Annotated in this window: 42 protein-coding genes (2 of these 42 running past the window's edge); 19 read left to right on the top strand and 23 right to left on the bottom strand. The window is 37.4% G+C overall.

The genetic code is table 11. The features are described 5' to 3' along the window. From BWI92_RS08590 to BWI92_RS08545, 12 genes are all read left to right on the top strand, one after another. Positions 1 to 40, top strand: the end of a protein-coding gene (locus tag BWI92_RS08590; protein ID WP_095161953.1) for a RagB/SusD family nutrient uptake outer membrane protein. 1,496 nt of this gene lie to the left of the window's left edge; only the last 40 of its 1,536 coding nucleotides appear in the window; its start codon lies off the left edge, out of view; its stop codon occupies positions 38 to 40. A gap of 232 nt (positions 41 to 272) precedes the next feature. Continuing rightward, entirely contained in the window at positions 273 to 836 is a 564-nt protein-coding gene (locus BWI92_RS08585; RefSeq protein ID WP_095161951.1) for a hypothetical protein, read from the top strand. Positions 837 to 865: 29 nt separating this feature from the next. After that, the gene (locus BWI92_RS08580; RefSeq protein WP_095161949.1) at positions 866 to 2,038 is read left to right on the top strand and encodes a TonB-dependent receptor; all 1,173 of its coding nucleotides are present in this window, start codon (positions 866 to 868) and stop codon (positions 2,036 to 2,038) included. Between the two features lie 20 nt (positions 2,039 to 2,058). After that, the gene (locus BWI92_RS08575) at positions 2,059 to 3,345 is read left to right on the top strand and encodes a TonB-dependent siderophore receptor (RefSeq protein ID WP_095161947.1); all 1,287 of its coding nucleotides are present in this window, start codon (positions 2,059 to 2,061) and stop codon (positions 3,343 to 3,345) included. Positions 3,346 to 3,374: 29 nt separating this feature from the next. Beyond that, positions 3,375 to 4,517, top strand: coding sequence for a DUF4249 domain-containing protein (locus BWI92_RS08570; protein ID WP_095161945.1), 1,143 nt, complete (start codon positions 3,375 to 3,377; stop codon positions 4,515 to 4,517). A 17-nt stretch (positions 4,518 to 4,534) separates the two neighbouring features. After that, positions 4,535 to 7,789 (top strand): VCBS repeat-containing protein, encoded by a 3,255-nt coding sequence (locus tag BWI92_RS08565; RefSeq protein ID WP_095161942.1) that lies wholly within the window; start codon positions 4,535 to 4,537, stop codon positions 7,787 to 7,789. 263 nt (positions 7,790 to 8,052) lie between these two features. Beyond that, positions 8,053 to 10,116 carry a glycoside hydrolase family 97 protein gene (locus tag BWI92_RS08560; protein WP_095161940.1) on the top strand — a complete coding sequence of 688 codons (2,064 nt, stop codon included), beginning with the start codon at positions 8,053 to 8,055 and terminating at the stop codon, positions 10,114 to 10,116. 75 nt (positions 10,117 to 10,191) lie between these two features. Next, complete coding sequence (locus tag BWI92_RS08555; protein WP_229362857.1) at positions 10,192 to 12,354, top strand: CRTAC1 family protein; 2,163 nt, start codon at positions 10,192 to 10,194, stop codon at positions 12,352 to 12,354. Then, a complete protein-coding gene (locus BWI92_RS28120) occupies positions 12,339 to 13,505 on the top strand; it encodes a VCBS repeat-containing protein (RefSeq protein ID WP_229362849.1) in 1,167 nt (388 codons plus the stop codon). The genes BWI92_RS08555 and BWI92_RS28120 overlap by 16 nt, the downstream gene beginning before the upstream one ends. A gap of 74 nt (positions 13,506 to 13,579) precedes the next feature. Then, complete coding sequence (locus tag BWI92_RS27725) at positions 13,580 to 14,506, top strand: VCBS repeat-containing protein (RefSeq protein WP_217903391.1); 927 nt, start codon at positions 13,580 to 13,582, stop codon at positions 14,504 to 14,506. After that, a complete protein-coding gene (locus tag BWI92_RS08550) occupies positions 14,482 to 16,896 on the top strand; it encodes a VCBS repeat-containing protein (RefSeq protein ID WP_217903390.1) in 2,415 nt (804 codons plus the stop codon). The genes BWI92_RS27725 and BWI92_RS08550 overlap by 25 nt, the downstream gene beginning before the upstream one ends. Before the next feature lie 238 nt (positions 16,897 to 17,134). Further along, positions 17,135 to 20,437 (top strand): VCBS repeat-containing protein, encoded by a 3,303-nt coding sequence (locus tag BWI92_RS08545; RefSeq protein ID WP_095161938.1) that lies wholly within the window; start codon positions 17,135 to 17,137, stop codon positions 20,435 to 20,437. Between the two features lie 349 nt (positions 20,438 to 20,786). Here BWI92_RS08545 and BWI92_RS08540 read toward each other — a convergent pair whose 3' ends face one another. After that, positions 20,787 to 21,539: a porin family protein gene (locus BWI92_RS08540; protein WP_095161936.1), complete on the bottom strand. Its 753-nt coding sequence runs from the start codon at positions 21,537 to 21,539 to the stop codon at positions 20,787 to 20,789. Then, on the bottom strand, positions 21,488 to 22,210 hold the full coding sequence (ubiE, locus tag BWI92_RS08535; RefSeq protein ID WP_095161934.1) for a bifunctional demethylmenaquinone methyltransferase/2-methoxy-6-polyprenyl-1,4-benzoquinol methylase UbiE: 723 nt from the start codon (positions 22,208 to 22,210) through the stop codon (positions 21,488 to 21,490). Before ubiE ends, BWI92_RS08540 begins: the two co-directional genes overlap by 52 nt. A gap of 318 nt (positions 22,211 to 22,528) precedes the next feature. Here ubiE and BWI92_RS08530 point away from each other — a divergent pair, with 318 nt between their 5' ends. Both BWI92_RS08530 and BWI92_RS08525 read left to right on the top strand, forming a co-directional pair. Continuing rightward, positions 22,529 to 22,864, top strand: a complete 336-nt coding sequence (locus BWI92_RS08530; RefSeq protein ID WP_095161931.1) for a DoxX family protein — start codon at positions 22,529 to 22,531, stop codon at positions 22,862 to 22,864. A gap of 154 nt (positions 22,865 to 23,018) precedes the next feature. Further along, positions 23,019 to 25,814, top strand: coding sequence for a hypothetical protein (locus BWI92_RS08525; RefSeq protein ID WP_095161929.1), 2,796 nt, complete (start codon positions 23,019 to 23,021; stop codon positions 25,812 to 25,814). 160 nt (positions 25,815 to 25,974) lie between these two features. Here BWI92_RS08525 and BWI92_RS08520 read toward each other — a convergent pair whose 3' ends face one another. From BWI92_RS08520 to BWI92_RS08475, 13 genes are all read right to left on the bottom strand, one after another. Next, positions 25,975 to 27,291 (bottom strand): hypothetical protein, encoded by a 1,317-nt coding sequence (locus tag BWI92_RS08520; RefSeq protein WP_095161927.1) that lies wholly within the window; start codon positions 27,289 to 27,291, stop codon positions 25,975 to 25,977. Positions 27,292 to 27,308: 17 nt separating this feature from the next. Further along, positions 27,309 to 29,213, bottom strand: a complete 1,905-nt coding sequence (locus BWI92_RS08515; protein WP_229362847.1) for a TonB-dependent receptor — start codon at positions 29,211 to 29,213, stop codon at positions 27,309 to 27,311. Positions 29,214 to 29,242: 29 nt separating this feature from the next. Continuing rightward, the gene (locus tag BWI92_RS28115; RefSeq protein ID WP_229362845.1) at positions 29,243 to 29,716 is read right to left on the bottom strand and encodes a beta-sandwich domain-containing protein; all 474 of its coding nucleotides are present in this window, start codon (positions 29,714 to 29,716) and stop codon (positions 29,243 to 29,245) included. A 505-nt stretch (positions 29,717 to 30,221) separates the two neighbouring features. Then, a complete protein-coding gene (locus BWI92_RS08510; protein ID WP_095161925.1) occupies positions 30,222 to 31,289 on the bottom strand; it encodes a TlpA disulfide reductase family protein in 1,068 nt (355 codons plus the stop codon). Positions 31,290 to 31,312: 23 nt separating this feature from the next. Next, positions 31,313 to 31,528 carry a hypothetical protein gene (locus tag BWI92_RS26995; protein ID WP_141234726.1) on the bottom strand — a complete coding sequence of 72 codons (216 nt, stop codon included), beginning with the start codon at positions 31,526 to 31,528 and terminating at the stop codon, positions 31,313 to 31,315. 97 nt (positions 31,529 to 31,625) lie between these two features. Next, a complete protein-coding gene (locus tag BWI92_RS08505; RefSeq protein ID WP_095161923.1) occupies positions 31,626 to 31,820 on the bottom strand; it encodes a hypothetical protein in 195 nt (64 codons plus the stop codon). 33 nt (positions 31,821 to 31,853) lie between these two features. Then, positions 31,854 to 32,072, bottom strand: a complete 219-nt coding sequence (locus BWI92_RS08500) for a hypothetical protein (RefSeq protein ID WP_095161921.1) — start codon at positions 32,070 to 32,072, stop codon at positions 31,854 to 31,856. A 12-nt stretch (positions 32,073 to 32,084) separates the two neighbouring features. Beyond that, on the bottom strand, positions 32,085 to 33,551 hold the full coding sequence (locus BWI92_RS08495; RefSeq protein ID WP_095161919.1) for a TlpA disulfide reductase family protein: 1,467 nt from the start codon (positions 33,549 to 33,551) through the stop codon (positions 32,085 to 32,087). Positions 33,552 to 33,776: 225 nt separating this feature from the next. Continuing rightward, positions 33,777 to 33,941 (bottom strand): hypothetical protein, encoded by a 165-nt coding sequence (locus tag BWI92_RS27250; protein ID WP_176464379.1) that lies wholly within the window; start codon positions 33,939 to 33,941, stop codon positions 33,777 to 33,779. Positions 33,942 to 33,967: 26 nt separating this feature from the next. Next, positions 33,968 to 34,243 carry a hypothetical protein gene (locus BWI92_RS08490; RefSeq protein WP_141234725.1) on the bottom strand — a complete coding sequence of 92 codons (276 nt, stop codon included), beginning with the start codon at positions 34,241 to 34,243 and terminating at the stop codon, positions 33,968 to 33,970. A gap of 33 nt (positions 34,244 to 34,276) precedes the next feature. Next, the gene (locus tag BWI92_RS08485; RefSeq protein ID WP_095161915.1) at positions 34,277 to 35,647 is read right to left on the bottom strand and encodes a TlpA disulfide reductase family protein; all 1,371 of its coding nucleotides are present in this window, start codon (positions 35,645 to 35,647) and stop codon (positions 34,277 to 34,279) included. A gap of 175 nt (positions 35,648 to 35,822) precedes the next feature. Then, positions 35,823 to 36,149 (bottom strand): thioredoxin-like domain-containing protein, encoded by a 327-nt coding sequence (locus BWI92_RS08480; RefSeq protein ID WP_095161912.1) that lies wholly within the window; start codon positions 36,147 to 36,149, stop codon positions 35,823 to 35,825. Further along, positions 36,113 to 37,309 carry a hypothetical protein gene (locus BWI92_RS08475; protein ID WP_095161910.1) on the bottom strand — a complete coding sequence of 399 codons (1,197 nt, stop codon included), beginning with the start codon at positions 37,307 to 37,309 and terminating at the stop codon, positions 36,113 to 36,115. Before BWI92_RS08475 ends, BWI92_RS08480 begins: the two co-directional genes overlap by 37 nt. 303 nt (positions 37,310 to 37,612) lie before the next feature. Here BWI92_RS08475 and BWI92_RS08470 point away from each other — a divergent pair, with 303 nt between their 5' ends. Then, positions 37,613 to 39,421 carry an acyl-CoA dehydrogenase gene (locus tag BWI92_RS08470; protein WP_095161908.1) on the top strand — a complete coding sequence of 603 codons (1,809 nt, stop codon included), beginning with the start codon at positions 37,613 to 37,615 and terminating at the stop codon, positions 39,419 to 39,421. A 220-nt stretch (positions 39,422 to 39,641) separates the two neighbouring features. Here the strand turns inward: BWI92_RS08470 and BWI92_RS08465 are convergent, their stop codons facing one another. Then, positions 39,642 to 40,247 (bottom strand): DUF1684 domain-containing protein, encoded by a 606-nt coding sequence (locus BWI92_RS08465; protein ID WP_176464378.1) that lies wholly within the window; start codon positions 40,245 to 40,247, stop codon positions 39,642 to 39,644. A gap of 181 nt (positions 40,248 to 40,428) precedes the next feature. Here BWI92_RS08465 and BWI92_RS08460 point away from each other — a divergent pair, with 181 nt between their 5' ends. Both BWI92_RS08460 and BWI92_RS08455 read left to right on the top strand, forming a co-directional pair. Next, positions 40,429 to 41,016 carry a riboflavin synthase gene (locus BWI92_RS08460; RefSeq protein WP_095161904.1) on the top strand — a complete coding sequence of 196 codons (588 nt, stop codon included), beginning with the start codon at positions 40,429 to 40,431 and terminating at the stop codon, positions 41,014 to 41,016. Positions 41,017 to 41,358: 342 nt separating this feature from the next. Beyond that, entirely contained in the window at positions 41,359 to 43,245 is a 1,887-nt protein-coding gene (locus tag BWI92_RS08455) for a beta-N-acetylhexosaminidase (protein WP_095161902.1), read from the top strand. 83 nt (positions 43,246 to 43,328) lie between these two features. Here the strand turns inward: BWI92_RS08455 and BWI92_RS08450 are convergent, their stop codons facing one another. Both BWI92_RS08450 and BWI92_RS08445 read right to left on the bottom strand, forming a co-directional pair. Continuing rightward, positions 43,329 to 44,297: a YpdA family putative bacillithiol disulfide reductase gene (locus tag BWI92_RS08450; protein WP_095161900.1), complete on the bottom strand. Its 969-nt coding sequence runs from the start codon at positions 44,295 to 44,297 to the stop codon at positions 43,329 to 43,331. Next, positions 44,294 to 45,346: a transglutaminase domain-containing protein gene (locus BWI92_RS08445; RefSeq protein WP_095161898.1), complete on the bottom strand. Its 1,053-nt coding sequence runs from the start codon at positions 45,344 to 45,346 to the stop codon at positions 44,294 to 44,296. Before BWI92_RS08445 ends, BWI92_RS08450 begins: the two co-directional genes overlap by 4 nt. 356 nt (positions 45,347 to 45,702) lie before the next feature. On the opposite strand from BWI92_RS08445, the gene BWI92_RS08440 reads away from it, so the two are divergent. Then, the gene (locus tag BWI92_RS08440) at positions 45,703 to 46,167 is read left to right on the top strand and encodes a VOC family protein (RefSeq protein ID WP_095161895.1); all 465 of its coding nucleotides are present in this window, start codon (positions 45,703 to 45,705) and stop codon (positions 46,165 to 46,167) included. A gap of 540 nt (positions 46,168 to 46,707) precedes the next feature. Here the strand turns inward: BWI92_RS08440 and BWI92_RS08430 are convergent. From BWI92_RS08430 to BWI92_RS08410, 5 genes are all read right to left on the bottom strand, one after another. After that, complete coding sequence (locus tag BWI92_RS08430; protein WP_095161891.1) at positions 46,708 to 47,418, bottom strand: head GIN domain-containing protein; 711 nt, start codon at positions 47,416 to 47,418, stop codon at positions 46,708 to 46,710. Between the two features lie 131 nt (positions 47,419 to 47,549). After that, entirely contained in the window at positions 47,550 to 49,979 is a 2,430-nt protein-coding gene (locus BWI92_RS08425) for a PspC domain-containing protein (protein WP_095161889.1), read from the bottom strand. A gap of 51 nt (positions 49,980 to 50,030) precedes the next feature. Beyond that, positions 50,031 to 50,408 (bottom strand): PadR family transcriptional regulator, encoded by a 378-nt coding sequence (locus BWI92_RS08420; protein ID WP_095161887.1) that lies wholly within the window; start codon positions 50,406 to 50,408, stop codon positions 50,031 to 50,033. A gap of 337 nt (positions 50,409 to 50,745) precedes the next feature. Next, complete coding sequence (locus tag BWI92_RS08415) at positions 50,746 to 51,669, bottom strand: peptidoglycan bridge formation glycyltransferase FemA/FemB family protein (protein ID WP_095161885.1); 924 nt, start codon at positions 51,667 to 51,669, stop codon at positions 50,746 to 50,748. A gap of 119 nt (positions 51,670 to 51,788) precedes the next feature. Continuing rightward, positions 51,789 to 54,134: an ATP-binding protein gene (locus BWI92_RS08410; protein ID WP_095161883.1), complete on the bottom strand. Its 2,346-nt coding sequence runs from the start codon at positions 54,132 to 54,134 to the stop codon at positions 51,789 to 51,791. A 258-nt stretch (positions 54,135 to 54,392) separates the two neighbouring features. On the opposite strand from BWI92_RS08410, the gene BWI92_RS08405 reads away from it, so the two are divergent. After that, positions 54,393 to 57,671 carry the 5' portion of a C25 family cysteine peptidase gene (locus BWI92_RS08405; protein WP_095161881.1) on the top strand. Its footprint extends 1,302 nt past the window's final position, so 3,279 of the gene's 4,581 nt are visible here — the first part of the coding sequence; the start codon lies at positions 54,393 to 54,395; its stop codon lies beyond the right edge, outside the window.

The following is a 57,671-nucleotide window of genomic DNA, read 5'->3' as shown; positions in this document are numbered from 1 at the left end:
GGAAATCAACTCAAACTTGAAGCAAAACGTTGGATACTAATCATCTGATAGTTTTATAATACCGGAAAATGCTCGATTTATCGAGCATTTTCCTTTTAAGGATGTTGTTATATGCCTTTTTCAGCAATCGGCTTTCGGCAACAATAATCCCAATCAATTCAAACATTCTTTTTGGCTTAATGCCTACGGCTTATAGCCTAATGCGTAATAATGCAATTTTATTTTACATTATTACTTAATTACTACATAAACATTAATTAGCTCTCAAAATAATGGTACGTCAATTCTTTTTTATTATTGGAATTTTATTGTTGGTTTCGGGTTGTACAATTTCAGATAAATACAAAGCTGATGAAGTTTATAGTCAGTTGAAAGACGACCAAACAAAAATTATTTTAAAGGTTAAAGGTGATAACTTTTATAAAGAAGAAAGTATCTTTCATGGACACCTTGAAATCGTTGAAAAATCATTTACAATCAATTATTTCGATCAGTTTGATAGCAACGTAATGATACATTTTTCGGGGGAGAATCTCTATGAAGAAAAACCTTTGAAAGCTCCTATCCGAATGTTTAATTCATATACATCTACAGTGATGTTTGGCAAAATCAAGGACAAAGCCAAAAGAAGAGGTGAAGGGTACTTGATGAGTCAGGGTCTTCTTACCTTCAAATCTCTCAATAAAGATAAAATTGTTATTGAGGTTGTGGGCAAAGCAAAAAAATACCCAAATGTTGGCGAAACAGACCCAGCTTTTGAAGTAGAAGGTATTATTGTGTGTAAAAAACCAAAAATTGCTTTTCTGGATGTAAATGAGGCCAATACGCTTTACTAGAAAACTGAATCGTTTGAACCTATGAATAAATGAAAAACAATAAACCTATTAATAGCTTTAAGCTTCCAATATTCATCCTACTGATGGGTATTTTTGGAGCTAATTATTTTTCTGTAGCAAAAACTCAGAGGAATTCAAATACATTACTAGCCAGATTGAATTCTCCAGTCAATAAAGATAGAACCTTCTTACGAACCTTTGCGCTAGTTGGCAATGTGGTTGATGTAGAAAGTCAAAAGCCTATCCCTAATGCTAGTGTTTCGATTGACTATGTGAAGTCTGGTGTGATTACAGATTCTACAGGTAATTTTTATATGAGATTGACACAAGGTGAATATATTCTAAAAATCTCAGCCGTAGGATATAAGATATTTAGAAAGTACATCAAACTAGATAAAGATACTAAGATGAAGATAGAGCTTCAATCTGTATCAAATATGCTAGAAGAGGTGATAGTGTCGAGTGTTGCAACGCGTAAGGATATTCAAACGCCTTCGTTAGGGGTTTCTTTATTGAGCCTCAAAGGCATTAAAAAGATTCCTGCAATGATGGGAGAGGTGGATATTTTGAGAAGCTTGCAAACACTGCCAGGCGTAAGCTCTGTGGGAGAAGGAAGTAATGGAATTAACGTGCGTGGTGGTGCTGTCGATCAAAATTTGATTTATGTTGACGATACGCCCATTTTTAATCCAACGCATTTGTTTGGTTTATTTTCCATTTTTCCATCTGATGCGATTCGTGAAGTTGAACTATACAAAGGTGGTGTTCCTGCTCGTTTTGGAGGACGAACTGCTTCTGTTTTGGATATTAAAATGAGCGAGCCTAGTCTCGAAAAAGGAAGTGTACAGGGTGGAATCGGCGCAATTTCAAATCGTTTGACTTTTGAAACGCCTTTAATCAAAGAAAAACTTTCTTTGATGACTTCTGCTCGGGTATCCTTTAATGATTTTTGGTTTAAATGGTTTGGTACTCCTGAGGTAAAAAATACTAGAGCTAACTTTTACGATTTGGCATCCAAAGTGTTTTTTAAGCCTGACAAGAAAAATACGATTTCACTGACGGCTTACATTAATCATGATTTTTATCGAGTGGATTCTTTGTTCAGCCTCGAAAATGTGGTGGCAAATCAAACGGATTTCACTTATGGTCATCAAAATTTGGCGTTACGCTGGAATCATTTTTTTCAAGTAAAAGTAGTTTAGAAGTTTCCGCAATTTCTAGTTTGTACAAAAGCCAGACGGTTGCTCCAGATACTGCCAATAAGATAGACCTTCGCAACGCTATTCGATATTATAATCTCAAAGCTCAATTTTCCTACTATCCTAACGAGAAGCATAAAATCAATGCGGGTATATCGGGTATTCGGTATGAGTTAGAGCCAGGCGTATTGAATAAAGATATTGTGTCGAATATAGCCAAAGTCATTCTGGATAAAGAGCAGGGCTACGAATTGGCAACTTATGTGGATGATGAATATAAACTTAGTGAAAAACTAAGAGTGCAATTAGGTTTGCGCTATGTGCAATACTTGAGTGTGGGTCCAGCTCCCAAACGCGTATATGTATCTGGTGAGCCTCTTTCGGGCGAAACGCTTTTACAAAATACTTGGACATCAGGCCTGATTGCGAATTATGGCGGTTTGGAACCTCGCTTAACTGCACTCTATACCATCGACGCAAACTCTTCTTTGAAACTTGGTTATAATCGAATGCACCAGTTTTTGCAATTGGTTTCCAATAATACGACTCCTTTGCCAACAGCTAGATGGAAATTGTCTGACAATAATATCAAGCCACAAAGCAGTGATTTGTTGTCGTTGGGGTATTTCAAAAATCTGAAAGAAAGTATCTGGGAGTTATCTGTAGAGACTTACTATCGCAGAACTCAAGATATGATTGATTATATTTCGGGGGCAAACTTACAGCTAAATCCTACGATAGAAACACAATTATTGAATGGAAAAGGCTTGGCTTATGGCGCGGAGTTGATGCTTACCAAGAAAAAGGGAGAGGTTACAGGCTCTATTGGATATACCTTCGCACGTTCGTTTTCAAAAGTTGATGGTCAATATCCAGAACAGCGTATTAATACTGGCAACTGGTATCCAACCAATTATGATAAGCCTCATACGCTCAACTTAATGTTTAATGCTCAGCCAGATAAACATAATAGCTTTTCTTTCAATTTTGTCTATAGCACAGGGCGCCCGCTGACTGCGCCTGTAGGAACTTATACGCTTGATGACCAAAAGATTTTGGTATATACTAGTCGAAATAATGACCGCATTCCTGACTACTACCGACTAGACTTTTCTTGGATTATCTCTAATCCGAGTATGAAAACCAAGCGTTGGGAGGGAAGTTGGGCATTTACGGTATATAATCTTTTGGGGCGCTCAAATGCTTATTCTGTATTTTTCAAAACACAAAACGATGTAATTAGAGCTTACCGATTGAGTGTTTTTGCCTCACCGATTGTATCATTAGGTTATAATTTCAAGTTCAAATAAGTTTTACCGACCTTTAGCATTCATCGCGTATGAAAACCTATTTTAGATTTTTAACTCTGAGCTTGATACTGGGATTAAGTTCTTGTATCGACGAGCTTAGAGATTATACCCAAGTAACAGGAGAACGATATTTGTCGGTAGAAGCCTCACTTTCTGACTTGAAAGGACCTCATCGAGTGTATCTTTCTTTTTCTTCTCCCAACATCAATATCAATACCGAAAGTACACCCATTACTGGTGCGACGGTATTTTTTGAGGATGATTTAGGAAAACAGGAAAGACTCTCTGAGCTTTCAGGAGGAGTTTATGAGTCTTCAGCCACTTTTCAAGGCGTTGTAGGTAGAAGTTATACTTTAAATATTACCTTGCAAAACGGTAAAAAATATAAATCAACCCCTGAGCAAATAATGGCTTCGCCCGCCATTGATAGTGTTTATACACAATTTAAAATCGATACGGATTACCCGACCAACGATGCTCGTAGGTATGCTTTTCAGGTATTTGCTGATTTTAAAGACCCTGAAAGCCCACAGCAATATTACGAATGGAAATGGACACATTATGAGCGTACCCTGTATTGCGCAAGCTGCGAACGTGGTTATGATTATATTCAAAATAAATGTAGCATAGAAAATAATTTTCCTTTGGGACAAACATTTCCAGAATTAATCAATTACAAATGCTCTGAGACTTGTTTTGATATAGCCTATTCAACTTTAATTAATATACTTTCAGATAATTTGTTGAATGGACAAACCATCAGAGGCATAAAGGTAGCGAGTGTGCCTTACACGGATAAATCTTTGTATTATTTGAAGATAGAACAAAGAGCTATTCCAACTAAACTTTATCAGTACTTAAGAACAATCAAAAATGTATCTCAAAGTTCAGGAACGTTATTTGACGTACCTGCCGAAACACAGTTTAGTCCCAATATCATCTCTGTGGATTTTCCAGAAGAAAAGATTTTAGGTGTTTTTGAAGTATTCGGAGCCAAACAAAAAATAGTATATATTGACCGCTCGATTGGTTCTGATGGATATACCGCTATCCCCAAAGTATATCAAGGAAGAACCATTCCTCCGCCACCAGGCGCTATAAGTGGTCCGCAGACGCCTTGCATAGAAGGCAAATATCGAACTAAAAAAGAACCTGAAGCTTGGCGTGAATAAGCAAAGGGAATAAACGCATGACAAAGCATTTGATAGTGATAAAACATATTTTTAAAAATATATGCTACCTAGGATTTTTGGGTATGGTAAGTATTTCTTGTAAAAATCAAGATACACTTTTTACACTCAAAACACCTGAAGAAACGGGTATTCAGTTTGCTAATATCGTGACAGAATCTGAACAAGAAAATATTCTTAATTATGAATATTTTTATAATGGAGGAGGTGTTGCTGCTGCCGATTTCAACAACGATGGTTTAACTGATTTGTATTTTACAGGCAATCAAGTGCTTAATGCTTTGTACCTGAACAAAGGCGAAATGCAATTTGAAAATATAACCTCCAAAGCAGGTGTGGCTGGTCGACAGGGTGCCTGGAAAACAGGTGTTTCAGTGGTTGATATTAATGCCGATGGTTGGCTGGATATTTACGTTTGTTACTCTGGATTAAGGTCAGAGGAAATTCGTAAAAATCAGCTTTTTATCAATAATCATAATCTGACATTCACCGAAAAAGCACAAGAATATGGACTGGATGATTCAGGGTATTCTACGCAAGCTAGTTTTGTAGATTATGACCTCGATGGTGATTTAGATTGCTTTCTGATTAACCATAACCTAGCTGGATATCAACGTAAGGAGGCAGCCGTAATGCGAGCAGCACGTGACTATAATGCAGGAGATAAGCTATTTAGAAATGATAATGGACATTTTACCGATGTATCCGAACAAGCGGGTATCAAAGGAAATCCATTGGGTTTTGGCTTAGGAGTGATGGTTTCGGATGTCAATCAGGATGGTTATCCCGACATTTATGTAACCAACGACTACGTGGAGGATGACTATTTGTACATCAACCAGAAAAATGGAACTTTCAAAGATGAACTCCGTGAGCGTATTGGACATACCTCTTACTCGTCGATGGGAGTAGATATTGCGGATATCAATAACGATAACCTGCCCGATATTTTTACGCTGGATATGCTGCCGGAGGATAATGCTCGACAAAAATTGTTGCTTTGGCCAGACAACTGGAATACCTATCAGGCACAGTTGCAAAATGGTTTTTGGCATGCCAATATGCGCAATATGTTGCAGGTAAACCAAGGAAGTGGACAGTTCGCAGAGATAGGGCAATTGGCTGGTGTATCTAATACCGATTGGAGTTGGGGAACGCTCATGGCAGATTTTGACTTGGATGGTTACAAAGATATTTTTGTAAGTAATGGTTTAGGAAAAGATTATACCAATGCCGACTTTATCAAATATTACAACGATGAGGAGGCTTATGGTGCTAAAAAGCCCTTATTGGAACATTTGAAGCAAATGCCGACGAGTCAAACCAAGAATTATATTTTTAGAAATAACCATCAATTAGGTTTTGTCAACGAGCAAGTAAATTGGGGCTTTGACCGCGCTACCGTGGCAAGCGGTGCAGTATATGCCGACTTGGATAATGATGGAGATATTGAGATTATTACGAACAACCTAAACGATAAGGCTCATGTGTATGAAAATCAAAGTCAAAAAATCCAGCCAGATTATCATGCGGTAAAAGTAAAACTGACGGGTTCTTCTCAAAATCCTTTTGCCATTGGTGCTAAAGTGCAGGTTCGTGTACAAGGAAATGATTCCACAATGACCTTAACTCAAGAAATAGCTAATAGTCGTGGTTTTCAGTCGAGCAGCCTTGAGCCTTTGACTTTTGGAATTGGGAATGGAAAAGTTATTTCTGTAAAGGTATTTTGGCCTGATGCGCAAGGTTCTATTACAGAATTGTGTCAACCTAAAGCAGATAGTAAATACGACATAATTTATCAGAAAACACCAACTTGTAATGCTCTACAAGCGGAGCAAAAAGTAAATCCAATTTTCACCAAAACAATCATTCCTTCGGCGGTTTCTGAGATAGCTCTTACCAATAACTTCGACCGTCAGGTAATGTTGCCGATGCACTATTCTTACACTGGTCCGAAAATGGTGGCGGGTGATTTTAATAGAGATGGACAAATGGATGTTTGGGTATGTGGAAATGCTTCATCATCGCCAGTAATCTACTTGGCAAAAGGAGAAGGTTTTACGCAACAAAAACTTCCAGCGCCGCCTGTTTTTCAACAAGATGCCGTGGTTGGCGACTTTAATGGCGACCAATGGCCAGATGTATATGTAACAGTTGGAAATTATGCTAATGCACAATTAACAGAACAACAAGACCAATTATGGTTAAATGATGGAAAGGGAAATTTAAAACTTGCTCAAACTATTGAAGATGGTTTGAATACCAAAACAGTAAAAGCCTCAGATTTTGATAAAGATGGCGATTTGGATGTTTTTGTAGGTGGACATATTCAACCTAATCGTTTTCCAGTAGCAGAAAAGAGTGCTATCTTATGGAATGATGGTAAAGGGCATTTTACCAAACAAGAATTAGATGCGTTTGGCTTGGTGACAGACGCTGCGATTGATGATTTTGACCAAAATGGAAGCCCTGATATATTTATAGTAGGAGAGTGGATGAGTCCGATGATTCTAAAAAATAAGGGCAATAAAAAGTTTGAAACTCAGACAACAGATATTCCTTCGGGTTGGTACACAAGCCTTTCTCAAGCCGATTTGGACGGAGATAAAGACCTTGATATTGTATTGGGGAATTTGGGTTTAAACACCCAAATTCGTGCTTCAAAAGCTGAGCCTGCTAGTTTAGTTTTTGACGATTTTGATATGAACGGAACTGTTGACTTTTTCCTCAACTACTACATTCAAGGAAAATCTTATCCAGCTTGTACCAGAGACGAAATGGCAGAGCAAATGCCAATTTTGAAAAAGAAATTCCCAGATTATGCCACTTTTGCCAAGGCAACGATAGAGGATGTTTTTGACCAAGCAGCTTTAGAGAAAGCACATAGACTAGAGATTACTAACTTGAAAACATTGGTTCTGGAAAATCAAAAAGGGAAATTTGTGGCACATCAGTTACCGATGCAAGCCCAATACGCCCCTGTATATGCGATAGCTTTGCAAGATTTTGACAAGGATGGCAAAACCGATATTTTGTTAGCTGGTAATAATAGTAAATTGCGTCTGAGAATTGGCAAGGTTGACGCCAATTATGGTATTTTGTTGAAAAATAAGGGAAAGTTTGCCTTCGAAAGTTTGTCTGTCGCTCAAACAGGTCTATTTTTCAAAGGAGATATTAAATCTGTCCTAGCTCTACCAAAACATTTATTCGTTGGAAAAAATAACGAAGGAGTGGAAGGGTATGTGTGGAAGTAGGAGGGGATAGGGGTCAGGGTTTAGAGGATAGGCATTAGTTTTAGTGAACAGGGGCAAAGTAGCAAAGGCACAAAGTGTTTTTAGGGGATAGGGTTCAGGGTATAGGTAAAGAGAAGTTGGGTTTTAGTGGGCGATTAAAATTTTACATTCATCACTCAGCACTCACAACTCATCATTCAAAATTCTCCCTTTGTGCCTTTGAGCCTCTTCCCTTTTCCCCTTTTTTAAAAACCATTTTTATTTAAACAATATTATATCAATCTATGAAATTCACTGGCTTATTATTGGGGCTTTTGCTGTTGTCAGCAGAGGTTTTTTCTCAAAAGGCATACCATCTTGCCTCTCCGAATGCACGTGTTAATTTGACTGTCAATGTCAGTAATGAAGGTAAACTTACATATGCCTTAAATTTGGCTCAAACTTCGGTTGTAAAGCCTTCTTCTTTAGGTTTTAAACTTCAAAAACCTGCTATTTCTCTCACAAATTTCACCTTGATTTCTGCTGATTCTAGTGAGTTTTCTGAAACTTGGAATCCTGTTTGGGGAGAGGTAAAAAGTATCGAAAACCATTACAAGCAACTCAAGCTTCGTCTGAAAGCTATTCCTGCGAATGTATTGATTGATGTTGTTTTTAGGATTTTTAATGATGGTATCGGATTTCGCTATGAATTTCCTGAGCAAGAAGGATTTAAGCATTTTATAGTTGCCGATGAGTTGACGCAATTCAATCTAGCGACTAATAACAAAACTTTCTGGATTCCTGGGGATTATGATACTAATGAATATTTGTACAATACAACCTTATTTTCTGAAATTCACGCTTTAGCCGCTGCTAAAAAGGAAAAAGATATAGCCCTACAATCCTTGATTGCAGATAATGCCATTCAAACGCCTTTGATGATGAAAACGCCCCAAGGAATATATTTGAATATCCATGAGGCGGCTTTGGTCAATTATCCTGTCATGCACCTGATGGCAAATACCAAGACTTTTGGTCTAACTTCACATCTCACGCCTGATGCAGTTGGTAATAAAGCCTATTTACAAACGCCTTTTAATACTCCTTGGAGAACTATCGTATTGAGTAATAAAGCCGAAGATATTTTGGCATCTAAACTCATTCTTAATCTCAACGAGCCTTCCAAAATTGAAAAGACCGATTGGATAAAACCACAGAAATTTATCGGTATGTGGTGGGAAATGCACGTGGGTAAAGCTACTTGGGAAAAAGTAGGAGGAAAACACGGCGCTAATACCGAAAATGTTAAGAAATATATAGATTTTGCTTCAGAACATGGCTTCGATGGCGTCTTGGTCGAAGGCTGGAACGAAGGTTGGGAAGATTGGTTTGGTAACTGGAAAGAAGAGGTGTTTGATTTTGTTACTCCTTATTCGGACTATGATGTAGATGCTTTACTAGCTTATGCCAAAAAGAAAAATGTCAAATTGATTATGCACCACGAAACTTCGGGTTCGGTGACCAACTATGAGCGTCGTATGGATAAGGCATTTCAATTTATGAAAAATAAAGGTTTTGAAACTGCCAAAACGGGTTATGTTGGTCGTATTATTCCTCGTGGCGAGCATCATGATAGTCAATGGATGGTAAATCACTTCAATCGTGTAGCAGCAAAAGCTGCTGAGTATCAAATTATGATTGAAGCACATGAGTCATCTCGTCCAACGGGCTTGCACCGTACGTATCCAAACTGGTTAGCCAACGAAGCGGCTCGTGGAAATGAGTTCAACAACGCTCCAACGTTGGGATTGGTACCAGAGCATGAAACCATCTTGCCATTCACTCGCTTGATGGGTGGTCCGATGGATTATACGCCAGGTTTCTTCAAAATGCACCTCAATCAGTTTATTCCATCTCGCACTACACGTGTACGCACGACCTTGGCCAAACAATTGGCATTGTATGTGACTATGTACAGTCCTTTGCAGATGGTGGGCGATTTGCCAGAAAATCTCAAGGTTTACCCCGATGCTTTGCAATTTATTAAAGATGTTCCTGTAGATTGGGACGATACTAAAATCCTTTCTGCCGAGCCAGGAGAATTTATCATGATTGCGCGTAAGCAAAAAGGACAAAATCAGTGGTTTGTGGGTGCCGTGAGTGATGAAAATTCAAGAGAGCTTTTGGTGAATTTTGATTTTCTGCCTGCTGGTAAAACTTATACAGCCACCATTTACCAAGATGCAAGCAATGCAGATTGGGAGAAAAATCCAGAGGCATATCAAATCCAAAAGGTTTCGGTGGATTCCCAAACCAAACGTACCATCAAAATCGCTAAAGGTGGTGGATTTGCCATCAGCATTAAATAGGATAATGAATGTTGGGTTGAAAAATGAAAAAAATCGTTTTTTAACAACCATAACTAACCTTATATAAACAAAAGAATGAAAGTATTACAACAATTGTCGCTAATAGCCCTGATGGGAATTGGATTGGGATGTTCGAGTAAAAGCGACACCGTGTTCGAACTCATGGATAGCAAGGATACGGGCATTGATTTTGTGAATAAAGTCGAAAACTCAAAAGACTTCAATATATTCAATTACCGCAATTTTTACAATGGCGGAGGCGTAGCCATTGGTGATATTAATAACGACGGTTTGCCCGATATTTTCTTGACTTCCAACATGGGCGCCAATAAATTATATCTCAACAAAGGCGACTGGAAATTTGAAGATATTTCTAAAAAAGCGGGCGTCGAAGAGATTGGTAAATGGAATACAGGCGTGGTTATGGTCGATATTAACCACGATGGTTTGTTGGATATTTATGTTTGCAACGCAGGGATTAATAAGTTTACTCAAAAACAAAAAAATGCTCTTTTTATCAACAATGGTAACTCGACTTTTACCGAATCAGCCGCCAAATATGGCTTAGATGAAGGAGGTTATACCACTCATGCGGCATTTTTTGATTATGATTTAGATGGCGATTTGGATTGTTATATCCTCAACAACAGTTTTATCCCTGTCAATACGCTCAACTATGCCAACAACCGTGAATTACGTGCTGAAGATTGGCCAGTAAAGGATTTCTTGAAAGGCGGAGGCGACAAATTGATGCGCAACGACAACGGCTTTTTCCATGACGTTTCCAAAGATGCAGGTATTTATAGCTCATTGATTGGTTTTGGCTTGGGTGTAACCATTGGCGATGCTAACAATGATAATTATCCAGACATCTACGTTTCTAATGACTTTTACGAAAAAGACTATCTCTATATCAACCAAAAGGATGGAACTTTCAAAGAAGAAATCGAGCAACGTATGAAGCATATCAGCCTTGCCTCAATGGGAGCAGATATGGCCGATATTAACAATGATGGTTATCAGGAAATTATTACAACAGATATGCTTCCTCGAGATGAATATCGTTTGAAAACTACTTCTTCTTTCGATAATCATTATGTTTTTAAACTAAAAAAAGAACGTGGTTTTTATAACCAATTCCAGCAAAATAGCCTTCAGTTAAATAACCAAGATGGTACTTTTTCGGAAATAGGAAATTACGCTGGCGTAGCCGCGAGTGATTGGAGTTGGGGTGCTTTGATGTTTGATGCTGATAACGACGGATACAATGATATTTATGTTTGTAATGGTATTTACAACGACGTAATCGACCAAGATTTTATTGACTTTTTTGCCAATGAGCTGGTGCAGGATATGCGTATGACGGGTGTAAAACAGGATTTTAATAAAATCATTGAAAAAATGCCTTCAACGCCAATTCCTAACAACTTTTTCCATAATACTAAATCATTGAAGTTCGAAGAAAAGGCTAAGGATTTTGGTTTTGATGCGCCGTCGTTCTCGAATGGCGCTATGTATGCTGATTTGGATAACGATGGAGATGAAGATTTGGTGGTAAACAACGTCAATGCTCAATGTTTTGTATATCGCAACAATTCTGACAAACAGGCCGAAAAGCCTCATTTCTTAAAAGTAAAACTTCAAGGCGAAGGTCAAAATACCTATGCGGTAGGAGCCAAAGTAGATGTTTTTACAGGAAAAGAAACACAAACTCGTTCACTGATTCCTTCTCGTGGATTTCAGTCGAGTGCGGAGTATGTTTTGAATTTTGGTTTAGGGAAAAATACCAAAATAGATTCTCTCATTATTACTTGGCCTGACCAACGTATTAGTATTTACAAAAATCCTAAAATTGATGGCTTGGTTTCGTATCAAATGAAGGATGGTAAAAAAATGTCTTATCCAAAGGCAAAGTTGGTGGAAGGTTATTTTCAGTGGGTAACACAGTCATTTGAAAAACACCAAGAAGATCCTTATGAAGATTTTTACCAAGAAAAAAACCTGCCTGCTATGCTTTCGAAAGAAGGTCCAAAGGCTGCTGTTGGCGATGTCAATGGCGATGGTTTAGAGGACATTTATATAGCAGGTGCAAAAAATCAAGCAGGTATGTTGTATTTGCAAACAGCGGTTGGTTTCAAATTATCCAAACAAGAATCATTTGAAAGAACAGCCTTTTTTGAAGATACTGCGGTGCTATTTTTGATGCTGACAAAGATGGCGATTTGGATTTGTTCGTAGGTAGCGGAGGTAATGAGGTTTCGGAAGGGACAAATGACTTGTTGGATAGATTGTACCTAAACGACGGGAAAGGCAAATTTACTTATTCGTCGGGAGCTATTCCGATGAATACCTTGAACACTTCAGTGGTTTTGCCACTCGATTATGATGCCGATGGCGATATAGATTTGTTTGTAGGAAGTCGTAGTGTGCCAATGCAATACGGCTTGAATCCGAATAGTTTTATTTACCAAAATGATGGAAAAGGAGCTTTCAAGGATGTGACAGCAAGTGTTGCGCCACAATTAAAAGAACTCGGTATGGTGCGTGATGCCTCTTTGTCGGATGTCAACAAAGATGGTAAAAAGGATTTGGTCATCGTGGGCGACTGGATGGCACCTGTGACTTTGTTGGCTAAAGGCGCCAAATTCGAAAAAGCAGATAATGGACTGGAAGAATATACAGGTTTCTGGGGAGCAATCAAGGTATTGGATGTTGATGGTGATGGAGACAACGACATGGTATTGGGCAATATGGGCGAAAACTTTACGCTACATACCCAGTTGGATGCGCCACTGAAGATATGGGTAAAAGATTTTGATAAAAATGGAAGCATTGATAAAATCTTGACTAAGACGATTAATGAAAAGGATTCTCCTGTTTTCCTAAAAAGAGAAATGGCAGAGCAATTCCCAGCCTTGAAAAAGCAGATTCTTCAACATGCTGAGTATGCTAAAAAGTCATTGCAAGATTTGTTTCCGTCGGATGTGTTAGAAGGAAGTTTGACCAAAACGGTGGGGTACTGCAAATCTATCGTGGCAATCAACGACGGTAAAGGCAATTTTACGGTAGTAGCCCTGCCAGAAGTGGCACAGTTATCGTGTATCAATGCTATCGAACAAACTGATGTAAACCACGATGGTAAACCTGATTTGATTATTGGAGGTAACTACACGGGCTTTATTCCGCAGTTGGCGATGATTGATGCAAGTCGTGGAAATGTATTGATTAATAAGGGAAAAGGACAGTTTGAAGTACTTACCAATCAAGAAAGTGGTTTTGTACTGAATGGTGAAATCAAGCAAATTTTGCCTGTGAAAGTAAAAAGTCAGACTGAGTATCTGGCACTTATCAACAATGAAGTGCCAAGGTTATTTGCGCTCAAAAAATAGTTTTGTTTCCCCTTATGTTGGTAAAACCTTCATAAGGGGAAATTTTCGATATACACATCATTCAAGCTGATTCGATGAAAAGATTTTCATTTCTTATATACCTCCCTGTTGCCCTATTCCTTCTTTTTACACAAAGCTGTCAGAAGAAAACACCTCCTGCCTTTGAGTTGTTAGATGGCGAAACTACGGGTATTGATTTTTCGAACGACCTCAATCCGACTAAAGATTTTAATATTTTCCGTTACATGTATTTCTACAATGGTGGAGGTATTGGCGCTGGAGATTTAAACAATGATGGTTGGGTAGATTTGGTATTTACTGCCAACATGAGCGACAACAAAATTTTCTTGAATAAGGGTAATATGAAGTTTGAAAATGTTACAGAAAAATCAAACTTCAAAGGAGGAAAAGGTTGGTCAAACGGCGTATCGATTGTCGACATAAATCAAGATGGCTTATTGGATATTTATGTCAATCAAGTTGGTGATTTTGAGGTGTTAAAAGGGCATAACCTATTATTTGTTTGCCAGAAAATAGGCGCTGATGGTGTACCTGTGTATGAGGAACAATCTCAAAAATATGGACTTGATTTGATTGGATTTGGTACACAAGCTGCCTTTTTTGATTATGATTTAGACGGTGATTTGGATATGTTTCAGCTCAATCACTCGGTGCATCAAAACGGAACTTTCGGTTTAAGAGATAATTTTAAGGGAACCATTCACCCTTTGGCTGGCGATAGATTTTACGTAAATAATAATGGCAAATTTGAAGAAATAACGCAGCAGGCAGGTATTGCTGCCGATGCTTTGGGCTATGGTTTAGGTATTGGTCTGGGCGATTTCAATTTTGATGGATACCCAGATATGTATATTGGCAATGATTTCCATGAAAATGATTATTTATACATCAATCAAAAAATGGAAGTTTTGCTGATCAACTCACAAGTCAAATTGGTCATACCAGCCAGTTTTCGATGGGAGTTGATGTTGCAGATTTGAACAACGATTTTTTGGATGATATTGTGTCTATGGATATGCTTCCTTATGACCGTGAAATCCTCAAACGTTCGGAAGGAGAAGATTCCTATTCTACCTTTTTCTACAAAATTCAAGCAGGTTATGGGTATCAGTTTTCACGCAATAACTTACAGCTCAACCGCGGCGATAATACTTTTAGCGAAATAGGTTTATATGCCAATATGTTTGCCACAGACTGGTCGTGGTCGCCATTGATTTTTGATTTTGATAATGACGGTCGAAAAGATTTGTTTGTATCCAACGGTATTCCGAAACGAGTAAATGATATGGACTATATCAATTTTATTTCTTCGGAAGAAGTCCAAAATAAGCTCGATCAAAAGCAAATGGATGAAAAGGATATTTCTTTGGACGGGAAACTTCCTGAAATCAAAATTCCGAATCAGTTCTTTAAGAATAATCCTAATTTAGCCTTTGAGGAAATAGCTTCGCAGATTGCCAATAATCAAAATTCTTATTCCAATGGCGCTATTTATGCCGATTTAGACAATGATGGCGATTTGGATATTGTGACCAATAATATCAATGAAAAAGCTTACGTCTACAAGAACTTAGCGGATGCTTACGCACCAGGTCAAGGACATACAAGATTGTATTTAAAAGGCAAAGCCCAAAATCTTAATGCAATAGGAGCGAAGGTGTTGATTTTTAAGAAAAATGAAACCCTTTATTTTGAAAAATTTCCTGTTAGAGCCTTTCAAGCAAGTATGGAGATTCCGCTGGTGATGGGGTTGGGTAATCGTGCCGAGGTAGATTCGGCATACTTGATTTGGCCAGACCGAACCTTTCAGAAAATAAGAAAAGAAGACTTGAAAGATTCTTTAACGATATCGCATAAGGTAAATCTCCCTGTATTCGATTTTGAAGGTTTCAAAAATAAATACCGTCCGAAAACATATTTCAAAGACGTTTCAGAAATTCTCGGAGTAACAGTAAAACATGAGGAAAACCTTTTCCATGAGTTTGAAAGAGAAGCGTTAATCCCACATAAAATGTCCTCGGAAGGGCCAGCGCTAGCGGTTGCCGATATCAATCATGATGGTTTGGAAGATTTCTTTATTGGTTCATCGCAAACCAGTTTGGCAAAAGTCTACCTTCAGCAAAGAAATGGAAAGTTTAAAGAAATAGCTCAACCCGATTTGCAAAAAGACCTAAATTATGAAGAGGTAGATGCCCAATGGATTGACATCAATGGCGATTCACATGTAGATTTGCTAGTGGCAGAAGGTGGAAATCAATACGCTGTTGGCTCCGAATATATCCAGCCTCGTTTGTATCTCAATGATGGTAAAGGGCTTTTAAAAGCTCAAGAAGGCGCTTTTCCAGCAGTTACAATGACCGAAGCTTGTATCAAAGCACAAGATATAGATGGCGATGGTCGCCCAGAAGTTTTTGTGGGTGGACGCTCGGTTCCTTTTGCTTATGGTAAAATTCCTCCATCGTATTTGTTCAAATACAATGGAAAACAGTTTGTAGATATTACCGCTAAAATAGCTCCAGAATTATCCGAAGTAGGTTTGGTTAAAAATGCTGAAAGTGTAGATTTAGATAAAGACGGCGATACAGATTTACTCTTGTCTTTGGAATGGGATGGCCTTTGTCTATTCGAAAATCAAAAAGGAAAGTTGGTGAAAAAAATCCTGACACAAGAAAAAGGTTGGTGGAATTTTACCTACACTACAGACATAGATGCTGATGGCGATTTGGATATTGTAGCAGGAAACTTGGGATTAAATAGCCGACTCAAAGCCACCCCAGAGCAACCTGTGCGTTTGTATGTCAATGATTTTGATAAAAATGGCTCAACCGATGGCTTATTGACTTATTATTTAGGAGGGCAAGAAATTCTTTTTGCCAATAAAACCGAGACGCAAAAGCAGTTTCCTTTTATGAAAAAGAAATTCTTGCTAGCTAAGGATTTTGCCAAAGCCGAAGTCAAAGATTTGGTGGGAAGTACAGAATTGGAAGCTGCCAAAATCCTAGAAGCCAACTATTTTTCAAATGCCGTTTTTATCAATGATGGTAAAGGAAACTTTACTGTAAATGCCTTGCCATATCAGGCGCAATTTGCCCCATACTTTGCAGCACAAGCCATAAATGCCAATAGCGATAATCTGCCTGATTTTCTCCTTATGGGTAATTTTTATGATTGTAATGTTCAAATGGGACGCTACGATGCCGATTATGGAACCTTGTTGGTCAACAAAGGAAAAGGTGATTTTGAAGTAAAGCCTTTAGGTATTTCTATCAAAGGGCAAGTCAAACGATTACAATCAATCAAAATACAAGGAAAGACCTATATTTTGGTGGTTAGAAACAATGATACACTGATGGTATTGTCGCAAGTCTAATACTTTTTCCAAATGGTCGAATAAATGCTAAAATACAAACCTCACTATGCGTAAAAGCGTGGTGAGGTTTGTATTTTTGTAAGGAAAAGTTGTAGATAGAGGGAATAGGGGCAAAGGTTCATAGGCACAAAGTGAGAACAGTCCTTTCAGCATAAGTTTATCCCTTTTTTCAAACATACCCATATAAAAAAAGATCTTAGAAAATGCCTAAAGCTTTGGCTCATAGCATTCTGTTTATATGAAAAAAATAGTTGGATTACTAGTATCAATTTTGTGTTTCTGGAGTTGTTCTACATCGCCCAAGGATACGCTTTTTGAAGAGCTATCTGCTAGCCACACTGGTGTAGATTTTACCAATCATATCCTCGATCGACCAGATTTTAACATTTTTAACTACCGCAATTTTTATAATGGCGGTGGTGTGGCTCTTGGTGACCTCAACAATGATGGTTTGCCTGACCTGTTTTTGACTTCTAATTTTGAACAAAACCGTTTGTATCTCAACAAAGGCAATTTACAGTTTGAGGATATTACCGAAAAAGCAGGAATTTCTGGGAAAAAGTTTTGGAGTACAGGCGTAACCATGGCAGATGTCAATGGCGACGGCTTGCTCGATATTTATGTTTGTAATTCAGGAAATAAAGATAACCGTGGAAATCAGCTCTATATAAATCAAGGAATAAAAGCTGGAATGCCAACGTTCAAAGAACAAGCTCAAGAGTATGGCTTGACCAATGGTGGTTTTACGACTCATGCCGCATTTTTTGATTATGACCGCGATGGCGACCTTGATATGTATTGTCTCAACAACAGCTTTACGCCAATGGATAGGCTAGGATATGCCAATCTCAGAGCAAAAAGAGATGCGTTAGGAGGCGATAAACTCTATCGTAATGATAATAACCACTTTGTGGATGTCAGCGAACAGGTAGGTATTTATGGGAGTTTGATTGGTTTTGGATTGGGAGTAACCATCGGTGATGTTAACAACGACAACTGGCCTGATATTTATGTTTCTAATGATTTTTACGAAAGAGATTACCTCTATATCAACCAGCGAAATGGTACTTTCAAGGAAGCTATTGAGGAACAAATTGGTCATACGCCATTATCCTCAATGGGATCCGATATTGCCGATTTGAATAACGACGGTTGGCAGGATATTATCGTAACCGAAATGTTCCCCGAAAGTGAGGAGCGTGTCAAGCGCACTGCCACTTACGAGAGTTACGATTTTTTCCAGTTCAAGCTCAAGCAAGACTATTATTACCAATATATGCGCAATATGGTGCATATCAATAACGGCGATGGGACTTTTTCGGAAATGGGTCAGCAATTGGGATTGCACGCCACCGACTGGAGTTGGGGAGGTTTGATGTTCGATATGGATAACGATGGTTTGAAAGACTTTTTTGTGGCAACAGGTATCATGAAAGATCTCACCGACCAAGATTATATTGCCTTCTTGGGCGACGAAAATACCATGCAACAAATGTTGAATGGGAAGAAATTTGATTATCATGAGTTTGTCGATAAAATGACCTCTACGCCAGTGCCCAATTATGCTTTCAAAAATTTGGGGAATTTTAAATTCGAAAATCATGCAGCAGATTTTGGACTTGAAGGACCAGGGTTTTCGAATGGCGCTGCTTATGCTGATTTAGACAACGATGGCGATTTAGATTTAGTGGTAAATAACAATGACTCTCCAGTTTCGATTTATAAAAATAAAACCAACGAAAAACTTCAAGCTAATTATCTGAAAGTTCGTTTGAAAGGATATGAGAAAAATGCTTTTGGAGTGGGAGCAAAGGTTTGTATTTTCCAGAAAGGAGAACAGCAGGTTTTACAACAGCTACCCAATCGAGGCTTCCAGTCGTCGATGGATTTGTCTTTAAATTTTGGTTTAGGAAAAAGCACAAAAATTGATTCCTTGGTAATTGTATGGAGTGACGATGCCAAACAGACCTTGCGAAACGTCAAAGCAAATCAAACACTTACGCTAGACCACGCCCAAGCTCAAGAGAAATTTGTGTATAAAGCACCAAGTAATCCGAAACCATTATTAGTAAACCACACCGAACAGTCAGGTTGGAAATATACCCATGTCGAAAATGACTTTGTAGATTATAATCGTGATGGTTTGCTCAAACAAAAATACTCTACCCAAGGACCAGCCTTAGCAGTAGGCGATGTTAATGGCGATGGTATCGAAGATGTGTTTATTGGAGGCTCGGCTACGCAACCGAAACAAATATATCTGCAAACAGCTTCGGGACGGTTATCCTTGAAAAACATGCCTTCATTTGAGCCTTACAAGGGTTTTGAGGTGGTAGATGCCCTGTTTTTTGATGCCGATGGTGATAAAGATTTGGACTTATATTGGGTAACAGGAAGTAACGAGTTTTTACCTAACGACCCACAATTGGCGGATTGTCTTTTCTTGAACGATGGGAAAGGAAATTTTACTTATAGTCCAACTCTCCCAACTAATCGTACCAGTGGGGCTTGTGTCAAAGCCTTAGATTATGATTTAGATGGTGATTTAGACCTATTTATAGGTACACGTATGACTCCCGCACGCTATGGGCAGAATCCCAATAGCTTTATCTTACAAAATGATGGTAAAGGGAATTTTAAAGATGTTTCGAGCCAGCTTCTAGGCACTAACCAAGCACTAGGAATGATTACCGATGTGACTATTCAGGATTTGAATGGCGACCGTTATCCTGAAATTATTGTGGTGGGCGACTGGATGCCTGTGGTTATTTTGCAAAATAATAAAGGTAAAAACTTTACAAAAACAGATCTCGGAAATCAGGCATTGAACGGCTGGTGGAATGCTATCCAAGCTGCAGATTTGGATAATGATGGCGATTTAGATTTTGTGTTGGGTAATTTAGGCTATAACCATCACTTCAAAGTATCTGCCACCGAACCAGCAGAATTATATGTAAATGATTTTGACAAAAATGGTTCATTCGAGCAAATCATGACTTGTTATCGTCAAGGAGAACCTTGGCCGATGGTCTTAAAAGCCGATTTACAAAAGCAGTTACCAGAAATAAAACAAAAGTTTTTGAAGTTCTCAGATTATGCTTCAGCACAAATGGGAGATCTTTTTGAAGATAGTCAATTGGAATCTGCCACGGTGCAGAAGGTGAATATTAGCGAGTCTGGCGTTTTATGGAATTTGGGTAAAGGACAATTTAAGTTTACGCCATTCCCTATGATGGCACAAACCTCGCCAATTACCAGTATTCAGTGTATTGACCTGAATAAAGATGACGTCTTAGAAATTATCATGAATGGCAACTTCTTTGATGTTTTACCAGAAATCGGCAGATTTGATGCCAACTACGGCGTAATTCTTCAAAATGATGGGAAAGGTAATTTTAGAAAAATGACCTCTTTAGAAACAGGATTTTTAGTAAAAGGACAAGTCCGCAAAACAAGAATTCTCAATAAAGCAAATGGCAAAAAAGCCCTACTCATCGCCAAAAATAATGATGTAGCAGAGGTTTGGGATATAGTGAAGTAGTAGGAGTTTTGAATTGTCCTTTGTCCTTGCCTAAAATAGGTTGCTTTTTAGATTTAGCGTATTGCTTAAAAAAGCTCCTACGGAGCTGAGGTAAATGCTTGAAACGTTCCTTCCAATTTTCCTAATAAACCGAAGTATTTCAGACTTTTGCAGATTTGGGATTTCTGATTTCGGAAATAAAGTAAAATACCTATGTTTTTTACAAAATATAGAAGATCATACTTCCGAAATCCAACATCCGATATCCGAAATAAACACATGGTAGCATCAAAAAAAGCGGTCGAAAAGTGCTTTTCGACCGCTTTTTTGTTGAATTATCCAATAACGAATAACTATTAATAAATAACCTTTACTCAAACATCAAATACAGCGTAACTGAGTGAGAGTTAAGTTTTTGGATGGCATTGGCATACGAAAATGGATTAGTCGGTGCTATGTACATATTGACCAAACCATGTGAGAATCGTAGTTCTGGCGTAAATTTGAAATACTTGAAAAACTGTTCAAATCCAATACCATATTCTATTGAAAAATCTCCCGTTCGAGTATTTAATCGTGTGGTTGTCGCTGCATTTTTCCTTACATTGGCTTCAATACCTACCTTAAATCCTGCATCAATAAACATCCTCGAATTACCTCGTCTTTGTGATTTTAGCTTTAGTAATACAGGTATTTCGAGCCACGTTGACTCTCGCAGTTCGGGTGGATAATTGGGAGAGTTATTAAATCGGTAATCAATTTCACGACCATAAAGCGCAATATTAATGCCCGTTTTGAGATCAAAGTGCTTGCTTAGCGTAAAATTGGCAATACCTCCAACAAGGAAGGCAAAATTGCCTGGCGAAACAATCGACCTTGATGTATCAGAGGTAGACGCTACTTGAGGTCCATGATACAAGTTGAATCGAGCATCTCCAAAACCAAAAAGAAAGCCAAAATGCACAAGTTTTTCATCATAAAACTCGTCATAAATTCTTTTGTATTTATAGCGTTGAGCCTGAGATTTTTGCGAAAACCCTAGCACCAATATGCCTGTAACAGCAGCAAAAATTATTTTTTGCCAATGTAAATCGTACTTATTCCGAACGTAAGTGGTAAGCATTGCGTCTGAGTAAAACCTGCTTTGTGATATACCTTCAAAAAGTCTTCACCATCAGGAAATGCTTGTACAGACTCTGGAAGATATGTATAAGCCGATGAATCTTTTGAAACCATATTACCAATAGTAGGCAAAATGTATTTGAAATAGAAATTATAAATCTGTTTGAAAGGGAATGATTTTGGCTTTGAAAACTCCAAAACAATACATGTACCTCCTGGCTTCATTACACGACACATATCGGTAAGCCCTTTCTCCAAATTTTCGAAGTTTCTTACGCCAAAACTAACGATGACAGCATCAAAAGTATTGTCTTCGAAAAGTAATCTTTCCGAATCACCTAATTGCATTTCGATGATATTATCAACACCTAATTTTTTGATTTTCTCTTTCCCTACATTCAACATTCCTTCCGAAATATCCACTCCGACAATTTTTTCGGGCTTTAGAGCCAATGCCTCAATAGCAAAATCACCCGTTCCAGTAGCAATATCCAAAATATTTTTTGGCTGGGCAGCTTTCAATAGTTTGATGGCTTTTTTACGCCATAAAATATCAATACCACCGCTCAAAAGGTGATTCAAAAAGTCGTATTTATGTGAAATATTATTAAACATTTGAGCTACTTGCTCCTTTTTGCTAGCCTCTTGCTCTTTGTATGGAAGTACTGTCATTGTACAAAATATTTTGATGAAAAAATGCCTTGGAAGTCTAACCGCACTTCTGTAATTTGTAGAATCCAAAACAGACCACAAAGTTACACTTCCTATTTGAGATAACAGCCTGTAAAATAAGAATGTTTTAGGATACATAAATTATCCCTACCTTAGTGTATCTGGAGTGTAGAGCTATCAGAAGGATTTGGGATTTTAGATTTCGGGTTTCAGATTCGTAAATATCTAATGGTTTTAATTTAAAAACCTACCAGAATCCCAAATCCACAATCAAAAATCTCATATCCAAAATATTCCTAACCTTTCAAATCCGTAGCTATGATGTACTTATTGAGTTCACTAATGATATTGGCTGGTATTTTGCACTTTGTGAAGCCCAAGTTTTTTCTAGCAATCATGCCGCCATATATTCCTGCTCATCAATTAATGGTGGCATTGAGTGGTGTTGCTGAAGTTATTTTTGGGACAGGACTCTTATTTGACAATACTCGTTCGTGGGCTGCGTGGGGATTAATCGCACTTTTTGTGGCAGTTTTTCCAGCCAATATTTACATGGCGACTTCCGATAAATTTAAACAATTTCCTAAATGGATTTTGTATGCTCGTTTGCCACTTCAATTTGCCCTCATGGCATGGGCACATAGCTATGTGTGATGGCTGTCGGCTGTCGGCTTTCAGCGATGGGCTATAACAGCCGTCAGCACTCGGAAATATATCCATTCGACAGCCGACCGCCGATAGCCGACGGCCGAGTGCCGATAGCCAACATCTGACCACCTGCCACTCTTTCTAACTCATAAAATAATCTATGAAAACACGTTTACTATTAGTGGGAATATGCTTGTTTTGGGGCTTTTCCTCATTTTCTCAAAATGCCTATTATGATGCACTCACCTTGCGTGTGTACAAGGATTCTTTGGAGAAAATTTATCCAAATGCTAGCCGTGGAGGCGCCAAAAGGACTTTCTTTGGCTATTTGGATACTAAAAGAGTTATGAATGCCAAAGATTATGAGGCGATTAAAAGTTTTGTAAAAAAGCCTTTTTCTAAAGTCAATAATGAGCTGAATACGATTAATCAGTTGCCTAATGCCTTTAAATTGTTTCATGAGTTTGACGGTGCTCAGTCAGTAATCAATGACAAAGCTCGTGTAACAGCCAAGGCAATAGATACGCTTATGAGCAAACTCAAACTACGCATCGACTCGCTCAATACACGCTACAAAGTCAATGTGGTATATAAAACGACCAGTTTTGCAGGTTCAGAACGTTTGCCTATTTCGAGCCGTAATTTGTATGTAAAGTTCGAGCCAATGCCTGATTCTGTTCGACAAAAATATCAAGAGTCGATTCAAATAACTCAGTTTAAGGTGGGTGAAATAGCGTCTGATTTGGATTCGACTTTGAGCGAAATGGCAGGCGCTCGCATAGCGATTATGGATTCGGTTATTAATAAAAATCTTATTAAGAAAAAAGAAAAAGAGATTCTCGAAACGCAATCTTTTGTGACTACAGATGCACTGAATAATACGCGTAAACCTCAGTTGCAAAGTACTTCTACCTCTGGTTCGGGCTTGTCGCTCGACATGACTACTCGCATGGTGGACGCCACCGCCAGATGGTTGGTCAAACGTACTAAACAGGAATTGACTTTAGCTTTTTTTGATAAACTCCGCAATCGTCTCGATACGATTCCTGAGCTGAGGGCTTTCTTTCCTTCTACTTACTTGATGTTACAAAACGATGAAAATATCTATCGTTTGCCTTCTCTGGGAAATACTTGGTTAGCGGCTTTTCATTCGGATGTAACCAAAATTCCACAGAATTTTGAAAGTTATATTCAACAATATCACCCTGAAATGTTGAAAGAAGATAGTTTCAAAATCTTCTTGATGACTTATCATTCTTTTGATTTATTAGAAAAAGGTACCAATCCAGCAACACTTTTAGATTTTCTGAAAACACGTTATGCGACCGATGCCGATATTCGAACTTCGGAAGTGAGTCGCACGATACGTTTGTTGGCATTGTTGTCTGACAACCTCATTGACCTGACTAACGATCCTGCCAATAAGATGTGGATTCGTCCTTCGGAGGCATTGAAGCAGTTTTCGGACCCTTTGGTTGGTCGCTATTTCTTGGGCTTGTTGTACCAAAAAGACACCTTGCTTTTCAATAATTTGAAAGTAGGTGCTGATGGACAAAGCCTTGGAAATTGGCTCGGTGAGTCCAATAATCGTTTGGAATATTTTAATCAGACGGTTAGCCAGTTTTTACTCATGCTAGATGATATTCAAAAGCAGATTTTGTATAATTCCACTTCGGATAATCTGCCTTTGCGAGACGTGAAGCCATTTTTACACTACACCCAATCAATTTTTGACATGGTGAATGTAGGTTTTCAAATCAAGTATTTACTAAAAAGTGGCGAGCCAGATACAAGTTTTTACAAAAGTGCTTACAATCAAAAATGGAAACCCATCGCCACCGATGCCATCGAAGCAATTAAGGCATTTTATACCAAAAGCTATGGTTCAGGCTTATTGCATACCATTGCGGCAATGAAGCCTATATGGGCAGAGGTTCGTCCTAAAGATGTCCGCTTAGGGCTTTTGAATAATGGCTTGGCGATTTTACAAAAAACACATATTGCTCAGGTAGAAAAAGATTTGCTGGCCAATAAAGGCTTGATTGCGACAAAAGAAAAAGAAGCTAATGTGCTCTTAAAGCAACTGAAAGACAATATGGACAAAGATTCTTTGAGAATTTTGACCATTAAAAAATTACAAGAAACCAAAACCCAATTGGAGTTGCTACAAAAGCAAGTAGAAGATTTGACAAGTCAGAAAAGGACTTTTGAAAGTATTCAGAAAAGCTTATCAGAAGTAAAAAATATCGATGAATTGATGGCTCAAAATAATACCAAGGTTCAGGAAAAACAGAAGGAACGTCTTAAAGCAAAATTTGACCAAATTACGTTTTATGCCAATTTTATGACCGATGTAATTACCTCCGATTCGACCACGGATTTGCAGGAGATTATTGATAAATATGCAGCTCCTGTTGGCTCGTATAGTCTTAAGCGCAAAAATGCTTTTAGTCTCGATATCAATGCTTACCCAGGGTTGTATGCGGGCGTTGAGCAACCCATTGCCTCAAGTAGAGGCGTGTCGCAAAGTGCCTTTGTGACAGGTATTACCGCTCCGATTGGTGTGGCATTTAGTTGGGGCAAAAAACGTAAGGTATTGGGCGGTTACGAAAGAGATAGTCGAGGCGGGCATTCGTTGAGCTTGTTTGTGCCAATTGTAGATATTGGGGCGGCATTTAGTTATCGTTGGTCACAAGGAGATGAGATTAATGGTTTTCCGAAAATCAAGTTTTCACAAATCTTTGCGCCAGGGTGTTATTTGGTTTGGGGCGTCAAAAATGCACCAATTGCCTTGAAAGTAGGAGCGCAAATTACACCACAATTGAGAGATGTCAACGTAACCAGTTCCTCAGGCGGTTTGACTAATACCGTTTCAGAAGTAAGCATGTTGCGTTATGGCATGACGTTGAGTGTAGATATACCAGTTTTTCATCTTTTTGAAAAAAGAATGAGATAGGGAATGAATGTTTTTGAATGAGTGGTTGAGTGAATTAGTGATTATTATTAGGATAAATTTTACCAGTAGTCTCTACTGCTAGAATATAGATTTTTTAAATAATCACTCATTCACTCAATCTCAATTCGCTCAATTCGATACAGCTCTTGTATGATATTTTCTAGAAAATACCGATGTAGTGATTTCCTGCTTTATTAACTAATGTTGCCCCTTTTGTAACAGTACCTGTTTTCTTGTTAAAAATATAAATATTCCCATCTTTTCCTACAGGTGTTACGGCAACAAATACCTCGTCTCCACTTACCAAAATACCCTGATATTGTCCAAAATTTAAGTCAGCATCGTAAGTAATATCAATTTTTGTGGCTGTTTTGGCGTTTAGGTCCAAACGAGCTACATATCCTTGCGTAGTGCCATCGTGAGTATATAGGGCATAAGCAATTCCATTTCCAGCATATTTCCAACAGTCAACATACACACCTTTTACGCCAAGAGCAGCGTCTAAGCTAAATACATAAGAATTGTCATATTCATTATTTTGATTAATTCTTAAGATATGTGAGCCTTTGCTATCACGTTGGGTTGCCTGATAGATATTGCCATCTGTGGCCACAAAGGCATTAGGACTACGATAGCCACTATTATCACCAAAACCAACAGTGGAGGTAATGACTTTAGGGTTTTCGAGAGAAGGATAATCAACAATAACAGACTTGCTACCTAGACGGTCGAAGGTACTTTCGGTAAGTCCAGTAGCAGGGTTGTATTTGCGCATCCATGTACCAAGAATCAACTTGTTTTGTGCTTTGTTCAACACTGGAGCATCCAAACGGAAAATACAGTGACCATTGAGTTCTTCTGCTGTAGCAAGCGGGATTTGATATTGTCTATAGCTATTGATAAGAACATTTTGTAAGTCTAAAGAAAGAACCGTTGCTACGCCACGGTAGTATTGAAAGGACTTAGTTTTGTCAGTAGCATTGTTGGCTGCAATTCCTGTAACATTAAGAGCAACACCCGTTTTGTCGCCATCATATAACTTTGACCAGCGAGGTGTTGTGGTAGCATATTGGGAAATGTTTACCGTAACATCTTGTTGGGTAAAACTACCTGCGCCATTGACTTTATAGCGAGCAAATTCGCCTCCGTTATCGCCTGAATAAGCAATGTTAAACAAAGTGTTTCCGTCTTCAGAAGATTGTAAACGAGCCGTTCTGGTAGATTTTACAGGAAAACCTTTGTCATAAACATTAATTGAGATATTGGGATTTCGAGCATCCTCTTTACTTACCGAATAAACCATCGTTCCGCCATTGCCATCGCCTGGGGTTGTACTCATCAAAGCACCAGCCACGGTAATCCAGCGATCTTGATTGGTTACAGGGTCAACATTTTCGGAAGAGTCTACCTTAGTGCAACTTGATAAGGTATAGACAGTAGCAGCAATAATTGATAGGGTTTTAAACTGATTTTTCATTTGTATGTATTGGTTTATTAAAATTTACTAAGCATATAATTAAGTTTCAGGTAGAAGGCTCTTCCAGGTTTTTGAACAGCAAAATTGTCGTACACTTGCGCATCAAGAATATTTTTGGCATCGGCGGTAATAACAAATTTGTTGTTTGGAAAAGCATAGCTTACACCAATGTCTTGAATATATTGGCGTGGAGTTCTGAAGTCTTCAATGTCTAACCAAGTAGTATAAAATCTCTCTACAAATCTGAAACTGTAGTAAAGATTCAGGACAGTGTTTTTCTGGAGAATATTTTTAAAAGAGTATTGAATATTAGTATTGGCTGTCCAGTAAGGTTCGTTGGGCAATTGCTTGTTATAATAGTCATACTCTCGTCCGTTGGGGTCATAACGAATGTTGAATACCGAGTTGAATTTTGACATATTCAACCCTACCATCAGGTTGTTGTTATAGGTATATCTAAAATCCGATTCGAAACCAATCGCCTTTGTTTTTCCTAAGTTTTCGTAAGGATTCGTTTGTACCGCATCGTTGAGGCGAGGGTTGATTCTTTGGGTAATTTTATCACGAGTATCACGAATAAAACCCGATACTGTAAACGAGTATTTATGCTTTCCCACTTGGAAGTTTGCTCCATTCAGACCCACATTCAAGTTGTAACTTACCTCTGGACGGATACCAAAGTTTTCCACAATGTTTTCGCCTGGACTTCCAAATACCTCATTTTCTGAAGGTAGTCGAACTGCCTTTTCGGCTGATACCAAAATGGTATATTTCGGCGCAATAGCATAAGACATGGCAATACCGTAGCCTGTGGCAGTTTTGCTGCTATTGGTTTTGTTTTCAGTGGTAATGGGTTGATTTTCAACAAATGTTAGAACAGGGTCCATGCGGTCTATCCCTTGCTGGTAGAATTTAGTGAAGATATTATTCTTGAACTTTGAGTCAAAAGCTCTTAGTTCGTAAGCGATAGAAGTAATATTTTTGACAAGATTTCGGGTGCCAATAAAGGTGCGCTCAACTTCAGAACGCATCATATCTTGCTCATTTCTATCAATGGCGTAATAGATATGATTCAATACGATTCTATGATTGCGGTTTAAATCATAATTAAAACCAGCTCTGAAAGTACTTACATTTCTATTGATATGATTGATAGTTGGTGCTGCTTGTTGAGCACCGCTAGGTCTTAAAATGGGGTCGCCGTTCAGACCAATGCTGATTTGCCCATACCAATTATAATTCCATTTTACGGTGTCTACCACTAGCTGAGCTCTTTGACTATACATCCCATTGATGTTGAATTCTAAGCCTTTGGTCATGAAGTCTTTCTTGATATAATTAAGACTAAAAACATGAGCTTGCGACTCCGTAAATCGCCCTTTGTAAGGAATCGACATGTATGTTCCGTGCTGAATTTCTTTGTAATCATCTGAGCCATTATAGCCAATCATAAATTGGTCTGCCCATCGCACATTGGTAAAGCCTACTTGAATTTGTCCGCCTGTGGAGCGATAAGCATCATCAAACCTTTTGGCTCTAACATAATCGTAACGACCATTGGGCAGAATATTTCTTACAAACTTTCCCCATACTTCATAGTCATTATCTGAGTAATTATGAAAGCCAGAGGCCTTGACCGTGAAGCCCGTTTTTTCTTCTCGGAAAGAAGCATTGAAGTTGGTTTGGAAAGTATTGAAAGACCCATAGGACACAGAAGCTGAGAGGTTATTCATACCACCTTTTTTCAAAATAACATTGATGGCACCACCAAGAGCGTCATCTGCTAAGTGTGCAGGAATAACACCTTTATACACTTCAATTCGTTCGATTAGTGCAGGAGGAATACTGTTGAGACTGAAGGATTCACCATAAGTCGAAATTGAAATACCGTCAATGAAAATTCTGACGGAGTTGCCCGACATGCCATTGAGATTATAATTGACGGCCGAACCTAAGCCACCATTTGTCGAACTCTGATACCTACAGTTCTATCCAACATTTCATTGGTTTGAACATTTCGTTGGGCAATATCCTTTGTTTCGATGATGTTAACAGCAAAACCACTTGTCTCAATTTCCCTTTTTTCGGTTTTTTGTACCACATTTACTTCTGCCAAGTCAAGACTTTGATGCTTTACCACAACAGGTATTTCTGTATGTGCCTGATTGACATTAATCTTGATACTTCGAGTTTCGATTTCGACGGAAGAAACCACAAGGTCATACTGTCCATAAGGGACTTTTTTCAAAGTAAAATAGCCGTTGTTATCAGCCAGTGTAGCAATGTTGCTATTGGCAAGCCGAATACTAGCGTGACTAATTCCTCCTTCGTTTTGACTGTAAACTCGACCTTTAATCGTTGCGATTTGTGAAAAGGAGGTAAAATAGGCTAGTATGAGTAGAAACGTAGTAACCGTGATTTTCATAAAATTTTGCAAACTATGTATGTGATTTTTTCGCCATCATCAATTATATCTATTAGGTTTGAATAGTGTGTTCTATTTAGACTAAATACAAATAAAAGGCTCAACAAAAGTAAGTCTCAAAGATGTGTTGTGCAAATATTTATTTAGACTAATAATAAATAAATATGTAAGGTTATATTTTTACTTTGTATAATGACAAAATGAAGTAAGATAAAAGGATTAAATTGGGATTGAAGGGGCAGTTGCTCAGATATTTGAACGTAAATGAGTTGAGATTAGGGTGACAATTAGGAGTAAACTAAACAAGGGTCATCCAGAATTGAGTGAATTAGTGATTATTATTAGGATAAATTTCACCTGTAGAGACGCAATACTTTGCGTCTAGAGATAGTCATTCCACCTTTAATTGTCATTTCCCTTAGTGGGCGACTTAAGTCGCCCACTAAGGAGAATGTGTTGTTTGTGGGTTATAAGGTATTTAAAAAACAGGTAGTAAGCGTCTCCTCTACAAAAGCTCTTTTAACAACTCCTTTAGTTTGGGGTCGGATGGGCGAGGAGCGTTGGTGTTGATAAATTTGCCATTTTTGTCAATAATCATATAGCGAGGAATGGATTTAATCTTATATTTTTTGGCAAGCTCCGAGCCGAAATCTTTGGACAAAAGATAATTAGCTGAAAGAGAAAGATCTTCTGCTTTTAAAGCCTTTTGCCAAGCTACTTTGTTTTCATCCATCGAGATGGTAATGACTTGCAATCCTTTGGCTTGATAGGAGGCAATAAGCTTTTTAGAATCGGGAATTTCTTGTCTGCATGGTGCACACCAACTTGCCCAAAAGTCAAGGTAAATGACTTTTCCTTTGTGTTGTTTTAGGATTTCATCCATAGAAATACTCTCATTTTTATCAGAGAGTAGATTTCCATTTTTAACTTTTGGACCACTTAGATATTTCTCTTTGAGATACTCGACATATTCTTTGTTTTGCGAAGCATTCAGATAATTTTGGAGCGCTGTATCAAACTTAGCATCTTGTTTTTGAGGATGACACAGAAATGCAAACAGCAAAAAATCTTTGATTTTTCCTCTAAAATTACTTGAAATGGATTGTTCGATACCACCAAAATCGGTAGTTGATACCATCGCCTTTTTTAGCAAGGCTTTTTCATAATTGATCAATGCCGTACGAAATTGAGCATCCTTCAGAAAGTTTTCATTTTGATAGGCGGCTTTTTCTTTTTCGAGTAGTGCCCACGCCGAGCCCGACGTGTTTTTCCCTTCAGGATATAAGTAGTTTGAGGCAATCATTGCCAGATAATTGCTGTAAACATGATTTTTTAGTATTTCTATATAGCTTGGTGCTACGACATTTTTGGTATTTGCAGCATCAATTTTTTGCCAAATAGAGCGGTAGTCTAGCGATTTACCAAAAGCAAAAAAATCTTGATTACTGGCAATAATAGGTACTAAAAAAGCCAATTCGTTAGTTCGGTTTTTATCGTCAGATACCAATCTTGTGATTTTTTCAGCATCCTTGATAACATACAATTTCTCCGAATTGGTAATGGGAAACGTCATTTGTTTCTCAGTATCCTTAAGAATTAGCAAATTCTTAAATGCGACTTTGATTTTTTAGTTTGATTAAATTCAATTGGCGTCGGGAATTCTTGAAATTGATTGTAGTAATACAGATAGGCTTTTTCGCCTGGCTTAAGCTTACTAATGATTTCGACAGTGTCGGTAGAACTGCCATTTTGTGCAGACCCTGCAAAGGCAAAAAAGAGTAAAAGTACGAATAGAGATAGTGTGTATTTCACGGTAAAATTTGGTTGTTATGGTGAGAAAATTAAAAATTGCTGTTTTATAATTTTAAAATAAGTCATACCTCTCTGTGAAAATGCCTTAAAAGCCGACCTAAGGAAACTGAACCGAAAAGTAGGTTTTATATCTCAATCGTTTACCGTCTTGTAAAGCAGGAAACCACGGTGCGGAGGCAAATAACGCTTCTTTTACATGACCTTCTAGACCTTTATCGGTATTGTTGGTAGGTAGAATATGAACTCCAGAGATGCAACCATTTTTTTCGATAATGATTGAATACAAAACCATGACCTTATCTTGAATAGAACTTTTAAAGTGTTTTTATATATATTGTTTTACAAAACGATTCAGCGCCATATTTCCTTCGGGGAAAGTTGCAGGATGTTGTATTGCCATATACACCATCGTATCAGATCTAATTTCTTGGTAAGAACTTATAAAAGATTCAATATCAAATACCCTGATTGTCTCTTGCTTTTGCGCATGACTTGTATATGCCGTTGTACCAATAAGAAGGAGATTGATGAGAATGAGTTTCATAGGGGTATAGCGTTACTTTTTTAGTAGCTCATTAAAAACCTTTATCAGTCTAGGGTCGGAAGGACGTGGGGCATTTTGATTAATAACTACCCCTTTAGCATCAATAATCATGTACCTAGGAATAGAGATAACCTTATATTTTTGAATTAATGTATTGTTTTTAGGATTGGTTATTAAGAAGTTTTTCTTCAAAGGTAAAGCAAGTTGATTTATCGCTGTTTTCCATTGAGTAGCATTTTGATCAATGGAAAGGTATATGAAGTTTATATCCTTTTCATACTTTTCTTGTAACTTTTTAGAATGCGGTACTTCGACTCTACAAGGACCACACCACGATGCCCAAAAGTCAACATAGGTAAGTTTATTTTCCTTTAGTAATTCACTCAATGACTGCTTTTGATTTTGTACAGATAACACTTCATCACGGTTATTAATTGGAGTAAAAAAGAAAGCATATTTATCACGGACTATATTTTTAGCTGCACTATCTTGAGTATTGTTAAGAAAGGAATCATAGTATTTTTTACTGATATTTCTCGAAAAAGACTTGAAAATCCTGTCTAATTCTCGCATTAAAAGAAAGTTTTTATGTCTGGTTAGAAATAGGTCACTCTGGTTTATTTTATCGTAGATTTCAGCGTAGTCTCTATTTGTAAGATCATTAAATGGAATTTCTTTGGCTTTTTCGACAATAAATTTATCGGTAATACATTCAGCTAATTTGTAATGGTATTTGTCAGGATACCGAAGCGTATTAGGGTAGGAGTTTAGTAATATTCTGGCAGAATCAAAGTTTATTTTAGATTCTAAGATATTTAGTGAAAGCAAAAAAGTCCTAAATTTCATTTTATTAAAACTAGCCGTATTAGTGGAAATTAGGGCATTTTGCTCTAAAGAATCTACTATTTGAGTAGCCGATTTTATACAAGCGGCAATTTCCTCAAATGCTTGTTTTTTTACGAGATACTTTTTTTTAGGAGTCTTCAATGCCTCCTCAATAGACATAAAATGTAGTGGATTGTAGTATTTTTTGACTAAAATTAATGGGTTTTTCTGTCTGTGATATAATATATTATCTACCTTAAATTCTAAAGGCTGAGTTGTTCTGTTGGTAACATTTATCGCTATTTGCTCATTATTTAAAGATAGAATAACCTTATCTCCATTTTTAACAACTACTTCAACTTCACTTTGTAGGGTTCTACAATTGAGTATATAGAAATCGTCTTCTGTAGAGAATAATAGGGTAGTGATGGTATCTTTTAATGACTGTTTGTTGAGTATTTCAACCCCATTAGGATGACGACTATCATACACAGTTACATAGGGAAATAAATACCAAAAATTATTGTACTTATCAATATTACGTTTTGTTTGTTTATCCATTGTCACGACTATAGAATCTGGTTTTTGAATCTGTGAAATAGATGAAAAACAAATGGTTATGAAAAGTAATAAGAAGATGAGATTGACTTTCATTCTGGACTGTTTTTGAGGTTTAGACTATATTGATTGTTGGATAATACGTGTTAACTGATAAACTGAGAACTGATAAATGTTGCGATTTTTCAAAGAGAGAACTTCACTCACAGAAATTCATTCAATTCCACACAAGTGTATCGCTATTCGTTCATTACTTTTCTTTGAGTAATTCATCAAAAACTGTTTTAAGTTTAGCATCCGAAGGACGTGGAGCGTCAGCATTTAAGACCAATCAAAAAAGATTTGCTTCTTCAAGGGATTATTGATGATAATGGTAATGTTTTGTGGCGTCGTAGGCATTTCTGTACTCGACTGATTATCGTCTTTCCTATCGCTTTTACAAGAATAGAAAATAATACAGAGTAGAGCTATAATAACAGGTTTCATAGTTGTAGGGTTTGTGTATATGTATCTTATTTCTTCAAAATCTCATCCAAAAAACTTCTTATATGTTGATCGGTTGGTCTGGGTGCATTGTCGCTGATTATTGTGCCATCGCGTCCTACGAGCATATAACGAGGAATAGAACTTACTTTATAGTAGAATTTGAAAGGCTTTTCTTTTGAAGCTCGAATGTCTAATGTCGTGGAGTCAGTAGTAAGTATATTTTCAGCATATAGCATAGCGCTATGACCTTTAAATAGAAAGCATATCCAGAAAAAGGAGAGAAGGCAATAGGTTTTGTACATGATTTTTGGAGGTTTAGATATAGGAGTAAGTCACTATAGCATATCTTTTAGAAGACCACTTGAAGGACGAGGTGCATCAGGATTAATGATTTTCCCATTTTCATTTATAATCATATATCTTGGAATTGTACTGATGTTGTGTTCAAAAATAAATTGAGCACTTTTTGAGTTAGTAATCAGATAACTGTCTGAAAAGAGATTGTATTTGACAATGGCTTTACGCCATGCATCCTCCTTGTCATTTAGCGCCAAATATATAAATACCATATCTTGGTATTGAGCTTTCATTTTCTTTGAATAAGGTAATTCACTAATGCATGGACCACACCAACTGGCCCAAAAGTCTACATAAATTTTTTTACCTCTGTATTTACGTATAAGCGTTTCCCATGTTTCTGGCTTATGGTCAATTCCTATTAACTTTAAATCTTTACTATCCTTAATACCATATTCAATTTCTTGCTTCATTGCCTCAATATCTTCATGTACACCATAATTCTTCTCATAATCATCGATAAATTTTCCTATGGTTTTCCTGTCATATTTATCATTAATCATAGTGCTTATTACTAGTCGCTTAAAATAACTTTGTAATGGAGTAGAGAATGAATTAAAATCGGAATTGTATTTTTCTGAAAGTGATTTATTTCTTGGGCGTTTAAATAGGTTATAATGATTGTAGCAAACAAATAGTTTTGATAGTACTCTATCATTCAAGTTAGTTTCATTTAAGAATTGTTTCGATTTTAAGAAATTTGATAATGTATCACTTTCTATCTGATCGTTTACCTTCGATAAGTTTTCGTAAAGTTGTACTTTGGCTGATTTTATGAGAAGAAGTTTATATTCATCTGATTTGTAGCTTTTCTCAATATTTTTAAAAACATCATCGAAGTATTTTAGATAATGTTGTAATAAACTAAGGGCATCATTATTTTTCCTAGTCTGATTATTAATTTTGGTTTCTAAAAAAAGTTGGGTTTGTTTTTGAAGATTTTGATAACCTAAAGAATCAAAAATGATTTGCTGTTGGATAGTATTTATTTTTACTTTTTTGTCCTCGTTGGTTTTGAAAAAAGAAAGCATTCCATCATTGAGCTCAATCGATATTTTATCGCCTTTAGATACAATGATTTCTCCATAATAGGAAGGGTAATACTCTAATCCTACTATATGATAGCCATGCACCAAAGGAATTTCTGTCGACTTTGACGCAGTAATAGTAAATTGTTTAGCATATTTTTTTGTTTCTTGCTCTGATAAATCGATATTAGCTATGATTGAATCTTTATCAGACGATTTGAAGAAAAATTCGGTGCTATTTGAAACATTATGTTTAGTGTCCTTAGTCGAACATGCTATTACTAAGCAAAGCAGCAAATAATAAGACCATTGAGTTTTCATAGGAGGTATAGGAGTATATGGTTTATTTATGAGGAAAAATCTACTAAATCTTTAGTTATAACAAATTTTAGAAAATATTTTTTCATTTCCTAGCCAACAAACAAAAAGTATGTGTACTACTTTCTACGCTAATAAATCTGAAATAAAAGATATTCAGAAATGAAAGTATGCTAAATCAATGGAGCGAATTGCTCTTTGGCAATAGCTTGATAATTTCATGAAGTTTGGATTCGGAAGGACGTGGAGCATTGAAATAAGCGATGTTTCCTTGCTGGTTAATAATGACATAGCGAGGAATAGTAGACAAACCCCAGAATGAACTTAAAATGTCATCATTGGCTTTTGTTCCTAGAATTCTATATGATTCAACACCTTCGGGTAGATTTTTTTGAGCGCTCTTTTGCCATTTTGATTGTTCGGTGTCAATGGAAAAATTGATAAAGACTATATCTTTTTTGTATGACTTTATGATTTTTTTAAGCTTCCAAACTCGGCTATACATGGACTGCACCACGATGCCCAGAAATCAACAAAAATGATTTTTCCTTTATGTTTTTTCAAAATATCATTTAGTTCACTTTTCTCACCAATACTATTTTCTAGTGATAGCTTTTGCACATCTTCTGGGATAGAAAGATTTGATTCTGTAAAGTTTAGGTGGTTAACAGCCTTGATAAAGAGGCTATCTTTTATCTGATTTTTTGTGTTTTGAAAAAACTGTTGAATAGAAACATCATAGCGCTGATTTTTATTTTCAGCAATATCTCTCAACAGCGTATATAACAGATAGTCTCTTGTAGTCCCCTTAAAATTTGTATTGATAGAATGTGTGAGGCTATTTAAACTCGACAGGTTATTCCAATAGTCATTACCATTTTTGATTTGATTCTTGTATTGCCAAATGTAGTTTAGGCAAAAACTTCCATACGAAACCATGTGAAGAAGACTATCATTTTGCTGAAAAGTGGTCTTAATTTCTTTAAAAAAATCTGCGTCCAGTGTCGTATGATTAGTGTAGTATAGTGTGCTAAGTAAACCGTCGAAATATTGAAACTTTAAGTCATTTAGTACCCATGATTTGAACTCATTACTAACAGGATATTGAAGACTAAAGTTATTAAACTGGTTTCTGCGAAAATCATATTCCTCTTTTAATCTTGCCTTATACTGACTAAAATTCTGAAGATAGTCTTCAATGTTGATATTCAGTAAACTTGAAGTTTCTGGGTCAGAAAACTGTTGATAATAGAGATAATTACCTTTGTTTTGAGAAGACAATACTTCGAAGATTGTCTTGGGTAAATCAGAATGAGCGTCTTTTTTGATGGAAATATTTAGATGGACAGAATCGTGAGGACTAACAAAAATTCCTTGATGTGCCAATTGAAAAAGTGCTGGCTTATCGATTTTTAGTTTTATTCTATATTCCTTTTGTGGTTTGTCTAATGCTATACGAGCTATTGGGGCTCTATCTTGAAGCGCATAGTTGAACTGATACAAGGGAATATTATCAATTGATTCTAACTCAGGAGAGATATTGATGGTACCATATAGAGTAGCGTATGACCCACCTGTATTATCAGATTTTTCTGTTTGTTTACATGAGCCTAATAAACAAATGAGAGTGATAAAACTGAGGGCGGTGGTGTAGATTTTGATCATGATTTATAGAGATTGATAGGGTATTAGAAATCATTAGGAGACTAAAAATGATAATGTGTAAACCAAATATCTACTAAGCTTTTAGTTATGGCAAATTTTAGCAAACTTATTTAGATTTCCAAATCAAAAAAAGATAAAAATCACCTTTCTGAGCTGTAGGAGCGAGTCATGATAAAAATCAGACAAATTCTTACAGCTCAATAATTTTTATCATAAATAGTATGCTTGCATAATATTTATATTTGTATTATTTTTACTTAAAATAGAATATAACTTTTAAAGAAATAAAATCCTATTTAATATATGGCACAACAATATTCTCGTCGAAATCTCGACTTTATGCTCAAGGAGGTACTCAAAGTGGGAGAACTTACGCAGTATCCTCATTTTCAGGATTACACGCCTGATATGTTTGATATGGTATTGGATACGGCTGAGGAAATTGCCGATAAAATCATGCGTCCTGCCTACGTGGAATCTGACCGTAAACAACCTGAGCTTATCAATGGTCAAGTAAAAGTGCATCCTGCCGTAAAGGATTATATGAAGGCAATGGGGGACTCTGGCATGATTAGCGCCACTTTCCACTATGAGCATGGTGGACAGCAATTGCCTTTGTTGGTCAATGCCGCCAATGAGTTTATTCGTGGCGCTGCGCATAACTCATTTGTGATGTTTACGGGCTTGACTGCTGGTTCGGCACATTTGATTTATTCTTTTGGCTCAAAAGAATTGCAAGAAAAATTTGCTGACCGTATGATTACCGCTGAGTGGACAGGCACAATGTGTTTGACTGAGCCTCAGGCTGGAAGTTCTTTGTCGGATGTAGTCACTACGGCCTCGCCTCAGGCAGATGGAACCTATAAAATCAAAGGGCAAAAGGTATTTATCTCTGCGGGCGATCATGACATTGCCGATAATATTATTCATTTGGTTTTGGCAAGAATCGATGGCGCTCCGCTAGGAACGAAGGGTATTTCATTATTTGTGGTTCCGAAATTTAGAGCCGATGACGCTGGCAACTATACGATAGACAATGATGTGGTTTCGACGGGTATTTATCATAAAATGGGGCAAAAAGCTACGCCAGCGATGCACTTGACTTTTGGAGATAAGGATAATTCCGTAGGGTATTTGGTAGGAGAGGCCAATCGTGGTTTGCAATATATGTTCCAAATGATGAACGAAGCTCGTCTGGGAGTGGGTATGGGTGGTACTTATATCGCTTCGGCTGCCTATTATGCGGCTTTGGAGTATGCCCAAGAGCGTCCACAAGGTCGAAGATTAACGAATAAGAATCTCGTTGACTCACAGACGTTCATTATCAATCACCCTGATGTGCGTCGTATGCTGACGTTCCAAAAGGCGATTGTCGAGGGTTGTATTGGTTTGTTGTTTCAATGTTATTGGTGGCAAGATATGATTCATGGCTTGGGTAGCGACAGCGAGGAGGCAAAAGCTTATCAAACGATGCTAGATTTGATGACGACAGTTGCCAAAACGTATCCAGCCGAATATGGTATCAAAGCGGTAAATGAAGGTTTGCAAGTATTTGGAGGGTATGGATATACCGAAGATTTTCCCTTGGAGCAAATGGCACGCGATGTAAGAATTATGTCGATTTATGAAGGCACCACGGGAATCCATTCTTTGAATTTACTGGGTAGAGGTGTTACCGCTAACGGTGGCAGAGCGCCTCAACTTCTTTTTGCTGAAGTGATGAAAACCGTTGCAGAAGCCAAAACACATGAAGTATTGTTACCGTATGCCGAAAAGCTAGAAAAGGAATTAGGTCGTTTACAGAAAGTGACTATGCACTTGCTTGGCTTGGCCGCTCAAGGAAACAATGAGGTATTTTTGGCAGATGCTACTTTGTATATGGAGTTGTTTGGTATTATCACCGTGGCTTGGCAATGGCTGAAACAAGGCATTGTAGCTCAAAATGTGATAGAACAACAAGCGCCGACTGGCGATGAACTGGCGTTCTATCAAGATAAAATTCATACGATGAAATTCTATTTCCATTATGAACTAATCAAGACGTTGAGCCTTGCCGCCAGATTGTTGGATACAGAAGTACTGACGGTGTTACAAGAGGAGGTAGAAGCCTAACAGTGTATTTCGGATTTGGGATTGCGGATTTCGGAAACTCGGTTAAATACCTTTATTTTTTCGGAAATGTATAAGATTACACTTCCGAAATCCAACATCCGATATCCGAAATAAACAGTTTTAGAATTCTTCGTACACTCCTAATTTGGGATTTTTGATTTTGGGAAGGAAGGCATGTTCATTTACTTCCGAAATCAAAAATCCCAAATCTCCAATCAAATTAAAGTTTTTCGCCTGCTGTTACTGCCATTGGAATCAAGTTTTCGGCTGGTGGTAGCGGACAAGTAAATGTATGGTTGTAAGCACAAAATGGATGATAGGCTAAGTTAAAATCAATCTCAATTTGTGAATCCTTTTCATTTTTTGGATCAAGGTCGATATATCTTCCTGCGCCGTAAGTTTCTTTACCTGAAGTCAAATCTTTGAAAGGTAAAAACAACATTCCCTCACTATTGATAAATATTTTCAACGAAACCTTTTTTCCTTCTTTTTCAAAACTGATATTTCCGTAAGGTTCATACGTCTCTGTTTCGCCTCCCGTCATTTGAATTTCGAATTTTTGACCACTTTTGACTTTATCTATTTTTCCCAAAACCTTCCAAGTAGGGTCTGTCTCAAAATAGGATAAACCTTTGAAAGCGGCTTTATCTTCGATAGGAGATTCTTTCCCTGTTTTGAAAAATTCATCCTTTTCTTTTCGAGCATTTTGGAGTTGCTGCGTGTAAGCAGCGTTATCTTGCTTCGGTGCAGATTCGCTTCCGTTGAATATGGTATAGCCAACAATGACTAAAATCACTAAACCGATAATCCATTTTAAATTTTTCATTTGCTTCTGAAATTCGCCTTTTGTTATGTCTTTGTTTGCAAAGATAACAATAGAGGCAATCATTTGTTGGCGCTTGTTGTTAAAGAATACAAAGACGCAAAGTTTTGAAGTGAAAGCGATTCCAATAAATCCTTAACTTTGCGCCTGCTAATGCAAATTTTCATTTTAATCTTTTACAACTATGTTTACAGGAATTGTTGAGGCTATCGGCGAGGTGGTGGATATTCATAAAGAAGGTACAAATATTACATTTACGCTCACTTGTCCGTTTACCAATGAGTTAAAAATCGACCAAAGTTTATCTCATAATGGGGTTTGTCTTACGGTGATTGCTATTGAGGGAAATCTTTACTCAGTAACGGCGATTGATGAGACTTTGAAGAAAACCAATCTCGGTAAATTGGAGGTTGGCTCAAAAGTAAACCTCGAACGTTGTATGCCTGCCAATGGTCGTTTTGATGGTCATATTGTGCAAGGGCACGTCGACCAGATTGGTCGTGTAACAGCGATTACTCCACAAGATGGTTCGTGGTTATATGATTTTGAATACGAACCAGAAGGACAAAATATTACGGTAGAAAAAGGCTCTATTTGTATTAATGGAACCAGTTTGACCGTTTTTAATTCAGGTACTAATACTTTCCGTGTGGCGATTATTCCTTATACGTATGAACATACAGTTTTTCATACATTAGAAGTAGGCGATATCGTCAATTTGGAATTTGATATTGTAGGAAAGTACATTCGTAAAATGATGAATTTAGGATAGGGTTACATTTGTGGTCGGTGTCCCACTGACCAAAGGCGACAGGAAAAAGTCACTTACCTATACAGCGCTAAAGTATCATATAGATAGAAAAATAGTACGCTGTGCTGTCGCAAGTTGTCGAGTGGGACACTCGCCACGGATAAAAAAAACATTTATTTCGGATATCGAATGTTGGATTTCGGGAGTGTAAACTTCTATACTTTGTAAAAAATAAAGGTATTTTATTTTATCTCCGAAATCAGAAATCCCAAATCCGCAATAGTTATAATTTCTTCTTACAGTTCTGATTCACAATTCGCAATTCATCATTCAACACTCATACTATAAAGCCTCTTGTTAATAATGAAATTAGTAAAGTTCCTAGCCTTGGTATTGTGGAGTAGTCCTCTTGTTTTTTCCCAACAAATTATCCCAGAACCTGTAGCTCAACAAAAAGCGCTTGGCGAGTTTGTCCTCACGGCTGATACGCGCATTCATATACCCAAAGGAAATCCAGAAGTACGGAAGATTGCTGAGTTTTTAGCCATGACTTTGGCTATTCCGACTGGGGTAAAACTACCTGTATTGGAGACGCCTAAAATTGGGAAACATATCAATTTTAAGCTGGAACGTACACCCTTCAAAGTCGTTGGACAGGAAGAAGGATATTCTTTAGAAATTACGCCTAAACATATCGATATCAAAGCGCAAACACCTGCGGGCTTGTTTTATGGCGTTCAATCTTTGATTCAGCTTTTTCCTAAACAAATTGAAGGCAAAAAGTACCAAAGAATGGTTTGGAAAATCCCAGCGAGTAGTGTCATCGATTACCCTCGTTATGCGTGGCGTGGCATTATGTTGGACGTAAGTCGCCATTTTTTCCCGAAGGAATATATTAAAAGCTTTATCGACCAACTGGCACGTTATAAATTCAATACCTTTCATTGGCATTTGACCGACGATCAAGGCTGGCGTATTGAGATAAAATCGTATCCTAAACTCACCAGCGTAGGTGCTTGGCGAGTACCACGTGTGGGAAATTGGTGGGAAAGAGAATTGCCTCAAGAAGGAGAAAAACCTACTTATGGAGGATTTTATACCCAAGAAGATATTAAGGAAATTGTGGCGTATGCACAATCGAAATATATCCAGATTTTGCCAGAAATCGATGTGCCTGGACATAGCTTGGCGATTTTGACGGCTTATCCAGAATTGTCTTGTGCGGGAGGCAATAAGTTTCAGATAAATGCAGGATGGAAGTTTTACCGAGATGTAGAAAACTCACTTTGTCCATCCAATGAAAAGGTATATGAGTTTTTGGATAAAGTTTTTGGAGAAGTAGCGGAGCTTTTTCCACACCCATACATCCACATTGGTGGCGACGAATGTTATAAAGGATACTGGGAAAAAAGTGCCGAATGTCAAGCCTTAATGAAAAGGGAAGGTTTAAAAAACACGGCTGAATTACAAAGCTACTTTGTTAAAAGAGTCGAAAAAATCTTGTCGAGCAAAGGCAAGAAACTCATAGGCTGGGACGAAATTTTGGAAGGTGGCTTAGCTCCAGAAGCTACCGTAATGTCGTGGCGAGGTGATAAAGGTGGGATAGAAGCAGCCAAACAAAATCATGCGGTAGTGATGACACCCAATACTTTTGCCTATCTGGATTTGTACCAAGGTGAGCCCACAGCGGAACCGATGACCTATGATTTGTTACGATTAAAAAGAGTTTACAGTTTTGAACCAACACCCGCTGGAGTAAGTTCTTCTTTGATTTTGGGTGGACAAGGAAACCTTTGGACGGAGTCTATTCCTAATTCTCGCCATGTTGAATATATGATGTATCCACGAGCATGGGCTTTGTCGGAGGTATTATGGAGTAAGAAAGAAAAGCGAAATTGGGATTATTTTATTACTAAAATGGAAAACCAATTTTTGAGAATGGACGAAGCTTCAATCAACTATTCACGAAGTGTGTATGACCCTTTGGTTAGAACGATGAAGGAAGGTGTAAATCTCAAAATCGAGATGTTATCGGAAATCAAAGGATTGGATTTGTATTATACTTTTGATGGAACAAATCCTGATGCGTTTTCACCCAAATACCAAAGTAAATTGGATATTCCTAAAAATGCTTCTTTCTTGAAAATTCAAAGTTATAGAAGTGGCAAACCCATTGGACAACGATTGAGTATCCCTGTAAAGTCTTTATACGACCGTGCTGGACGATATAGTAGCGATTTTGGATTTTAATAAAGGATTGGAATCATTTGCTAAAAAAGGTGCTGGATAGGAATCCAGCACCTTTTTTAGCATTTAACCAGTGTTAGGTTTATCTACAATAAACGCTTTTTCAGAGTATCCATAATATGCGTGGCGTGCACGCGAGAGTTTTCGATAAACAAAGAGTGGGTATTCATACCGCCACAAATTACCCCAGCTAAGAAGACATTGGGTAAATTAGTTTCTTGTGTAGTTTCGCTATAAAATGGCTTACGAATATGGTCTTGAGATAATTCGATTCCCATTTTCTCCAAGAATGTTAGATTTGGCTGATAGCCCGTCATAGCAATCACATAGTCATTTGGAATCGTAACAATACCTTCTGGCGTTTTGATATCTACCTCATGCTGACGGATGGCAGCGACTTCCGAATTGAAAAATGCTTGAATAGAGCCTTCTTTGATACGATTTTCAATATCAGGTTTTGCCCAATATTTTACCCTTTCACCAATTCCTTCGCTTCTGACAACCATCGTAACATTAGCGCCCTTACGCCATGTTTCTAAGGCAGCATCAACGGCAGAGTTATTGGCACCTACCACGAGTACATTTTGCATAGAATAAAAATGAGGCTCTTCGTAATAGTGTGTTACTTTAGGTAAATCTTCGCCCTCAACTTCCATCAAATAAGGAATATCATAAAATCCTGTAGCAATGACGATGCTTTTGCACTGGTATTGAGATTTACTAGTATTAATCTGATACAAGTTTTCGTGTGAGGTAACAGATTCAACTGTTTCGAACAAATTGATGGCTAGTTTACGGTGTACCGCTACACGACGATAATACTCTAACGCTTCCGAGCGAGTTGGTTTTGCATTGTTTGATACAAAAGGAATATCGCCAATTTCGAGCCTTTCTGAAGTACTAAAAAAAGTCATATTGGCTGGGTAATTATAGAGCGAGTTTACCAAGCATCCTTTTTCCAAAATCAAGTAACTGAGTCCAGCATTTTGGGCTTCTAGTCCACAAGCTAAACCAATTGGGCCTGCGCCAATAATAATAACATCGTAGTTGTTCATCGTTTGTTTCGTCCAAGAATTGCGAAATATCGGTTCATCATTTCTTTGTCCTTGCGAATCGCCTCTAAGTTATTGTAAATAGCATTTTTATTATCTACAACACCTTTTATCTGAGCTGAAGGACCTATATGATTATAATAATCCAAGGACTTGTTTAGTTCCAATTCGGCCTTATTGAGTAGCTCAAACATTTTGTTTTTGTACTGTAACGCTAATTGCTGTTGCTCTTTGGGATTTTTCTGTTCTCGTACTGCCCTCGAAACTGCGGTATATTCCTCCAAAGTTTTGGTAGAACGAGTGGCATAAAAATATCCTAGCATATTGTAAGCATTATCGTTCTTGGGGTCAAAAGCAATGATTCTTTCTTGTGTATCTAATACTTGCGTTGTGGAATCCAATTGCTCATATTTTTCCAGAAGCTTATCATAATCCAGTCTTTTGGTTTTCAAAAAAGGACTTCCTTTAATAAATTCTTGATAGGAAATGACTCTTTTCTGAAGTTGCCACATCGGGTCACTTGGAAAATGGGTCAACAAAAATACGGCAGGAGGAGTCATAAAAAACTCCCAATTGCGACGTTGTTGGTAGGAGTTATTAATCATGGCTCCCGAACTCCACGTAAGATCCAATAAATACCATTTTTCATTGAGTTTGACGGCATTCCAAGCGTGGCTTTCGATTCTAAATGTAGAATCTGCTGGGTTTGATGAATTGCGAATTTTACCCAAGCCCTCGATGACTTGCGCCTTCACACCTGCATATTTACACAAGTCATAAAACAGATTTGAATAGCCACCACAAATAGCTTTTCGGCTAGAAAGCACTACCGAACTTGATTGAGAGTTCCCTAAATCAAGCGTAGGAAGCCTTTGCTGAAAAGTTTCTAGGTCATAATGTATGGAGCCAGTAACCCACTCAAAAATAGCGACTACTTTTAAGGAATCGTTAGGAGCTGATTGGGTAAGTTGTAAGGATAATTGCTTTACGGAGTTTTGGGCAAAAGAATTTACCGAAATACTCAGTAAGATTAAATATGTTATGTATTTCATTAAAAATCAGTCTAAAAAATGGTCTAGTCACAATACACATTATCAAGTTTCACGCAAACCATATTAGCGAAAATCGCTCTATGTTTTTACTAGAAGATTGCTTTAGGCTACGAGCGTTAAGCATTAGGCATACAAATAGTAAATTCATTCTGGACATATAGCAATCTTATGGGCTATTTGTCCACGATTATGAGGACGTAAAGTTTACTAGTATAAAAATATAAAGTTCAGGGCAAGATTTTCAAATAAAATGGAGTCATTTATAATAAAAAGTTGAAAATAACTTTGACACTGTGCTAAATATTCACTTTACCTTTATTTAATTTTTTGATAATCAACTAAATATCCCAATAACTATGAAATTATCACATTTGCCTGTGCTAGCCTTAGCATTTGTAGGAATGAGTCAAGTTGCTGCGGTGGCACAAGATACACCCAAGGGAATAACTATTTTGTCGTATAACCATGTTGGACTAGCCGTAAAAGACCTGAAAGTTAGTGCAGCTTTTTATCGAGAAATTATCGGTTTGTCGCCCGTGACAGTTCCAGACAACTTAATTTCTATACGTAGATGGTTTCAGATAGCGCCAGGGCAGGAGTTACACCTATTGCTCGGTCGAAAAGACCCTGTAAGTAATAATGATAAAAATGGCGCTCACTTTTCGCTCACCATTCCAAGCAATTCTGCTGATGGTATTGAGGCATTTTTGAAATCGAAAGAAGTTCCTTACCACCGTCAACAGCGTTTTGATGGCGCTTATCAAATCTACGTAACTGACCCAGATGGTTATGTGATTGAATTGAATGAACCGAAGAGATAATTTGGTAATTTGAAGATTTGAAAATTTGAAAATGATGGAATATGCGTAGGGAAAATAATTTCACCCCTCGTAGAGACGTAATACTTTACGTCTCCAAACCAAGTTTGATAATTTGAAAATATGGTGATTTGATAATTTGAAAATGGAGGAATTTGCATAGGGTATATGATTTCATCCCTCGTAGAGACGTAATACTTTACGTCTCCAAACCAAGTTTGATAATTTGAAAATGTGGTGATTTGAAAATTTGAAAATGGTGGAATTTGTATAGGGCATATGATTTCACCCCTCGTAGATACGTAATATTTTACGTCTCCAAACCAAGTTTGATAATTTGAAAATGGAGGAATTTGCATAGGGCATATGATTTCACCCCTCGTAGAGACGTAATACTTTACATCTCCCAACCAAGTTTGATAATTTGAAAATATTTTTCCACAATATCCTATTTCAAACAAGAAGTCCCATCTGGATTTTATTCCAAATGGGACTTCTTGTTTGAAAGCACTTATCAAAAAATATTTAAAGAGGTTTAACAGCTTATTCGCTTCTTACTGAAGAGGCACCAGATGCATCGCTACGCACTGAAGGAGTACCTCTGTAACGTACAGAAGATGCACCACTAGCTTCTACGTTCAATGTTTTTGAAGCATTTACGCGTACGCTTGTAGCACCCGAAACATCTAAATCAGCATCTTTTGCCACAAACTCAAGCGCATTGAATTTACTAGCTCCTGAAGCATCTAATTTCATGATACTTCCATTTCCTTTAAGTGTTACGTTTGATGCACCAGAGATATCAAATAGAAGTTTGTCAACATTTACATTGATTTCCGAACTAGATGCACCCGAGAATTGTACTTTCAAATATTCTAAGTCATTGAAACCAGAAATTTTTGATTTTGTTGCGCCTGAGAAATCTAATGCTTTGATGTCTGGTACAACGATGCTGAAATGTACACGTTTACGGTTTTTGTTCCATCCCCAGCTACCTTTGTCTTTGTAACGAGCAATCAGGCGTTTGCCTGATACTTTTACTTCCAAATCTTCTATATCTTCACTTCTTTCAGCCTCTACATGAATTTTGAAGGTATTGCCATGCGTTACATCTACCACAAATGCGCTAGACATTTCGATTTCGTTGAATCCTGTATAGTTAAAATCTTTTTGGCTTTGAGCTTGAGCCAAGTTTGTTCCTAAGAATAAAGCACCAGCCATAAGAGCTTGGCGAAAGTAGGTTTGAAGTTTCATAACGTTGATTGATTAAGATTTGTCGATAAGATGCAAAGACTGAAAGTAAGGTTGCATGAGTTTTGAAAAAATCAAAAGTATTTCAAAAATAGAGGCATAACGTGTTTGACATTATGCCTCTGTAGGTTGATCTAATCTCTCTCGGGTTTGATTACACCACTATCTTTTATCGTTTTTTGAAGGTTCGGACTTCCCTTGTAACGAATTTGCGCAACGCCAGAAGCCTTAGCCTCGAGGTTTTGATTTACATCAACTTCCACATGTGCATTTTCAGTAGCATTGATTTTAGCATTTTCGATATTTAGTTCAAAAGCTTCCAAGTTAGTTAATCCAGCAAGCTCGGCAGTAAGATTACCCAGATGACCCGTAGCACGAATTTTATATTGTCCTTTGGTATCTAATTGGAAGTTATCAGCCTGAATATCTTTTATTCTAACATTGCCAAAGCCTTTATCAAGATTCAAATAAGAAAGGTTGGGTAATGTAATATGTACCGTCAAGAAGCCCGCTTGTTTACTTGGATTCTTTTGCGAAATGCTTAATTTTCTTTCTTTTACCTCTGCAACGATGTTTTCCACATCTTTTTGGTCTCCGCCAACTTCTACTTTATAATTTTCTCCAAAATGAATATATACTTCAGAAGGAGTTTCTATAGCTGATTGGACTTTGTCGAAGTCTTTGAGCGGGAATTTTTGTACAAAGTCATTAGGTGCGAAATCAGTCTCATCATCAGAAGAGTTGCTATCGTTATCATAATTGTTTTCTACAGGGAAACGGTTTAAACATACAAGTTCGCCTTCACGAGTAAACTGCCACAAAGAGCCTTTGAATAAATCTTTTTCACCATCGAAGTATCCCCCAGAAATTCTATTCTCGATGAAGGAAGCAAATTCTCTGGTCATGCTAAATGGTTTTTCGTATGGAACATATAGTCTCAAACGAACACGCTGAGCACGGAAACGAGCATTTTCGGTAAACTCATATTCTTCGTCGAAGGACAATACAGAATCTATCTTCGAGTAGGTATAAAGAATTTCTGAAGCATTTCTTTCTGCATCTTTTTTATCAATACCCTTTGCATAATACTCCTTTTCAAGTTTGTAGGCGTCTCCCTCATAGCCTATAATTTCGAGTGATGGAACAAACTCTACGTGATCAGAAATGTGCTTGATTGTGAATAGAGGCGTTTTTTTGCCAAAATCAAGATTAGACGATTGTTGAATATTTGCACTTCTTGAAAAGTTTTTAGCATAGCTGATTCCTGTATACATGGCACCAAATAAGCCCACAATAAAAATCCCTAACAGACTTTGCCAAACTATCGAGGTAAAGATATTACGACGAATAATTAAGGAAATCCCTGCAATACCAACTGCAATAGCAGGAGCAATGGCAGCTAAAAAACCTGCTATAAACATAAAAGGAGAAGCGTCACGAGCCAAAAAACCTAAGGGTAGGTTGTCGCCAATATATACATTTGCCGTTTCGAGCGCCGTAAAACCAACGAATAAAGAGAAAAATAACGCTACGATGGTTACTATAGATGTGAAAATCATCATACCACCAGCAAAGAATCTAAATGAGATAATGGCAAAGTTGGCTATCGGACCAAGTGCTTTGAATACCTGCGACATCATTCTGAAAGGCAATAGTAATACCTTCGTAAGAGTATCTTCGGGCTTGTTTTCAGTATTTAAAGTACGCTTGATATTACTCTCGATATTCTCCAAAGTGATGGGTTCACCAGTCATCTGCATTTTATCGGTAATGGTTTTGGCTTCAGGAGCTATTGCCCATAAAATCAAATAAATAACAATACCCGAACCAAAGGCAAAAATCATTAAGACAAATACAAAACGTAGCATTCCTAAGTCAAAACCTGTGTAAGAGGCTAATCCGCTTACCACACCACCCAAGACTTTATCGTCAGGATTACGATAAAATTTCTTTACAGTGTCGTCTTCTTCCAAGAAAGCATTGGCAGGAAAGGCAATCCATGAGGCGATATACAAAACAAAGATAACACCGCTTAGTGGAGATTCTGTCAATGGACTTAATCCTAAGAAAGTGACTAAGAAAATCAGACGTACCCAAAGGGCGTCAATGCCTAAATAGTGTGCAAAGCCTGCACAAACACCACCCAAAAGCTTACGTTGTGTATCGCGATAAAGCTTTTTCGCAGTCTCAAATCTTGGATACTCATATTGTTCAGAAGTAGTAGATTTTTGTTCAGATTGTGTCGATTGGGCAGTTTGTTGTGCTTTTTCTTCTGTCACTAAATCTTCTTCTTCTTGAATTGCTTCAAAATCAGAAACTGTTCCCATTGAAGCAATAAGTGAGTCTACATCTTCTAGGGTAATAGCCTGTTTGGCATCACGTTTTTGTTTGTCCCAAAATTTTTCTGCAATACGAGATTCAATGTCTTCGGTAATTTCTTTTGAACCTTCATAAGAAGCAAAGTGCGATTGGATAGCCTTGAGATAAAGCCCCAATTTTTCGTATCCATCTTCCTCTATGTGGAAAATAATACCTGCTATATTGATAGAAATGGTCTTTTTCATCGGAAAATTCAATTTTTGCTCACGCTGTGTGATGATTGGTTTAAGGTTAAATTAGGCTTGTTCTTCCGTTTCGGTGTTGCTAGCCTCTTGCTTTTTGTGGTAGCTGTCTAGAATAATTTGAGCAACTGATTCTTGTAATTCTTTCCACGTAGTTTCGAGTTGTTCAAGAAAAGTTTTACCATTGTCTGTCAAAACATAATACTTACGTGGAGGTCCTGATGACGATTCTACCCATTTATAATCTAATAAGCCAGAATTTTTAAGGCGAGTCAACAAAGGATAGAGTGTTCCTTCTACGACCATAATCTTGGCAGAGGTTAGTTCTTCGAGCATATCTGAGGCATATACTTCTCCTCTCGATATGATTTGCAGAATGCAGAATTCCAAAATTCCTTTCCGCATCTGCACTTTGGCATTTTCTAAATCCATAGTTCTTCAATATTTGTTAGCCTAGACTGTTAGCAAAAAGCAGTAAATTTCTGTCGGTTTGTCCTATCAGTCTACTGCCGTGATTAGTCGATTTACTTGGACAATACCCACTACTGGGTAATCCTTAGTTCAAAGATATAAAAAGGTACTATGCAATGCAAAGTACTATAGAGATTTTTTTTGTTTAAGCTGGATAAATGGTCAGAAAAAAGGTTGAATGGTAAAATTTAAACCCGAAGACCCGTCAGAAGCAGGGCTTATACATATGATGATGGCACAAAGCTGCTAATGCATTGATAAACAAGACAAAAGGAGGGAGTAGCTCAAATGGATAATCCTATATTTCGGCATGAACTACTTGTTTGATCGTAGTAATGGCTCCCAGATTTTTCTTGAATCGAAATAAGTTTTCATTCAAAACCCCATTAATCGATGATATACCTAAGTCCAATAGTTGGAATTGATGTGCTTGGGCATAATCGTATAAATATTTTATCAATAAAATACTGGGACTAAATGCGTTGTAGTCTGGGTCACTCGCAGGAAGAAAGTAATAGATGGTTTGCTTTGGAATAACCACTACTGCTGTACAAGTTGCAATAATTTGATAGTTATGGTATAATGTAAAAGGGATAAAGCTTTCAGGAAAGTTTTCAAAAAGGGATAAAAAACCTGTTTGAGTAATGGTCAGGGGAATTTTTTTATCGAATCTTACGCTTTGAATGAAGGCATATTGCTCATAAAGATTGTTTGTACTATTGTCGAGGACAAAATCCTCTTTTTCACACTTGCTTAAACGTCGTTTAGCAGCTGGATTGATGATACTAGAAAAAGTAGTATCAGAAATAATCAGATGTTGGTTGGTCTCTGAAATAGTGTTAATGCCAAAAGAAGCTAATATAGCTTGTAGCCTCGAATAATGAGTTTGATAACAGATAGGAGCTTGTACACATCGTATTGTATGAATTTGTTGCGTTTTCAACCAACAGAATACCGCTTCAACGAAGGCAAAAAGCTGTTTGTCTGAAAGTTTATTATCAAAATCAAAGCCTCCAAAACTAGCTGCTAATGGACTCGTTGCCTGTTGATTTTCAAGCCAGAAATAGGCTAAAGCTTGATATTGAGGATGGTCATAATCCTGCCACGCAAACCCTATCGCTTGTCTGTTCGATTGCCAATGCAAGTGTTCAGGTTGAAAAAATAAGGATAGTGTAAACGAACACTCTTCCTGAGTGGCATAATGATTTAATAAGTGTAGCATGTGAGAATTTTGAGTGCTGAATTTTGAATGCTGAGTTGTGAGTGATAAATTGTAAGTTGTTGATAGTTAGTATTTTAATTTTTTATTCAAAACTCACGACTCATCACTCAGAACTCAAATTACATGATAGCAAACTTACTCAGAACACTTTTGAGTTGCACTGGCGTAAATGGTTTGCTGAGATAATCGGACATACCACATTCCAAAGCCTTGTCTTTTTGGGTTACTAATGCACTGGCAGTGAGCGCCACAATTGGCGTATTCTTATTAGGATTTTCGGTATTGGTGATTTTGATAGTTGCCTCATATCCATCCATAATAGGCATTTGGATATCCATTAAAATCAAATCATATTTTTTGTCGAGGGCTTTCTGACAAGCTTCAGCACCGTCAAAAGCCATATCGTAATCGATTTTCCACTTTTTGAGTAGGGTGGTAGCATATTTACGATTCAGTTCGTTGTCTTCTACCAATAGTATTTTAAAACCTTCTAGTACAGAGCTAGGCTCAGAGGCTTTTTTCGTTTCGGTCAACGCCAAAGGTTCTTCGATGGCTAGTCCGTTGGATGCAACCGCCTTTGGTAAACGAAGTGTAAAGAAAAACTTAGTACCTTTTCCTTCAATACTTTCTACCCAGATTGTTCCACCTAAAAACTCTACAATTTGTTTACAAATAGACAACCCTAAGCCAGTTCCAGGCGTTTTAATTTTATTTTTGTCATGAATCTGGGTAAACTTATTAAAAATCAAATCAATTTTATCGGCAGGAATTCCCATACCTGTGTCAAATACTTGGAACTCAAAAAGGGTATCTTCCTCGCTTCTTTCTAGGATTTTTACTTTTAGTCCAATTTTACCTTTTTCCGTAAACTTATCGGCATTACCTAGTAAATTGAAAAGTACTTGGTAAATAAGCGTTTCGTCGCCATGATAAAACTGGTCCATACGCATATCTGCCATAAAGTCTACATCCAATCCCTTTGGTGTAACCTTCATTTGGAAAGTTTGCTGAATGGTTTTTAGTAAGCCCTTTAAGTCAAAATCCTTTGGATGTGCCGTAATTTTTCCAGCATCCATTTTCGCAAAATCCAATAAATCGGTAATCAAGTTGAGCAAAAACTGCGATGAGTTTTTCAAGATGTCAAAATACTCAACTTGCTGTGTATTTGGATGTGTATCATATAACAAGTGTGTGATACCGATAATAGCATTCAGAGGTGTACGGATTTCATGACTCATCGTCGAAAGAAACTGCTTTTCGGCATTGCGAGCTTCTTCGAGCGCCTGTTCTGCCAATTTACGATGCGTGATATCTCGGATAATATCTCTGGAGCCTTTGAATTCTCCGTTTTCAACGATGGCAGTCGAGCTTACTTCCAAGTAACGTACTTCGCCATCACCGCGAATAACCCTTCCTACATAGTTTTTATAAAATCCATCCGTTAGAAGTTTTTTAAGATGATGATTAGAATGTTCTCTGTCTTCAGGATGGACTAACCGACCCAAGTCAAAAGTGGTCATCTCGTCTCGATTGATTCCCAAAATATCTAAGAAAGTATCATTCGCCTCTTTGATTGCTCCTTTTTCTGACAAAATAGCCACACCATCATTCATGTTCATAAAGAGGTCTTGATAGCGCTCTTTTGACTCAAGAATTTGCTGTTTGTATTCTGCAAAGCGCAATAACAATGCTTTAGTTTGATAGCCCAAAGCATCTGGATTGTCGAAGTTGAGTGCTTCGGTACTTACACCCATTTCATTACAAAGTACTTCTAAAATATCTTTTTGATTGCGAATGGCACGTTTTAGCTGTACGTTTTGCTCTTTGGTTTGATTCAATAAGAGTCTATTTTGAGCAAACTTTTCTAATTGTAATTTATAAATAATATCGCCAGCAAAGTATAGAGTTACACTCAGTCCAACCGCCACCAACATAGTGTCCAAAAGAATATGTTCTTTAGGGAAAATGGTTAGATAACCCAAGAAGAAAAATGCCAAACAGATTATATTGTAGTAAAGCCTTTCTTTAGCATTGAGCATAAACGAAAGGTTGAAATACGAAATTGCCAAGGCTATCATCGACAGTTCTGCTCCATAATGTTTTGCCATAAAAGCTGTAACATATTGCATAACAGTCAATGTAAGAACGGCCAAAGTAATCCATGCTTTCAGACTACTGATTCTTTGGGATTGGGAAATTAACTTAGATATTTGACTATGAGACAGAAGAAACATAAACTCAAAAGACATAAGTCCTCCCAAATAACTCATCCAACCATTAGGCGTAAGAATATCTTTGAGGGCGACAATATCACTGATGGTCAATAATGGCATCATGATAATACCGATTTTTAAAGCAAAAACAATCGCTCTCGTTTGGAATGACAAACGTTCTGCTTCAAACTCCTCTAAATCAGAAGGGCTTAAGGTATTAAATTGCCAGTTGGTATATTTTTCTAAAAACACTTTAGCTTAAGGTTTTAAATAATAGAATCTATCGACAAAGATAATGAGTTACAAATGATTCGAAATTGTAATCAAAGAATCATTTATGCGTTTATAAACTTAAAATAACTATTACAGAAAATCAAATAGAATCTACTTGAAGCTTAATAATTACGAGGCAATGCTTGTGAATATTTTTATTTTGTTGAGAACTATTGAGTTTTTTTGTAAATTTCTTTGAAAAAGTTTCTATACTAATTTCTAGTTTACACCTACAATATGAAAAAAATCATTTTTCTTAGTTTGCTCCTTGTGAGCAAGATAGGGGTCTGTGTTGCTCAAACAACCACTTATTACCCATCGCTCCGTGTATCTGTTGCGCAAAATGCGGTGCACAGAATTCACTATGAAACGCTCCAGAGTTTTTGGCCTTACATAATCGAGAACCAATATATCCATCTCTATCGTCAAGGAAAAGAGGTTGCTTTAGAAATTCACAGCAAAAATGATTCCTATTTCACATCGGGTGACCATCTATTGTTTTGGGGAAAACCCAATGATGGTATTACGGACTCTTCATTGTACGAATCAGCCCAAGCGCAAGCCAATCCTTCCTACAGTCTTTTTTCTGATACTGCTGCATATGTGTTGACATACGAGCCTTCACAAAAATCGGTATTTAGAATACGAACTGAAATGCAAAATTTGGAAGAAAACTATCGATTGTGTTTGACAGCACGAAAGGAACAAATTCAAGTATTCTCTGATAATTATTTCGCTGGTTTAGTATTAACGCCTTTTGATAACGAGAAAATTTGGGACTCAAACTATCAAAAAGCAGAAGGCTGGATGAGCATGAGTTTTACAGGAAACTCACCTGAACGGTTGATTTTCAGTGCCCTAGATACGGAAGAAGATACGCTCAAATTCAATATACGACTAGTAAGTCAGAAGCGTACGACTCAAGTGCTTGAAATAATACAAGGTTCACAAGTTATCTCAACGATTGAATTGCAACCTGCCGAATGTAAAGATATAAATGGCTACATATTGCTCAGTAAAGGCAAAGAATTAGAGATAAAAGGTAAAGCATCATTATTTGCCATAGCGAGTGTCAAATACGATTATGCTTGTACGTTAGAGCCGAAAGGAGGACAATATTTTTGGAAGGAGCCTTTGCCCAAAAAAATCCCAATGAACTCTCAAACGCTAAAAGTTTGGAATATTTCGGATGAGTTTTTTCCTAAAAATATACCTCAATTCAGAGATACTCTTTTTACTACTGGTACACAAATGGTGTTTTGGGAAAAACCTGTAGAGATAACCAGTCTATCCCCAATTCGAGATTGGCAACCTGATACCTTAGCGAATTTTTTGATTGTCACTCACGAAAATTTGAGGGAAAGTGCCCAACAATATGCCACTTATCGAAGCTCTCAAGCTGGTGGAGCCTATCGTTGTGAGGTAGTAACTAGCCGTATGTTATATGACTATTTTAACCATGGAGACAAATCAACGCTGGCATTTCGGCGATATTTTACTGTTTCTAAAAACCAGAAAAATCCTATTACTATTTTGCTTATTGGCACGGGTGCATATCCACAAATAGCAAGAAAAAGTGTATCTGCTTACGCTAGAGATTTGGTGCCAACCAATGGCTATCCTTGTTCAGACACACCGTTTGCCATGGGCATCAATAGGTCGATTGGTCGGATACCAGCCGAAACCAATGCTGAAGTGGAGGCTTATCTCAAAAAAGTAATGGCTTTTGAAAAAGAGGAGAATACCTATATAGGACGTAAACAGCTTTTGCATTTGAGTGGTGGTAGATATGGAATAGAGCAAACGTTATTTCGAAGTTATTTAGATTCCTTGGCCAATATCCCACAACAAAAAGGTTTGGAGGTTCGGACCATTGGCAAACAGACCGATGCCTATGTGGAAGTCCGTAATGTATCGGAAGAAGTGAATCAAGGCATTGGTATGATTACGTTGTTTGGCCATTCGGCTATTGGACAACTCGACCTTGATATAGGCTTTGTCAGCAATCCTGATTTGGGGTATCAAAATCAAGGAAAATATCCGTTTGTATTGGTCAATGGTTGTGATGCAGGCGATTTTTTTACAGAAAAAAAGGCCTTAAGTACCGATTGGTTATTGTCTCCCGACCGTGGAGCTATTGCTTTTATGGCTCATACTCATTTGGCCTATCCGAATTCATTGTATGCTTTTTCCAAAAGCTTTTATCAGCAGTTATTTCAAGGAGAGTTATCTCAAACTTTAGGAGAAGCTCATGCGCAGGTACTCAAACATCAGGCTACTGACCCTTATCTCAAAACAACCTTGCAACAATTTACCCTGCAAGGTGATCCTGCCATTCGGCTGTTCAAAGCAATAGCGTTGCCAGATATCGCTTTTGTAAAAAATAGCCTGAGTATAGATTTTCAACAGGACTCACTCAGGATCAATGTTTCAATCGTTAATTATGGAAAAGCAAACCAAGTTCCATTTTCGATTCATTTATCTGTCAACCAACAAGATATTTTTCAACAGTTATATGAAAAAACTTTGGTTAACACTGACGTTCTTTCTTTGAAAATTCCATTAAATTCTGCTTGGCAAAACGATACTCTCAATCTGAGATTATCGCTTGACGATGAAGGTGTTTTAAAAGAAGTAAATACGAAGAATAATGATATCGAACTTCGAGATTTCCACCTGAAAAAATCTTTAGCATTGTATTATCCCAGCAATTGGGCGATAGTGTCAAGTCCCGAGATTTGGTTGGAAGGAAATAAGACTCTGCTTGCTCCTGTGCAATTACAGCTTGCTGATAACTCAGATTTTAAGTCTATTATTTTTCAAAAAACGATTACTAAACAAGGTGTTTTTCGCTATTTGTTTAAAAGTATTGCCAAGGATACAACTACCTATTATTGGCGGATGATTACTTCAGACAGTGTACTGTTGAACGGAACATTTACCTATATTCCCAATAGTCTTTTAGGCTGGATACAGCGAACATCAGCGCATTTTCAGGCCATAAAAACTTCAGAAATTACATGGGATAAAAGTACTTGGAAACTACAGCCTGATACGCTTAAAATAGCTTTGTACGTACCTGGCGCAGATATTACTCAAAGTAATTACCTGGGTTGGGTTAAAGTAAATGATCAACAATGGATGGGTAACGGCTTGTGCTATCCTTGGAGTAGCCTCAACGCCATAACGCTCGACGCGCAATTGAAGCCCTATCTTATTTTGCCACAACTGAGCTGTGGAAATTCCCCATATTGGATTCAAAATTTGAATGAAAACCTATTATTAGGTGAAAATCCTTTGTTGACTTATTTACAGCAACTGAAAGTTGGTGATTGGCTTATTCTTTGGCCACATGGGCGCGTAAGTACTCAAAAATGGTCTGGGGAGATATGGACATCTTTACAAAATTTGGGCTTTTCAATCGCTAAAATCAAAGCCTTACCGCTAGGAACACCTTTTTTGTTAGCAGTACAAAAAGGTAAGCAAAATGCCATCGAAAAGTTTGGCAAAAGTGCT

It is taken from the genome of Flectobacillus sp. BAB-3569, from assembly GCF_002270355.1.
Taxonomy (GTDB): Bacteria; Bacteroidota; Bacteroidia; order Cytophagales; family Spirosomataceae; genus Flectobacillus; species Flectobacillus roseus.
This window is presented reverse-complemented; position numbering and strand designations above follow the sequence as displayed.

Coding starts and splice junctions, on each gene's coding strand:
- BWI92_RS08450 (WP_095161900.1), bottom strand. CDS start 44,297: ATGAACAACTACGATGTTATTATTATTGGCGCAGGCCCAATTGGTTTA.
- BWI92_RS27725 (WP_217903391.1), top strand. CDS start 13,580: ATGAAAAGATTTTCATTTCTTATATACCTCCCTGTTGCCCTATTCCTT.
- BWI92_RS08415 (WP_095161885.1), bottom strand. CDS start 51,669: ATGCTACACTTATTAAATCATTATGCCACTCAGGAAGAGTGTTCGTTT.
- BWI92_RS08465 (WP_176464378.1), bottom strand. CDS start 40,247: ATGAAAAATTTAAAATGGATTATCGGTTTAGTGATTTTAGTCATTGTT.
- BWI92_RS08570 (WP_095161945.1), top strand. CDS start 3,375: ATGAAAACCTATTTTAGATTTTTAACTCTGAGCTTGATACTGGGATTA.
- BWI92_RS08445 (WP_095161898.1), bottom strand. CDS start 45,346: ATGAAATACATAACATATTTAATCTTACTGAGTATTTCGGTAAATTCT.
- BWI92_RS08530 (WP_095161931.1), top strand. CDS start 22,529: ATGATGTACTTATTGAGTTCACTAATGATATTGGCTGGTATTTTGCAC.
- BWI92_RS08490 (WP_141234725.1), bottom strand. CDS start 34,243: ATGTACAAAACCTATTGCCTTCTCTCCTTTTTCTGGATATGCTTTCTA.
- BWI92_RS28115 (WP_229362845.1), bottom strand. CDS start 29,716: ATGAAAATCACGGTTACTACGTTTCTACTCATACTAGCCTATTTTACC.
- BWI92_RS08540 (WP_095161936.1), bottom strand. CDS start 21,539: ATGCTTACCACTTACGTTCGGAATAAGTACGATTTACATTGGCAAAAA.
- BWI92_RS08555 (WP_229362857.1), top strand. CDS start 10,192: ATGAAAGTATTACAACAATTGTCGCTAATAGCCCTGATGGGAATTGGA.
- BWI92_RS08580 (WP_095161949.1), top strand. CDS start 866: ATGAAAAACAATAAACCTATTAATAGCTTTAAGCTTCCAATATTCATC.
- BWI92_RS08505 (WP_095161923.1), bottom strand. CDS start 31,820: ATGGTTTTGTATTCAATCATTATCGAAAAAAATGGTTGCATCTCTGGA.
- BWI92_RS08440 (WP_095161895.1), top strand. CDS start 45,703: ATGAAATTATCACATTTGCCTGTGCTAGCCTTAGCATTTGTAGGAATG.
- BWI92_RS08485 (WP_095161915.1), bottom strand. CDS start 35,647: ATGAAAACTCAATGGTCTTATTATTTGCTGCTTTGCTTAGTAATAGCA.
- BWI92_RS08495 (WP_095161919.1), bottom strand. CDS start 33,551: ATGAAAGTCAATCTCATCTTCTTATTACTTTTCATAACCATTTGTTTT.
- BWI92_RS08480 (WP_095161912.1), bottom strand. CDS start 36,149: ATGTATAGCCGAGTTTGGAAGCTTAAAAAAATCATAAAGTCATACAAA.
- BWI92_RS08470 (WP_095161908.1), top strand. CDS start 37,613: ATGGCACAACAATATTCTCGTCGAAATCTCGACTTTATGCTCAAGGAG.
- BWI92_RS27250 (WP_176464379.1), bottom strand. CDS start 33,941: ATGAAACCTGTTATTATAGCTCTACTCTGTATTATTTTCTATTCTTGT.
- BWI92_RS08460 (WP_095161904.1), top strand. CDS start 40,429: ATGTTTACAGGAATTGTTGAGGCTATCGGCGAGGTGGTGGATATTCAT.
- BWI92_RS08520 (WP_095161927.1), bottom strand. CDS start 27,291: ATGAAAAATCAGTTTAAAACCCTATCAATTATTGCTGCTACTGTCTAT.
- BWI92_RS08545 (WP_095161938.1), top strand. CDS start 17,135: ATGAAAAAAATAGTTGGATTACTAGTATCAATTTTGTGTTTCTGGAGT.
- BWI92_RS08500 (WP_095161921.1), bottom strand. CDS start 32,072: ATGAAACTCATTCTCATCAATCTCCTTCTTATTGGTACAACGGCATAT.
- BWI92_RS08560 (WP_095161940.1), top strand. CDS start 8,053: ATGAAATTCACTGGCTTATTATTGGGGCTTTTGCTGTTGTCAGCAGAG.
- BWI92_RS08430 (WP_095161891.1), bottom strand. CDS start 47,418: ATGAAACTTCAAACCTACTTTCGCCAAGCTCTTATGGCTGGTGCTTTA.
- ubiE (WP_095161934.1), bottom strand. CDS start 22,210: ATGACAGTACTTCCATACAAAGAGCAAGAGGCTAGCAAAAAGGAGCAA.
- BWI92_RS08525 (WP_095161929.1), top strand. CDS start 23,019: ATGAAAACACGTTTACTATTAGTGGGAATATGCTTGTTTTGGGGCTTT.
- BWI92_RS08420 (WP_095161887.1), bottom strand. CDS start 50,408: ATGGATTTAGAAAATGCCAAAGTGCAGATGCGGAAAGGAATTTTGGAA.
- BWI92_RS08425 (WP_095161889.1), bottom strand. CDS start 49,979: ATGAAAAAGACCATTTCTATCAATATAGCAGGTATTATTTTCCACATA.
- BWI92_RS08510 (WP_095161925.1), bottom strand. CDS start 31,289: ATGACGTTTCCCATTACCAATTCGGAGAAATTGTATGTTATCAAGGAT.
- BWI92_RS08585 (WP_095161951.1), top strand. CDS start 273: ATGGTACGTCAATTCTTTTTTATTATTGGAATTTTATTGTTGGTTTCG.
- BWI92_RS08455 (WP_095161902.1), top strand. CDS start 41,359: ATGAAATTAGTAAAGTTCCTAGCCTTGGTATTGTGGAGTAGTCCTCTT.
- BWI92_RS08565 (WP_095161942.1), top strand. CDS start 4,535: ATGACAAAGCATTTGATAGTGATAAAACATATTTTTAAAAATATATGC.
- BWI92_RS08550 (WP_217903390.1), top strand. CDS start 14,482: ATGGGAGTTGATGTTGCAGATTTGAACAACGATTTTTTGGATGATATT.
- BWI92_RS08475 (WP_095161910.1), bottom strand. CDS start 37,309: ATGATCAAAATCTACACCACCGCCCTCAGTTTTATCACTCTCATTTGT.
- BWI92_RS08515 (WP_229362847.1), bottom strand. CDS start 29,213: ATGTCGGGCAACTCCGTCAGAATTTTCATTGACGGTATTTCAATTTCG.